At 72.0% G+C, this 57,671-nt stretch carries 40 protein-coding genes (1 of these 40 running past the window's edge); 18 read left to right on the forward strand and 22 right to left on the reverse strand.

What is annotated here, in order from left to right:
• Positions 1-114: 114 nt before the first annotated feature.
• Positions 115-804 (reverse strand): ATP-binding protein, encoded by a 690-nt coding sequence (locus IEY93_RS31635; protein ID WP_229691642.1) that lies wholly within the window; start codon positions 802-804, stop codon positions 115-117.
• A 1,377-nt stretch (positions 805-2,181) separates the two neighbouring features.
• On the opposite strand from IEY93_RS31635, the gene IEY93_RS31640 reads away from it, so the two are divergent.
• Both IEY93_RS31640 and IEY93_RS31645 read left to right on the forward strand, forming a co-directional pair.
• Entirely contained in the window at positions 2,182-3,027 is an 846-nt protein-coding gene (locus IEY93_RS31640) for a helix-turn-helix domain-containing protein (RefSeq protein ID WP_189166831.1), read from the forward strand.
• Positions 3,018-3,230, forward strand: a complete 213-nt coding sequence (locus IEY93_RS31645) for a DUF397 domain-containing protein (protein ID WP_189166832.1) — start codon at positions 3,018-3,020, stop codon at positions 3,228-3,230. The genes IEY93_RS31640 and IEY93_RS31645 overlap by 10 nt, the downstream gene beginning before the upstream one ends.
• 568 nt (positions 3,231-3,798) lie before the next feature.
• On the opposite strand, the gene IEY93_RS31650 is transcribed toward IEY93_RS31645, so the two are convergent.
• Positions 3,799-5,583, reverse strand: a complete 1,785-nt coding sequence (locus tag IEY93_RS31650) for a PQQ-dependent sugar dehydrogenase (RefSeq protein ID WP_189166833.1) — start codon at positions 5,581-5,583, stop codon at positions 3,799-3,801.
• Between the two features lie 238 nt (positions 5,584-5,821).
• The gene (locus IEY93_RS31655) at positions 5,822-8,548 is read right to left on the reverse strand and encodes a ricin-type beta-trefoil lectin domain protein (protein ID WP_229691643.1); all 2,727 of its coding nucleotides are present in this window, start codon (positions 8,546-8,548) and stop codon (positions 5,822-5,824) included.
• Between IEY93_RS31655 and IEY93_RS38785 the strand changes: the two genes are divergently transcribed.
• Positions 8,535-8,726 carry a hypothetical protein gene (locus tag IEY93_RS38785; protein ID WP_229691644.1) on the forward strand — a complete coding sequence of 64 codons (192 nt, stop codon included), beginning with the start codon at positions 8,535-8,537 and terminating at the stop codon, positions 8,724-8,726. The genes IEY93_RS31655 and IEY93_RS38785 overlap by 14 nt on opposite strands.
• A gap of 524 nt (positions 8,727-9,250) precedes the next feature.
• Positions 9,251-10,132, forward strand: coding sequence for a KPN_02809 family neutral zinc metallopeptidase (gene ypfJ / locus IEY93_RS31660; protein WP_189166835.1), 882 nt, complete (start codon positions 9,251-9,253; stop codon positions 10,130-10,132).
• 215 nt (positions 10,133-10,347) lie between these two features.
• On the opposite strand, the gene IEY93_RS31665 is transcribed toward ypfJ, so the two are convergent.
• Positions 10,348-11,442, reverse strand: a complete 1,095-nt coding sequence (locus IEY93_RS31665; protein WP_229691645.1) for a cellulose binding domain-containing protein — start codon at positions 11,440-11,442, stop codon at positions 10,348-10,350.
• A 397-nt stretch (positions 11,443-11,839) separates the two neighbouring features.
• Between IEY93_RS31665 and IEY93_RS31670 the strand changes: the two genes are divergently transcribed.
• Entirely contained in the window at positions 11,840-12,901 is a 1,062-nt protein-coding gene (locus tag IEY93_RS31670; protein WP_189166836.1) for a glucose 1-dehydrogenase, read from the forward strand.
• Between the two features lie 12 nt (positions 12,902-12,913).
• Here IEY93_RS31670 and IEY93_RS31675 read toward each other — a convergent pair whose 3' ends face one another.
• The 3 genes from IEY93_RS31675 to IEY93_RS31685 form a co-directional block, all read right to left on the reverse strand.
• Positions 12,914-13,333, reverse strand: coding sequence for an ester cyclase (locus IEY93_RS31675; protein WP_189166837.1), 420 nt, complete (start codon positions 13,331-13,333; stop codon positions 12,914-12,916).
• Positions 13,334-13,457: 124 nt separating this feature from the next.
• The gene (locus IEY93_RS31680; protein ID WP_229691646.1) at positions 13,458-14,204 is read right to left on the reverse strand and encodes a CHAP domain-containing protein; all 747 of its coding nucleotides are present in this window, start codon (positions 14,202-14,204) and stop codon (positions 13,458-13,460) included.
• A gap of 254 nt (positions 14,205-14,458) precedes the next feature.
• The gene (locus tag IEY93_RS31685; RefSeq protein ID WP_203968997.1) at positions 14,459-14,779 is read right to left on the reverse strand and encodes an SHOCT domain-containing protein; all 321 of its coding nucleotides are present in this window, start codon (positions 14,777-14,779) and stop codon (positions 14,459-14,461) included.
• A gap of 261 nt (positions 14,780-15,040) precedes the next feature.
• On the opposite strand from IEY93_RS31685, the gene IEY93_RS31690 reads away from it, so the two are divergent.
• The 4 genes from IEY93_RS31690 to IEY93_RS31705 all read left to right on the forward strand — a co-directional run bounded on the left by IEY93_RS31690 (position 15,041) and on the right by IEY93_RS31705 (position 22,015).
• Positions 15,041-15,901: a universal stress protein gene (locus tag IEY93_RS31690; protein WP_189166839.1), complete on the forward strand. Its 861-nt coding sequence runs from the start codon at positions 15,041-15,043 to the stop codon at positions 15,899-15,901.
• Between the two features lie 41 nt (positions 15,902-15,942).
• The gene (locus IEY93_RS31695; RefSeq protein ID WP_203968999.1) at positions 15,943-18,774 is read left to right on the forward strand and encodes a cation-translocating P-type ATPase; all 2,832 of its coding nucleotides are present in this window, start codon (positions 15,943-15,945) and stop codon (positions 18,772-18,774) included.
• Positions 18,775-18,893: 119 nt separating this feature from the next.
• Entirely contained in the window at positions 18,894-21,329 is a 2,436-nt protein-coding gene (locus IEY93_RS31700; RefSeq protein WP_372444536.1) for a glycoside hydrolase family 65 protein, read from the forward strand.
• Positions 21,326-22,015: a pyridoxamine 5'-phosphate oxidase family protein gene (locus IEY93_RS31705; RefSeq protein ID WP_189166841.1), complete on the forward strand. Its 690-nt coding sequence runs from the start codon at positions 21,326-21,328 to the stop codon at positions 22,013-22,015. The genes IEY93_RS31700 and IEY93_RS31705 overlap by 4 nt, the downstream gene beginning before the upstream one ends.
• Positions 22,016-22,023: 8 nt before the next feature.
• Here IEY93_RS31705 and fdhF read toward each other — a convergent pair whose 3' ends face one another.
• The 9 genes from fdhF to IEY93_RS31750 form a co-directional block, all read right to left on the reverse strand.
• Complete coding sequence (fdhF, locus tag IEY93_RS31710) at positions 22,024-24,696, reverse strand: formate dehydrogenase subunit alpha (protein WP_229691647.1); 2,673 nt, start codon at positions 24,694-24,696, stop codon at positions 22,024-22,026.
• Positions 24,697-24,924: 228 nt separating this feature from the next.
• Positions 24,925-26,601: an NADH-ubiquinone oxidoreductase-F iron-sulfur binding region domain-containing protein gene (locus IEY93_RS31715; RefSeq protein ID WP_189166843.1), complete on the reverse strand. Its 1,677-nt coding sequence runs from the start codon at positions 26,599-26,601 to the stop codon at positions 24,925-24,927.
• A gap of 147 nt (positions 26,602-26,748) precedes the next feature.
• Complete coding sequence (locus IEY93_RS31720; RefSeq protein WP_189166844.1) at positions 26,749-27,684, reverse strand: ribose-phosphate diphosphokinase; 936 nt, start codon at positions 27,682-27,684, stop codon at positions 26,749-26,751.
• 6 nt (positions 27,685-27,690) lie between these two features.
• Positions 27,691-29,037 (reverse strand): phosphoribosyltransferase family protein, encoded by a 1,347-nt coding sequence (locus IEY93_RS31725; RefSeq protein ID WP_189166845.1) that lies wholly within the window; start codon positions 29,035-29,037, stop codon positions 27,691-27,693.
• Positions 29,038-29,282: 245 nt separating this feature from the next.
• A complete protein-coding gene (locus IEY93_RS31730) occupies positions 29,283-29,885 on the reverse strand; it encodes a CHRD domain-containing protein (RefSeq protein WP_189166846.1) in 603 nt (200 codons plus the stop codon).
• Positions 29,886-30,071: 186 nt separating this feature from the next.
• Positions 30,072-31,076 carry a galactofuranose ABC transporter, permease protein YjfF gene (gene yjfF / locus IEY93_RS31735; protein ID WP_189166847.1) on the reverse strand — a complete coding sequence of 335 codons (1,005 nt, stop codon included), beginning with the start codon at positions 31,074-31,076 and terminating at the stop codon, positions 30,072-30,074.
• On the reverse strand, positions 31,073-32,128 hold the full coding sequence (locus tag IEY93_RS31740) for an ABC transporter permease (protein ID WP_189166848.1): 1,056 nt from the start codon (positions 32,126-32,128) through the stop codon (positions 31,073-31,075). Before IEY93_RS31740 ends, yjfF begins: the two co-directional genes overlap by 4 nt.
• Positions 32,125-33,648, reverse strand: coding sequence for a sugar ABC transporter ATP-binding protein (locus IEY93_RS31745; protein ID WP_189166849.1), 1,524 nt, complete (start codon positions 33,646-33,648; stop codon positions 32,125-32,127). The genes IEY93_RS31740 and IEY93_RS31745 overlap by 4 nt, the downstream gene beginning before the upstream one ends.
• A 246-nt stretch (positions 33,649-33,894) precedes the next feature.
• Complete coding sequence (locus IEY93_RS31750) at positions 33,895-34,761, reverse strand: ABC transporter substrate-binding protein (protein ID WP_229691648.1); 867 nt, start codon at positions 34,759-34,761, stop codon at positions 33,895-33,897.
• 1,076 nt (positions 34,762-35,837) lie between these two features.
• Here IEY93_RS31750 and IEY93_RS31760 point away from each other — a divergent pair.
• The 4 genes from IEY93_RS31760 to IEY93_RS31775 are packed head-to-tail and all read left to right on the forward strand — an operon-like array spanning position 35,838 to position 40,608.
• Positions 35,838-35,927 carry a potassium-transporting ATPase subunit F gene (locus IEY93_RS31760; RefSeq protein ID WP_189166850.1) on the forward strand — a complete coding sequence of 30 codons (90 nt, stop codon included), beginning with the start codon at positions 35,838-35,840 and terminating at the stop codon, positions 35,925-35,927.
• Positions 35,927-37,588 carry a potassium-transporting ATPase subunit KdpA gene (gene kdpA, locus IEY93_RS31765; RefSeq protein WP_189166851.1) on the forward strand — a complete coding sequence of 554 codons (1,662 nt, stop codon included), beginning with the start codon at positions 35,927-35,929 and terminating at the stop codon, positions 37,586-37,588. Before IEY93_RS31760 ends, kdpA begins: the two co-directional genes overlap by 1 nt.
• Positions 37,588-39,750, forward strand: coding sequence for a potassium-transporting ATPase subunit KdpB (gene kdpB, locus IEY93_RS31770; protein WP_189166852.1), 2,163 nt, complete (start codon positions 37,588-37,590; stop codon positions 39,748-39,750). The genes kdpA and kdpB overlap by 1 nt, the downstream gene beginning before the upstream one ends.
• On the forward strand, positions 39,751-40,608 hold the full coding sequence (locus tag IEY93_RS31775; protein WP_189166853.1) for a potassium-transporting ATPase subunit C: 858 nt from the start codon (positions 39,751-39,753) through the stop codon (positions 40,606-40,608). It begins immediately after the preceding gene.
• Positions 40,609-40,795: 187 nt separating this feature from the next.
• Here IEY93_RS31775 and IEY93_RS31780 read toward each other — a convergent pair whose 3' ends face one another.
• Together IEY93_RS31780 and IEY93_RS31785 are read right to left on the reverse strand one after the other, a co-directional pair.
• Complete coding sequence (locus IEY93_RS31780; protein WP_189166854.1) at positions 40,796-45,190, reverse strand: caspase, EACC1-associated type; 4,395 nt, start codon at positions 45,188-45,190, stop codon at positions 40,796-40,798.
• Positions 45,187-45,711, reverse strand: coding sequence for an effector-associated constant component EACC1 (locus IEY93_RS31785; RefSeq protein ID WP_189166855.1), 525 nt, complete (start codon positions 45,709-45,711; stop codon positions 45,187-45,189). Before IEY93_RS31785 ends, IEY93_RS31780 begins: the two co-directional genes overlap by 4 nt.
• A 1,507-nt stretch (positions 45,712-47,218) precedes the next feature.
• Here IEY93_RS31785 and IEY93_RS31790 point away from each other — a divergent pair.
• The 3 genes from IEY93_RS31790 to nhaA all read left to right on the forward strand — a co-directional run bounded on the left by IEY93_RS31790 (position 47,219) and on the right by nhaA (position 50,562).
• Positions 47,219-48,520 carry a TrkH family potassium uptake protein gene (locus IEY93_RS31790; RefSeq protein ID WP_189166876.1) on the forward strand — a complete coding sequence of 434 codons (1,302 nt, stop codon included), beginning with the start codon at positions 47,219-47,221 and terminating at the stop codon, positions 48,518-48,520.
• Positions 48,513-49,175 (forward strand): potassium channel family protein, encoded by a 663-nt coding sequence (locus tag IEY93_RS31795; RefSeq protein ID WP_189166856.1) that lies wholly within the window; start codon positions 48,513-48,515, stop codon positions 49,173-49,175. Before IEY93_RS31790 ends, IEY93_RS31795 begins: the two co-directional genes overlap by 8 nt.
• Positions 49,176-49,293: 118 nt before the next feature.
• The gene (gene nhaA / locus IEY93_RS31800) at positions 49,294-50,562 is read left to right on the forward strand and encodes a Na+/H+ antiporter NhaA (RefSeq protein ID WP_189166857.1); all 1,269 of its coding nucleotides are present in this window, start codon (positions 49,294-49,296) and stop codon (positions 50,560-50,562) included.
• A gap of 82 nt (positions 50,563-50,644) precedes the next feature.
• On the opposite strand, the gene IEY93_RS31805 is transcribed toward nhaA, so the two are convergent.
• The 3 genes from IEY93_RS31805 to IEY93_RS31815 form a co-directional block, all read right to left on the reverse strand.
• Complete coding sequence (locus IEY93_RS31805; protein WP_189166858.1) at positions 50,645-50,965, reverse strand: helix-turn-helix domain-containing protein; 321 nt, start codon at positions 50,963-50,965, stop codon at positions 50,645-50,647.
• Positions 50,962-51,339, reverse strand: coding sequence for a type II toxin-antitoxin system RelE/ParE family toxin (locus IEY93_RS31810; protein WP_229691649.1), 378 nt, complete (start codon positions 51,337-51,339; stop codon positions 50,962-50,964). The genes IEY93_RS31805 and IEY93_RS31810 overlap by 4 nt, the downstream gene beginning before the upstream one ends.
• Before the next feature lie 125 nt (positions 51,340-51,464).
• Positions 51,465-52,493, reverse strand: coding sequence for a glycosyltransferase (locus tag IEY93_RS31815; protein WP_189166860.1), 1,029 nt, complete (start codon positions 52,491-52,493; stop codon positions 51,465-51,467).
• Between the two features lie 1,114 nt (positions 52,494-53,607).
• Between IEY93_RS31815 and IEY93_RS31820 the strand changes: the two genes are divergently transcribed.
• Both IEY93_RS31820 and IEY93_RS31825 read left to right on the forward strand, forming a co-directional pair.
• Positions 53,608-55,989 carry a beta-xylosidase/alpha-l-arabinosidase gene (locus tag IEY93_RS31820; RefSeq protein WP_229691650.1) on the forward strand — a complete coding sequence of 794 codons (2,382 nt, stop codon included), beginning with the start codon at positions 53,608-53,610 and terminating at the stop codon, positions 55,987-55,989.
• Positions 55,990-56,128: 139 nt separating this feature from the next.
• Positions 56,129-56,923 (forward strand): carbohydrate-binding protein, encoded by a 795-nt coding sequence (locus tag IEY93_RS31825; RefSeq protein ID WP_189166861.1) that lies wholly within the window; start codon positions 56,129-56,131, stop codon positions 56,921-56,923.
• Between the two features lie 119 nt (positions 56,924-57,042).
• Here the strand turns inward: IEY93_RS31825 and IEY93_RS31830 are convergent, their stop codons facing one another.
• Positions 57,043-57,671: the 3' portion of a DUF3103 family protein gene (locus IEY93_RS31830; RefSeq protein WP_189166862.1), read on the reverse strand. It continues 484 nt past the right edge of the window; the window shows 629 of its 1,113 coding nt (coding positions 485-1,113); its start codon lies beyond the right edge, outside the window; the stop codon is at positions 57,043-57,045.

Genomic DNA, 57,671 nt, shown 5'->3' on the forward strand with positions numbered 1-57,671 from the left:
CGACCAGGCAACCGCATGGTCACACCGCAACCACGACCTCGCCGCTTGACATTCAACGTCCAGGGATGTCTGACACCGCCAGGTCACCGAGCACCGTGTCTCCTGCGCGACTGGTCACCTAGGCACCGGGCTCCTGGAATGGTGGTCGGGCAGGCGCCAGCGGGCCCAGATGGTCTTGCCGAGGCCATCCGGAAGCGAGGTGACACCGGTGTCGGTGGCGAGGGCCGCGACGATGGCCAGGCCGCGACCGTGGACGGCCTCCAGGTCCAGCTCCAGATAACGCGGCTGCTCGGGGCCGTGGTCGGTGACCCGCACGCAGAAATCGCCGCCGCTGAGCCACAGCGACAGCCGGATCGGGGGCGCGCCGTGGCCAACGGCGTTGGCGAGTAGCTCCGCGACGGCGAGCACCACGTCATCGGTGAGCTCGGCCAGATCCCACGCGCCGAGGACCTCCCTCACCATGCCCCGCATCTTGCCGATCACGGACAGGTCGTGGGGAACGTCCCAGCAGACGGTACGCAGACCGCCGTCCCGCATCTCGGGCATCGGTACTCCATCGATCATCGAAGGGCCTGGACGGGCCTCGGGGAATGAATCGGCCCGGCCACTTACCCGGCCGGTAGGGCACTTGGCAGGTGACTCGTAGATCAGGCACTGCTCGGCCTCCCGCATCACCTCGCGCAGCTCGCCGACGGTGACCGCCTGGACGAGTAATGGCCACGGCACCGGCCAGGTCGCGGCGGCGTAGAACCGCCGCGAGCCCACGCCGTACCAGACCGCCCAAGTGGGCTCCAACTGGTCCAACTGCTGGGCGGCTGCCCGCTCAGCCGTATCCCACCGCCGAGGGGCGACAGTCGTGGGTGGCGTTCCCGGCCGGTGCCGCCCGCGTGCGGAAGTGCTCGGCCCTTCGCTCACCCGCCCACCTCCGTACGCCGCCGATGCCGTCCGCCCCGCACACCCCGCGTGCCCGAAGCTCGTGTCTGCCCCACCGCCCCGCCCGCCGCTCCCACTGGCTCCAAAAGCCGGTGCCGTCCAGCCGGTCCGGCGACGACGCTGTGCTCTTGCGGGCCTCCGTCGTATACGGCACCGCCGGGCCGAGCCGTATCGCCCCCGGCGGACGGGACCACGAGACGCCGCGACGGGCCGACGGTCCGAATGCCGCGCGGCGCGGACGTCCGGGTATCCGACCGCGAGGCGGGCGTCCGAATGCCCGGCGACGGAGTGGACATCCGAGTGTCCGGCCAGGAGGCGGATGTCCGTGTATCCGGCGGCAGGATCGGGCGTACCGGCCGCCGTGGAATCGGCGGGCCGGACAGGCCGAGACGCCGTCGTGCGGCCATCCGGGCCTGGACCTGGGCGGCGGTGGGCTGTTCCCACTCGTGGCGCGGACGGTGCGGAAGGCTCACCGCCTCGTGCGCGTACGGCGGGTGCCCGCACCAGCGACAGCCGAGCGGCATCGGCGGCTCGCCGGCGTGCCAGCGGACGCGGATCGCACGGACTCCCCTGCTCGGCGGGCATCCTCGACTAGGGTTCTGCATCGGATCGGACCTCCAGAGTCCGGTCAAGGGGCTTGCCCGGCCTCCACTGCCGAGGCGAGCCCCGCTTCATCTACGGGGTCAGTTCGCGTCCGCCCTGCCTGGGTGTCCAGGCAGGGCGGACAGTGCTAGGTGCGGTGGTACGGGTATCTGGGCTGTCAGCCCGCGCTGAGATTCAGAGCGACGCCTATGTCTGGTCGGGGGCTCGCCGCCATGGTCGACCAAGTCCGGGCGCGCCCCTGCCTCGTGCTGAGGCAAGGGCGATCGGCACCGTACGGGTGGCTGGTGGAGCGGCAATTCGGGCGCTGTCGCACGGTGGCTGTCCCGCGGAAGTAGGTCATCCGGCATGGCTTACCGGCGGGCGAAAAAATTGTTCCCATCGGCAGGCCGCCCACCAGTAGGAAGAGGCACCAGCCAAAGCAATCGATCACTAATCCACACCTCCTTATCCGGACATGTCCCGCTATTCCTCACGCCAGCCAACGCTCTTACGCCCCATATACGAGTGCGTCACAGCAATGGCAGCACCTTTGACCGAAGCCCTTCACAGCCTGCTCCCGACCGGCTACCTTTTGCAGTCCGACGACAGGACACCCTGAGGACGCTTTTCGTATTAGGCGACGTCCAATTGGTGTGTGATCGATGTATGACCACCGCTGATGGAGGAAGCGTGCCTGCTCCAGCCGAGCTTCACCCAAACGCCGGCCCTCTCGCATTCTTCGGTTCCGAGCTGCGGAGATATCGACAAAAAGTTGATATGTCACAGGAGGACCTAGCGGACAAAATCAACTTCAGTGCCAGTCTGGTCGGCTTCGTGGAGAGGGCGAAGCGCTTCCCCAGCCGCGACTTCGTGGAGCGCTGCGACGAAGCACTAGCCTTGAACGGTGACCTGATCCGCTTGTGGCCGCTTCTCACACGAGAAGCGAGCCCACCCTGGTTCCATGGCTGGTTGGATGTCGAACAGCAAGCGCACACGATTCGTACGTGGCAGCCGCTGGTGGTTCCCGGACTACTCCAAATTGAGGAGTATGCCCGCGCTGTCATCCGTGGTGAGCCGCACATATCCGAGGATGAGGTGACCAAGAAGCTTCAAGCTCGCATGGAGCGTCAGGCGATCTTCGCGCGCCCCACGCCGCCCATTCTCTGGGTGGTGATCGATGAGTGCGTTCTACTGCGCCCGATCGGTGGCAGAACGGTCATGCGACGGCAGTTGGAGAGGCTGCTAGAAGCAGTGGAGTCCCCGCGCATCAGCATCCAGGTGGTGCCGATGGCGCTGGGTGGCACCACCGGGATCGCTGGGGGCTTTGTCATCGCACAACTGCCGGGACGCTCAGACACGGTCTATATCGAGTCCGCGACGCATGGGTATGTTACGAATCACGCCGAAGAGGTCGAAGCCATCCACAACCGGTACGACACCATACGGATCGAAGCACATCCCCAGCATGTCTCCATCGATCGGATCAGAGAGGCGATAGTGGCATGGAGTTGAGCGAAGAACTTGCGACCGCGGCCTGGCGCAAAGCAACGAGAAGCGCATCCAACGGCGGTGACTGCCTGGAGGTGGCGCCACTGTCCGGGGGGCGGGTCGGACTGCGCGACACCGAAGCTCCGGAGAAGGCTCCGTTCGTAGTGAGCGCGAGCGTGTGGGACGCCTTCATCGACGGAGCCAAGAAGGGCGAGTTCGACTTCTGACGCCGACCCTCCCGCGACAAGGTAGCCCTTGGCCGCAGCGCTGTCACCAAGGGCTACCCAACGCTCCAATCCGCCGCGCAGCCCAGTCGCCGGGCGTGGGGCGGGCAACCCCCGAGCAGGTAAGTACAGTAACCCCTTCCACACAAAGCCCAATCACCCCAGAAACAGTCCGAAATGTCCAGTTTTTGAAAAGTGAGGAATTCCCGCCCCTGCGTCGGATAACGCCGCAGGTCAGCCACTGTGCTCCCCGCGCACGCGGGGATGGTCCCGGCAGCCTCAAACCGGACGCCGCAACCATGCGGTGCTCCCCGCGCACGCGGGGATGGTCCCGCCGGAACACCAAGGCCAAGCCGCTCGTCCGGTGCTCCCCGCGCACGCGGGGATGGCGCCAGCACCCGCTCGGCGGCCGTGCTGCGCACCTGACTGGGTAAGCGCACACCGGGCCGGAGCCGGCCGTGCTCGTCCAGCCACAGACAGCCGGTGCCGGACCATCCGGGCAGGTAGCGCGGGAGGCCGGCGAGAGTCCAGGGCCGCCCGCCCAGTCCGCCTTGATCTGCTGGCCGAGGCGTTATCTGGCCGTGCAGGTGATGGGCGACGGAGTCGCGACATTGCCGCCGGACCAGCCGACCGCGAATTTCACCGTCACCGAATTGCCCGGCGGCAGTACGCCGTTCTGGGTCATGATCACCGGGGATCCTGGCGGGTTGTAGCCGTTCCACTGCAGGTAGGTCAGTCCGCTGGGAACCGTGAAGGCGACGGTCCATGAGGTGATGGGCGATGTCCCTGTGTTGCGTACCGTCAGTTCGCCCCAGGAGGCCGTCGTGTACTGGAGAACGAACCGGATCGTCGCTTCGCAGGAGGGTGTACCCGTGGACGGCGAGGGACTGGGTGTCGGTGAAGGGCTGGGTGTCGGCGAGGGGCTGGGTGTCGGCGACGGTGACGGGCTAGGTGTCGGCGATGGTGAAGGGCTGGGCGTTGGCGAGGGGCACGGTGAAGGGCTGGGCGAAGGTGAGGGGCTAGGCGAAGGTGAAGGGCTTGGTGAGGGCGAAGGGCTGGGCGAAGGGAAGACGCTGGGGGACACTGACGGGCTGGCGGTCGGCGACGGTGACGGGCTCGGTGTCGGTGTCGGTGTCGGTGACGGTAACGGTGACGGTGACGGGGTGGGTGTCGGCGACGGGGAGGGGCTGGGTGCCGGCGAGGGGCACGGCGGAGGGCCGCCCGGCGACGGGCTGGGCGACGGGGAGACCCCCGGGCCGGACGGTGAGGGCGATGGGCAGGATGGGCCTACGGGCGGGATCCGGATGATCAAGTCGTCGCCGGGGCCCACCGTCCCCCTGCCGTCGCGGTTGCTCGTCGCCACCCAGAGCCAGCAGTCCGGACCGACCGCCACGGTACGCAGTCGGCCCACCTTTCCCTGCAGCTCGGCCACCGGAGTGCCCACCCTGTTGCCGCCGCTGACCGGCACCGTCCACAGACGCTTACCGGCGAGGGCCGCGGCGAACAGCGTGCCGTTGGCGTACGCCAGGCCGCTGGGGGACGCCTCGCTATCGTTCCAGGTCACCAGGGGGTTCGTATAGCTCGAGCTGCCGCACATGCCTTCGCAGGCGGGCCAGCCGTAGTTGCGACCCGGCCGGATGTGGTTGATCTCGTCTGTGGAGTTCTGCCCGAATTCCGTGGCGTACAGCAAACCGGCCTCGTCCCAGGCGAGCCCCTGAACATTGCTGTGGCCGTAGCTGTAGACCGGTGAGCCGGAGAACGGGTTGTCCGTGGGAACCGCGCCGTCGCGGGTGATGCGCAGGATCTTGCCGGCGAGGTTCGAGCTCTGGGCGTACGCGGGATAGCCTGCGTCGCCCGTGGCCACGTACAGCATGCCGTCGGGGCCGAAGGCGATGCGCCCGCCGTTGCGGTACTGGCCCCGGGGGATGCCGGCGAGGATCGCCTGCTGGTTCAGCGGAGCGCTGAGCCGGAACCGGACCACCCGGTTGTCGTAGGAGGTGCTGATGTACGCGTAGACCAACTGGTCCTGCGCGAACGTGGGGGAGAGCGCGATGCCGAGCAGGCCCCCCTCACCTCCGGGATACACGTTCGGAACCGTGGCCACCAGTACGGGCGAAGAGCCGGGACGCACCCGCGCGATGGTCGCGGTGTCGCGTTCGGAGACGAGGGCGCTGCCGTCGGGGAGGAAGGCCATGCCCCAGGGCACCCGCAGCCCTCCGGTAGCGACCTGTGCCCGGGTGAAGTCGAACCCGCCCGTCCCCGCGACCGCGGCGGCAGGCCGGGTCACGACGAGCGCCGTGGCGGCGATCACGGCGCAAAGGGCGATGGAGAGTGCCGAGTACAGGTGCTTGGGCATCACACGCTCCGGGGGACGGAGGCTACCGGCTGTTTCCATCGAAAGCGCCGGCCGCGCCCGGGTCAATCATCGGGCGGACACCCGCGCGCTGACCTGCGCGTACGCAGCCGGCCGAGCCCAGGGACCGGAAACTTTCACGACCTGGGACCTTGCAGGCGGCGGGCCGGAGCACCGCGGGCACCCGACGACCATAGAGCCGGGGCGGTTGCCGGCGGCAACCGCCCCGGTCGGGGGTGGGTCAGTTCCAGAGGGAGGCGTTGCCGAAGTTGGGGGGTTCGGTTTCGCTTGGTGCTCCGACCGCGTCGGTGGTGGTGATGGTGATGGTGGCGTCGGGCAGGCCCGCGGACTTCGCGGTGATGGTGGTGGTGCCGGCGTAGTAGGAGTGGAACTCGATCGCCATCTTGCCGTTGAACGCCGAGACGTTCGGGGTGAAGGTGTACGACTTGCCGCCAGGGAGGATGCCCGGGCCGCTGGTGACGGTGAGCGTGACGTTGCGGGTGTCGTTGACCCAGGCGCCCGAGGAGTTCCGCATCGTCACCACGAGCTGGGTGTCCGTGGTGCCGTCGTTGGTGATGGTGGTCGAGGAGTTCTTGCCGGCCTCCAGGGTCATCCGGGTCGCCGCTCCGCTCGTGGCCTGTTCGCGGGCCACCTGGGTGGGGTCGGCGATGTTGGTGATGCCCGACCACCTCGATTTGTTGGCCCGGTACCAGTACCACTGGTCCTTCGGCAGCCGGTAGAAGTCGATCATGCCCATCCGGGCGTAGGTGGCGCCGAAGATCGTGCCGTGGTCGAAGCCCGCCCAGATGGCGAGGCCCGCGCTTCCGGTGGTGAGCTTGTACTTGGTGCCGTCGGCCGGGTCCTTGACGTCGCCGTACGTCGGGTTGTACGTACCGGGCCGGTCGGAGGTGTAGCTCCCGTACTCCGAGACGACGTTCGGCATCCAGGTGTTGGTGATCTTCCCGCCGTCGCCGTTGTAGCCGGCGACGTCACAGACCGAGAGCTGGTCGAGCGAGCTGCGCTGCACGCCGCCCATCGCCGCCTTGCGCGTCGGGTCGAGCTGGTGGGAGTAGTCGCGCATCTTGCTCACCAGCGCCTTGGCGTTGGCCAGAGTGGAGGAGGAGGTGAAGAACACCTCGTTGCCCATGGACCAGGTGATGATCGAGGGGTGGTTGCGGTTGACCCGGATCATGTCGCGGAGGCCGTCCATGGCGCTCTGCTCGAAGGCCGCCTGGTTGGCCGCCTTCTGCGGGTAGCCGTCCGCCTGGTAGTCGTTGACGGTGCCGGTCGGCGTGGGTTCCTTGCCGGCGGTCGCGGTCGCCCAGAAGGTGGCCTCCGACCAGAACATGACGCCGAGCTTGTCGGTGGCGTCCGCGAAGGACGGGTCGTGCGGGTAGTGCGACCCGCGGATGAAGTTCATGCCGGCTTCGCGGATCTGGCGGACGTCGCGGTCGAAGCCGGAGTTGGGGACGGCGTTGGCCCAGCCGCCGTGGTCCTGGTGTACGTCGGCGCCGACGAGCAGCGTCTTGACGCCGTTGAGGTAGAAGCCGCCCACCTTCCACTGTGCGCTGCGGAAGCCGAACGTGGTGTCGTAGCCGTCCACGACCGTGCCGTCGTTGACGACGCCGTCCGGAGTGCGGTCGATCACCAGTGAGGTGGTCACGGTGTAGAGCGCGGGGTTGTTCGGCGCCCACAGGTCGAGGCCCTGCAGCATGGCGGAGGTGTTGGTGAGGGAGCCGCTCAGCGCGTCGAGCGTGGTCGTGGCCGCGGCGCCGAGCGTACGCACGGGCGAGTTGAAGGTCGCCAGCACGGTGTTCGCCCCCTGCCTGCGCACCTCCTGGCGTGCGTAGACGTCGACCGCGGCGGAGCCGTCGTTGCGGACCTCGGTCTGCGCTCGCACGTTGGAACGGCGGGCGGAGATGTTCGCACGCAGGTCGGTCTCGCTCGGGTACTGCGACAGGTCGATGTTCCGGTAGTACGCGGCGTTGCTCGTGTCCCACGTCGGGTTGGTGAGCGCGGGGGTGGTGACGAAGGTGCCGTACCAGGTGACGTGCACGTTGTCGGTGACGTTCAGGGAGACGTCGCGGTAGAGGCCGCCGCTGAACTGGTGGTCGCCGGTCCGGGGGGCGAGGTCCGGCTGCCAGCGGTTGTCCACGCGGATGGATATCTCGTTGTCACCGGTGCGGAGGGAGGTGGTGATGTCGAAGGCGAATCCGGTGAAGCCGCCCCGGTGCGTGCCGATCTTGGTGCCGTTGACCCACACATCGGTGACCGAGAACGCGCCCTCGGACTCGAGTTCGACGCGCTTGCCGTTCCAGGACGAGGGAACGGTGAAGTGCTTGCGGTACCAGCCCGCACCCGTGTAGAAGTTCTGGCCCCCGGCCGAGCCGCCCACGTCGTAGGGGGCGACGAAATCGTGGGGCAGCGCCACGGGGACCCACCGCGAGTCGTCGAAGTCGGGGTTCTGGGCCCCGGCCACATCCGAGCGGATGAACTTCCATCCTCGGTTGAAGTTGACCTTCTGCCGTGCGTTCCCGCCGGGCGACGGGCTGGTCGACGGTGTCGGGGTGGGTGACACGGACGGCGTGGGGGTGGGGGTCACGGTCGGCGTCGGGCTGGGGCCTCCGGCGGTGCTCCACTTCTGGTTGGGCTGGCCGCTACAGGTCCACAGGATGACCGCGGTCCCGTTGGCCGTGCCGTTGGCGTTCACGTCCAGGCACAGGCCCGACTGCACGCCGGTGACCGACCCGTCGGCGTTCTGCCGCCACTTCTGGTTGTTCTGCCCGTTGCACGACCAGATGATGACCTTCGTGCCGGGCGAGGTTCCTGCGGCGTTGGCGTCCACGCACCGCGTGCCGTTGAACGTACGCAGTTCACCGGCCGAGGTGAACTCGAACGCCTGGCCGGCCTGCCCGTTGCAGTCCCAGATCTGCAGGGCGGTGCCCGTCGCGTCGGTGTTTCCCGCCACATTCAGGCACCGGCCCGAGGCGGCGCTGACCAACGCCGACGCCGCCGCCGACGCCGGCGCCGCCCATGTCAGCGCCGCCGACACCATCATCAGCGCGGCGGCGATCGCGGCGAGCAAGGTTCTCCTGCGCGACGGTAAGGGGGAATGCAACGCGATCCTCCTGGGGGTGGGAGCTTGACCGCGGCGGCGGCCAAGCGGCGGCGTGCCTCGAGACTCATGTGAGCGCTAACGTCCGAGGTCCAGAGGTGGCTCCCGCTCCGATTGGCTCGGCCCGGCTACCAGAAAATTTTTCGATATCGAGGCGGAATTTTCCTGATAGGGAAGCTATGCAGCTCAGCCATCTCCGTCAATACATCCGATCAGTGCAGGGAGGGGAATCGCGCCATCGCCGCATCATGAGTACGGGACTCGGGTGCCGAATCTCCAGGTCATGACATGTCTCACGCCATCAGTGATGCAGTGAGGGAAGGCAGAGACCTCCGATGAGTACATGGAAGTTTCAGGTAATGGTCCGCTTGATTTCCTGAAAAAAGCGCACGCTCGACTGAAGGCCTACCTGTCCATCGCCCCCATCGCCACTCCGCTGCGATCATCATCGACCGGGCACGCGCATGACCGGCCGTCTCTGGCCGGATGACTCTCCGTAGCCCCTGATCGCGGCGACAATGGACGTGACGGCCGGGTGGAAAGGTAGCGACGCAGGTGGATTTCCGCGATGACGTAGATCTGGACGCATCACAGGTGGAGGACCGGGGCGGCGGCGGCTTCCCCGGTGGCCCGATCGCGATCGGCGGCGGGGTCATCGGGCTGGTGGCGCTGGTCGTGGCGCTGTTCACGGGGGTCGATCCGAGCCGGCTGCTCGGCTCCGGCGACGTCGCGCCGTCCGAACGCCGAGCGCCGGCGTCCGATCTGAGCACCGAGTGCAAGAAGGGCGCCGACGCCGACCAGTCGGAGAAGTGCCGGGTGGTCGGCGTGGTCAACAGTGTCCAAAGGTACTGGCGATCCGCCTTCACCGAGCGCGGCAAGGAGCCGTACCAGAACGCCAGGACGGTGCTGTTCACCGGAGGCGTGAACACGGGATGCGGCCAGGCGAGCTCGGCGGTCGGGCCCTTCTACTGCCCGGCCGACCGCCGGGTGTACCTCGATCTCGGCTTCTTCACCGATCTGGAGCGGCGGTTCGGCGCCAAGGGCGGGCCGTTCGCCCAGGCGTACGTCATCGCCCACGAGTACGGCCACCACGTGCAGAACCTGATCGGCACCACCCGGCGGGTGGGCGGCGACCGGCAGGGGGCGGGCAGCGCCTCGGTCCGCCTGGAGCTGCAGGCCGACTGCTACGCCGGGGTGTGGGCGAAGAACGCCGTGGACACCGGCTTCTACGAGAAGCCCTTCACCAAGGCCGACATCCAGGAGGCGCTGGACGCCGCCGCGGCGGTCGGCGACGACCGGATCCAGGAGCGCTCGCAGGGCCGGGTGGACCCGGAGGGATGGACGCACGGCAGCGCCGAGCAGCGGGTCCGGTGGTTCACCACCGGCTACACGACCGGCGCCCCCGCACGCTGCGACACTTTCGCGGGCGACATCTGACCGGGCCACCGGAGATCAGCGGGCCCTGCCCCTCGCCCCGTAGGATCTCGCCCGCCTATGGCCGTCGCACGCGGCCACGGCGGAGGTCGCCGACCGTGTCAGGCGGCGTGAAGTGCTCGATCGGGATCGACCGGCCCCTCAGATGGGACCGCCGTGCACCCCGCCGTCAGGCGGGGCACACGGCGCGGAGGACTCGCCGGCTGGAGGCCGGTGGGTCAGGGGGTGGCGCAGGTGATGGCGGCGGGGGTGGCGGCGGTGCCGTTGGCGAGGTAGCCGAACGTCGTGGTGCCGCCCGCCGCCAGGGTGCCGTTGTAGGAGGCGTTCGTGACGCTGACGGCGCCGCTGGTGCCGGTGTTGACCCCGTTCCAGATGTTGGTGATGCTCTGCCCGGAGGGCAGCGTCATGCGGACCGTCCACCCGTTGAGGGCGGCCGTGCCGTTGTTGCGCACGGTCACCTCGGCCTGGAACCCGCCGCCCCAGCTGTTCACCGTCTGGTACGTCGCGGCGCACCCGCCGCCCGGGTTCGGCGTGGGAGTGGGCGTCGGGGTCGGGGTGGGCGTCGGCGTGGGAGTGGGGGTCGGCGTCGGGGTGGGAGTGGGCGTGGGGGTGGGAGTGCCGCCGTCGATGCTGCCGGGCACCGTGCGCAGCGCGTTGTACCAGGCGGTGGCCATCTTGCCGTAGCCGGTCGCGTTGGGGTGGATGCCGTCGGCGAGGTCGGAGGTGGTCACCGCGCTGAACATGTCGACCAGGTGCACGTGGCGGCCGGCGTTGGCCCGGGTCTGCACGATGCCGGGGATGGCCGAGTTGTACGACCGGACGGCCGCCTCGGTGCCGTTCCGCGGGATGATCGTCGCCACGAACAGCTCGGCGTTCGGCGCGGTGCTGGTGATGCGGTCGATGAGGTTGGCCAGCCGGGTGGGGGCGCCACTGGCGTTGTACATGTCGTTGGTGCCGATGTGCAGCAGGATCGTCCGCGGGGTGTAGCGCTGCAGCCAGGTCACGATGTTGTTGTTGATCTGGTCGATGGTCCAGCCGGAGTGACCTTCGTGGTCGTGGTCGCCCAGGGACGACGGCCCGTTGAACATCGAGCCGACGAAGTCGACCTTGTACCCGCCGGCCACCAGCTTCTGCCACAGATCGATGCGGTATCCGCCGGGGACGTTGAAGCCGTCGGTGATCGAGTCGCCCAGCGGCATCACCCGCACCCCGCCGTTGGACTCCGCGCCCGCCGTCCCGCCGGTGAACACGGCCGCCACGACCAACGCCGCGCCGGCCATCAGACCGGCCAGCCGCCGTGTCATCCTCGCCATGGAGGTTCCCTTCTCCCGCGCCGTCGCCGTGGGCGGACGAAGACGTCACATGAATGGCTTGAGAGCGCGCGATGGCGAACACCGTCGGAGGGGCTCCGTGGGTGGGCGTCGGTAGCGGCTTCGGGCAGGAGCCAATCCCAGGGCGAGCGGCTCGTCAACGGCCCGCGACCGGGACGGCGGGCGCCGCGTCCGCGCTGGTCCGCTCACCTGCCCGGGTTTCCTCCGCGAGCCGAAGGTTTCGGGGATCGACTTGAAATTTTCAGCCCGGCGGCGGTCGATGGGGAGGTCTTGGACGTGTGCTGACGGATTCCGGCGGCCGGCATCGCCCGCCGCTGGTCCGGCCGGTGACACGGTGCGTATACGCCGACCGGCGGACCGCCACAGAGGGGACGAGGCGATGCAGGCACTGACCGTCATCCCGCACGCCGCCGGCTCGCTCGCGGTGCGCGAGATCTCCGCTCCCGAGCCGGGCGCGGGTGAGCTGCTCGTCGAGGGACTCGCCGTCGGGGTGTGCGGCACCGACAAGGAGATCGTCGCGGGCCGGTACGGGTGGGCGCCGCCGGGGCGGGAGCGGCTGGTCATCGGGCACGAGTCGCTGGGCCGGGTCGCGCACGCGCCCCCGGACTCCGGCTTCGCCGCGGATGATCTCGTGGTGGGCGTCGTGCGCCGGCCCGACCCGGTGCCGTGCGGCGCGTGCGCGCACGGGGAGTTCGACATGTGCCGCAACGGCCGCTACACCGAGCGCGGCATCAAGGAGCTCGACGGCTACGCGAGCCGGCACTGGAAGGTGGAGACCTCCTACGCGGTCCGGCTCGACCCCGCGCTGGCCGAGGTCGGCGTGCTGCTGGAGCCCACCAGCGTGGTGGCGAAGGCGTGGCAGCAGGTGGAGAAGGTCGGTTCACGGGCCTGGTTCGAGCCGCGGACGGTGCTGGTCACCGGGGCGGGGCCGATCGGCCTGCTGGCCGCGCTGCTGGGCGTGCGGCGTGGCCTTGAGGTCCACGTCCTGGACCGGGTGACCGAGGGCCGCAAACCGCGGCTCGTCGCCGGGCTCGGCGCCACCTACCACTCCTCCGGGCTCGCGGCCGCCGTCGAGAAGGTCCGGCCGGACGTGGTGATCGAGGCGACCGGGGCCGCGCAGGTCGTCTTCGACGCGATCGCCGCCACCGCGTCGTACGGCGTCGTCTGCCTGACCGGCGTCTCCCCGGCCGGCCGGGCCATCACCATCGAGGCGGGCACCCTGAACCGGGAGATCGTGCTGGAGAACGACGTGGTCATCGGGTCGGTCAACGCCGGCCTCGGGCACTACGCGGAGGCGGCCCGCGCGCTGGCGGGCGCCGATCTCGGCTGGCTGAACGGTCTCATCACCCGCCGCGTCCCGCTGTCGCGGTTCCACGAGGCGTTCACCCCCGAACCCGACGACGTGAAGGTCATCATCACCCTCGACGCGCCCGCGCGGTGAAGGAGCGCAGGGTCAGGGGAGTTCGAGGCCGAGTTGGGCGTAGATCTCGAGCTGGTCGTAGTACTCCCGGTTGGTGATGATCTGCCCGTTCTCCACGTGCACGATGCCGGTGCCGCGGATCGCGATACGGCGGCCGGTCGGGTCCAGCAGGCGACCGCTGGACAGGAGGAACGGCCCGGTGTGGGTCCCGGTGGCCGTCCACTCGGTGGCCGCGGAGTCACCGTAGGACAGGATGTGCCAGTTGGTGATGCGAAGGTCGGCGAACGCGGCGATGAGGTGTTCGTAGTACCAGACGATCTGCTCATGACCCTCGGCGACGCCGGCCGGTGAGACCAGTACGGCGTCCGGGTGGTGGCAGGTGCGCACGGCGGCCATGTCGTGCGCGTTGAGCGACTGGACCAGGCATTCTTTGACCTCTCGGGCGTCCTGCACGAGAGACCTCCTCGCTGGTAGGCCGGTGACGTGTGGTCCGCGATGGCCCCTCGACGGTGCCCCGGCCGGCCTCTTGCGGAGCACTACCCCTCTGACATGCGACGATACCCCTTGTGCCGGACGCTCAGGCGTCGTCGCCGCCGCGCCAGAGGGCGAGGCGGCGGGGCCGGTGGCGGCGGTGCCTGCCGCCGGAGACGGCGGAACGCCGGGTGCGGGCCATCTGGTTCATGACCAGGGCGGACCCGAGGAGGAGGGTCACCACCCCGCTCGCCAGCGCCGCGCTCTGCGCACCCGGCCACTCGAACACCGGGTGGCCGCCGATGACCCCGGCCGCCGCGGCGTTGGAGCCGCCCGTCCCCTCGCCTCGCAGCACCAGGACGTCGGGTCCGGAGCCGGTCTTGTTCTCCATGACCTTGCGCGGCAGCCCGTAGCCGACCACTTTGCTCTCGTCGCGCACCTTGCGCTTCAGCCACACCTTGTCGACGTTGCCCTCGATGGTGTGGATCTTCCCGTCGTCCGCCACCTTCTCGACCACGCCGACGTGGTCGATCGCCCCGACCTTCTTGGAGCCCGACCAGTCGTAGAAGACGATCGCGCCCGGCTCGGGGGTCTCGGACCACGCGTTCTGAGCCTTGAACCAGTTGGCGTGGGACGGCGTCCAGGCGAACGTGCCGACGTAGTCCCGGACTCCCGCCTTGTCGGCCGCCCAGGCGATGAACATGTCGCACCAGGGGGCGTTCTTGTACTGCGGGTCGCGGTCGATGTTCTCCGCGTACCAGTCGCCGAATTTGGTGTGCTGCCCTGCCTTCTCCCGGTATCCCAGCTCCGAGCGCATCGCTTCGAGCAGGCCGTCCGCGATCGGATCCGCCACCCCGGGGTCCCCTCCGTCCATCCGCCCATCGGGAGGCCACGCCGGTCCCGCTCAGGAACGTTCCGACCGTGCCGCCGACCGGCCGCGTCGTCGCGGCCTCTCCCACAGATCGCGGGCCCCGCTCACCGAATCTCCCCGGCAGGGCCCGCCCACGGCGACCGGCTCAGCGGCCGGTCACCCATATAGCACTGTAAAAGATGATTTACGAAACGACGCCGGAAACGACGAAAGGATCTCGCCGGCCCGCGGCCAGGTCACGCCCGCGTGCCGGGGCCGGAGACCCGCCCTCTCTGCAAGATGTCGAGCCGCGCGCGGTACTCCTCGGTGTCGATCTCACCCCTGGCGTAGCGCTCGGCCAGCAGCTCCTCGGCCGACGAGAACCCCTGCGGCGGCGCGGCCCGCTCGCCGCGCGGTGCGCCCGTGAAGGCGCGGACGAGCAGCACGATGCCGGCGATCAGCAGCCCCCAGAAGGCGATCATGCCGAGGGCCATCAGGGTGTACCCCCAGCCGCCCATCCCCCATCCGTCCCAGTCCATCATCACGATCACCCCGGCCGATCTGGACGTGCTCTCCATCCCTCACGATCGGCCGCCGCCGAGGGGGCCGAGAGAGGCCAATGTCACACACAGCCCCGGTCATTGGTCACCAAAGCCCGTGGCGGCGTCCGGGGCGGGAGAAGCCCGGGAAGGCAGAGTCCATCGGGGCCGGGAGAGAGGACTTTCGGCGGCTCCGCCAAAGGCCGCGGCGGTGGTGGAGTGAGGACGACGGCGCTGCTCGGACGGGCGCGCCGGCCGGGATCCGGCCGCGAAGGCAGGCCGGCGGCGCGGAGGTGGCCCATGGGAAGACCGGTCGTCGTCGGAACCGACGGCTCCGCGTGCTCGTCCACCGCGGTGTCGTGGGCGGCGCGGGAGGCCCGGCTGCGCGGGGCGCCGCTGCGGGTGCTGTACACCGCGCTCCGCTGGGAGTACCACCTGCCGCTCGTCCCCCAGCCCGCCTCGTGGGGCCCGGCGGCCGAGGCCGCGGCGCGTCACATGCTGGACGAGGCGGTGGCGCTCGCCCGGGAGGCCGGCCAGGGGGTCGAGGTCACCTCCGCCGTCATGGACGGCGCCGCGCAGGACGCGCTCACCCTGGCCTCGCAGGACGCCCAGCTCCTCGTGGTGGGCCATCGGGGACGCGGCGGCCTCACCGGGCAGTTGCTCGGGTCGGTCGCCCGGCACCTGGCGGCCTGCGCCGCCTGCCCGGTCGTCATCGTGCGCGGCGAGGAGCCGGGCGGTGGCGGCGAGGTCGTCGCCGGGGTCGCCGGACGGCCGGACGACGCCGCCGTGCTGGAGTTCGCCTTCCAGGAGGCCATGCTGCGGCGCGGCCGGCTGCGCGCCGTGCACGCCTGGACGCATCCCGCGCTGCGGGGCCCGGGGGACATGCAACCGCTCGTCTACGACATCGACGCCGTCGGCGAGGAGGAGGCGCGGTTGCTCGCCGAGACGCTGGCCGGATGGCGGCGCAAGTACCCCGACGTGGACCTGATCGAGGACGTGGTGCGCGCCCATCCGGGCGAGGCGCTCCTTTCGGCGTCGCGGGGTGCCGGCCTGCTGGTCATCGGGGCCCGTTCCGGCCTGCGCGCGGTCTTCGGCCTCGGCGGGACGGCGCACGCCGTCATCGGCCACGCGACGGTGCCGGTCGCCGTCGTCCGTCCGTGACGGGGTCTGTCATGGCGCGCCGCGGACACCGCGAACCTGAGGTGAGATCAGGGGAACCGGGCCGGGTCACCGGAGCACAGGAGGGCTCGGACGGACCGGCCGGCGCGGCTCCCATCGAGGCGCAGGCCGGCGCGGGGACGGATGTGAGCGGGGAGCCGCCGACGGTCGATCCGACCGAGCGGGTGGAACTGCTGCTACGTGACCTGCGCAGCAGCCGATCGGGCCTGCCCTCGCGGGAGGCGGCGCGGCGGTTCATCCACTACGGCGCCAACGAGATCCGCCGCCGCGGCGGCCGGCGCTGGCCGCGCGAGCTGCTGCTGCAGTTCACCCACCCGCTGGCGCTGCTGCTGTGGCTGGCGGCGGCCCTGGCGTGGGCGGCCGGCATCATCCCGGTGGCGGTGGCGATCCTCGTGGTGATCGTGATCAACGCGGTGTTCGCGTTCGTGCAGGAGGTACAGGCCGAGCGGGCGGTCGAGGCGCTCGCCGCGTACCTGCCCGCGCAGGCCAAGGCGCTGCGGGACGGGCGGGTCCAGGTGCTGCGCGCCGCCGAGCTGGTGCCGGGCGACGTGCTGGTGATCGAGGAGGGTGACCGCATCTCCGCCGACGCGCGCCTGCTGGAAGGCGGCATCGAGGTGGACCTGTCGGCGCTCACCGGCGAGGCGATGCCGGTGTTCCGCTCCGCGGACCTGGCCGACACCGGGGTGGGGCTGCTGCAGGCCCGTGACCTGGTGTTCTCCGGCACCACGTGTACCGAGGGAGCGGCGCGCGCGGTGGTGTTCGCCACCGGGATGCGCACGGAACTCGGCCGCATCGCGGCGCTGTCGGAACGCGTGGAGCGCGAGGAGAGCCCGCTGGAGCGCCAGGTACGCCGGGTGGCGTGGCTGATCGCGGCGATCGCCCTCGCGCTGGGAGTGGCGTTCATCCCGATCGCGGCCTTCGGCGCGCACCTGCCGCTGGGGGACGCGGTCGTGTTCGCCGTCGGCCTGCTGGTCGGGAACGTGCCGGAGGGCCTGCTGCCGGTGATCACCCTGGCCCTGGCGCTCGGCGTACGCGGGCTGGTGCGCCGGGGCGCGGTGGTGAAGCGGCTGAGCGCGGTGGAGACGCTGGGCTCGACCAGTGTGATCTGCACCGACAAGACCGGCACGCTCACCGAGAACCGCATGCGGGTCACCACGGTGTGGACCGCCGCGGGCGACCACGTCCTCGCCCCGGCAGAGCGGCGGGCGGGGCGGGACGCGGCGGCCGGCGGGCTGGCGGTGGTGATGGCGGCGTGCAACAACGCCCAGCCCGGGGCCGCGGGCGGGCTGGTCGGCGACCCCACCGAGGTGGCGATGCTGGAGGCGGCGCGCGTGCTGGGCGACGGCCGGCCCGGTACGCGCCTGCGGCAGTTCCACTTCGACCCGGTGCTGAAGCGCATGTCGACCGTGGACGAGCGCGACGGCGGGGTGTGGGTGGACACCAAGGGCGCGCCGGAGGCGGTGCTCCCCCGCTGCGCCACGATCATGGAAGCGGACGGCGTGCGGGCGCCGCTGACCGCCGAGCGCCGCCGTGCCGTCGAGCGGGTGGTCGACGCCCGCGCCCGGCAGGGGCTGCGGGTGCTGGCGGTGGCCGAACGGCCCCTCGCCGCAGACCGTCCCCCGCCGGAACGGCGTGACGACGCCGAGCGGGAGCTGACCCTGCTCGGGCTGGTGGCCATGCAGGACCCGCCCCGGCCCGGCGTGGCCGAGGCCGTCGCGCACTGCCACTCCGCCGGCATCCGGATCATCGTGGTCACCGGCGACCACGCGCTGACCGCGGCGGCGATCGCCGCGCAGGTGGGCATCGTCGGCGACCACCCGACCGTGGTGACCGGGGACCGGCTGGACCGGATGAGCGAGGACGAGCTGGACACGCTGCTGCGCGATCACCACGAGCTGATCTTCGCGCGCAGCTCGCCGGAGGCCAAGCTGCGCATCGCCGACGCCCTGCGGGCCGAAGGGCACGTGGTGGCGATGACCGGGGACGGGGTCAACGACGCCCCGGCGCTGCGCCGGGCGGACATCGGGGTGGCCATGGGCCGCTCGGGCACCGACGTGGCCCGTGAGGCGGCCACCATGGTGCTCACCGACGACGACTTCTCCACCATCGTCGCCGCGGTCAGGTCGGGCCGGCAGGTCTACGACAACATCCGCAAGTTCATCTGCTATATCTTCGCCCACAGCACTCCGGAGATCGCGCCGTTCCTGGTGTTCGCGCTGGCCGGCGGGGCCGTGCCGCTCCCGCTGACGGTGCTGCAGCTGCTGGCCTTCGACGTGGGCACCGAGACTTTGCCCGCTCTCGCGCTGGGCCGCGAGCCGGCCGAGCCGGGGATCATGAAGCGCCGCCCGCGCAGGCGCTCCGAGGGGGTGATCCGCGGGTCGATGCTGGTGCGGGCCTGGCTCTTCCTCGGCGTGATCTGCGCGGCGCTCACGCTGGCCGGTTTCTTCTACGTGCTGCTGCGGGCGGGCTGGCGGCCGGGCGACCCCACCGGTCCCGGCACGCCGCTGAACCACGCCTACCGGCAGGCGACCACGATGACGTTCCTCGGCATGATCGCCGGGCAGGTCGGCACCGCGTTCGCCGCGCGGACCGAGCGGGCGTCCCTGCGTTCCATCGGCCCGTGGTCCAACCCGCTGCTGCTGTGGGGGATCGTCTTCGAGCTGGCGCTGGCCGCCGTGCTCATCTACGCGCCGCCGTTCCAGGCGCTGCTCGGCACCGCGCCGTTGAGCGCGGACATGCTGGCGTTCGTCGCCCCGTTCCCGGTGATCGTGTGGGGCGCCGACGAGGTGCGCCGGTGGGTGCTGCGCCGCCGCGAGGACCGGGATCGGCAGGGCGCGGCGAGCGTCCCGGGCTGACCGGGGGCGAAATTTCGCCAAAGAAGCGGCTCTGCCTGGGCAAATGGGGCGGTGGAGAGGTGAGCGGGAACCAAAGGCAGGGGATGACAGCCGGTGTGATCCACAGGTGTGGCACGTTCGTGGATGACGAGGGCGGGACCAAGCGGGAGCCGGCCGGTGCCCGGATGACCCCATGGACGCTGGTCTACGACCGCTTCGACCCGGTGGAGGAGCGACGCCGGGAGACGCTGTGCACCCTCGGCAACGGCTACTTCGCCACCAGGGGCGCCGCGCCCGAGTCCAGCGCGGACGGCGTCCACTATCCGGGCACCTACGTCGCGGGCTGCTACAACCGGCTGACCTCCCGCGTGGCGGGGCGCGCGGTGACCAACGAGGAGCTGGTCAACGTGCCGAACTGGCTGCCGCTGGCCTTCGCCACCCCCGGCTGCGCCTGGTTCCACACCGGCACCGACACCCTCCTGGACTTCCGGCAGACGCTCGACCTGCGGCACGGCGTCCTGTACCGCCTGCTGCGCTACCGCGACGGGCACGGCCGGGTGACGCTGGTGCGGCAGCGCCGCATCGTATCCATGGCCGACCCCCATCTGGCCGCGCTGGAGACGACCTTCCTCGCCGAGAACTGGTCGGGGATCATGCGGGTGACCGCCGCGCTGGACGGCTCGGTGGTCAACGGCGGCGTCGAACGTTACCGGGGGCTGCGCGGCGACCACCTGGTGGACCACGCGACCGGGCGGCGGGAGGCGGTGACCTGGCTGCGCGCCCGCACCAGCGAGTCGGAGATCACCGTCGCGCTCGCCTCGCGGGTGCGGACCGGCGCCGGGCCCGGGGAGATCGTCCAGGCGCCGGCCCGCATCGCCACCGAGCACGAGATCTCCCTGGAGCAGGGACGGCCGGCCGTCGTCACCAAGACGATCGCGCTCGCGACCTCCCGCGACCACGCCATCGCCGACGCCCGGTCGGCGGCGGTGCGGCGGGCCGCGCTCGCCCCGGGCTTCGGGCACCTGCTGGCCCGGCACCGGCTCGCCTGGGCGCGGCTGTGGCGGCGGGCCCGGCTCCAGGTGGACGACCCGGCGGGGGCGCGCATCGTCCACCTGCACACCTTCCACCTGCTGCAGACCCTCTCCCCGCACACCGCCGACCTCGACGTGGGCGTGCCGGCCCGCGGGCTGCACGGGGAGGCGTACCGGGGGCATGTGTTCTGGGACGAGCTGTTCGTGCTGCCGTGGCTCAACGTGCGCTTCCCCGAGACCGCCCGCGCCCTGCTGCGCTACCGGTGGCGCCGGCTGCCCGAGGCCAGGGTGCACGCGCGTGCCCTCGGCCTGCCCGGGGCGCTGTTCCCCTGGCAGAGCGGCAGCGACGGGCAGGAGGACACCCAGCTGCTGCACCTCAACCCGCGTTCGGGCCACTGGACGGCCGACAACTCCCACCTGCAGCGGCACGTCGGCCTGGCGATCGCCTACAACGTGTGGCAGCACTTCACCGCCACCGGGGACCTGGAGTTCCTGCGGACGTTCGGCGCCGAGCTGCTGGTGGAGATCGCCAGGTGCTTCGCGGGGCTCGCCCAGCGTGATCCGGCGACGGGGCGGTACGAGATCCGCGGCATCATGGGGCCCGACGAGTACCACGACGCCTACCCGGGCGCCGCCGCCCCCGGGCTGGACAACAACGCCTACACCAACATCATGACCGTGTGGCTGCTGCTGCGCGCGCGGCGGACCCTCGCCCTGCTGCCGGTGCGCGACCGGGCCGACCTCACCGCCCGGCTGGAGCTGTACCCGGCGGAGCTGGAACGGTGGGAGCAGATCACCCGGCGGATGCGGGTCGACTTCCACGACGGGGTGATCAGCCAGTTCACCGGGTACGCGGGCCTGCTGGAGCTCGACTGGGAACGCTACCGGGGCGTGCGCCGGCTCGACCGGGCCCTGGAGGCCGAGGGCGACAGCCCCAACCGGTACCGCGCGTCCAAGCAGGCCGACGTGCTGATGCTGTTCTACCTGCTCCCGGCGCGCGAGCTGCTCGGCATCCTGCGGCGCCTCGGCTGCCCGCACGAGCCGGAGCTGGTGCCGCGGACCGTCCACTACTACCTGCGGCGCACCTCGCACGGCTCGACGCTGAGCGCCGTGGTGCACGCCTGGGTGCTCTCGCGCTCCGACCGTCCCGGGTCGTGGCGGTTCTTCACCGAGGCACTGGGCAGCGACGTCAACGACGTCCAGGGCGGCACCACCTCGGAGGGCGTCCACCTCGGCGCGATGGCGGGCACGCTGGACCTGGTGCAGCGCTGCTACCTCGGCCTGGAGATCCACCGGGACGGGCTGGGGCTCAACCCGCTGCTGCCCGAGCCGCTGGCCCGGCTGTCGCTGCCGCTGCGCGTGCACGGCGCCTGGCTGACCATCGACGTCGACCACGACCGCGTGCTGGTGTGCCGGGGCGACGACGGGCCGGAGCTGCTGAACGTCGTCGTGCGCGACCAGAGCGCCGAGGTGGGACGGGAGACCACCTGCTACTTCCCGGCCCGCCAGCGGCGGCGGGCCCATGAAAGAGGGAGAGGACCATGACACAACGGGAGTCCCGGCAGCAACGGGCCAAGAGCGCGCCGGGCGATCTCGGGCGCCGGGTGGCCCACCTGCGGGAGCGCCTCGGACTCACCAGGGAGCAGGTCGCCGAGCGGGCCGGCATGGCGCCGGGGTTCGTGGGCTACCTGGAGGAGCGGACGGCGACGCTGGACGAGGGGAGCCTGCTCCGGCTGGCCGCCGCCCTGGAGACCACCTGCGAGGAGCTGCTGGGCGGCGAGGTGGAACGGCCGCCCGGCCGGGGGCGTCCGCCGGCCCATCCGGCGATGGAGCCCCTGGACGCGGACGAATGCCTGCGCCTGATCTCTCCCGGCGGCATCGGCCGGGTCGCCTTCGCCGGCCCCGGCGGCCCCACCGTCCTGCCGGTCAACTACCTGCTCCAGGGCGGGGTGATCGTCTTCCGTACCCAGGCCGGCGGGCCGATCGACCAGGACCTGCGCACCGGCGTGCGGGGCGTCGAGATCGAGATCGCCTTCGAGGTCGACCGCATCGACGACGCCCGGCGAGGCGGGTGGAGCGTCCTCATCCGGGGCCCGGCCCACCACATGGCGCCCGAGGAGTTGCCCGAGGTGGCCGGTGCCGCGGTCCACCCCTGGGCCGGCGGCCCGCGCGAGATCTACGTACGGGTCGTGCCGCGGCAGATCACCGGCCGCCGCATCGAGGGCTTCTGACTCACGGATCAGCCGGGGATCAGCCGCACCGCGGTGACCTTGTACTCCGGGCAGGAGGTCACGGTGTCGGCGTGGCCGGAGGTGAGGGTGTTGACCCCGCTCGACGGGAAGTGGAAGGCGCAGAACACCTGCCCGGGGGCCATCTGGCCGGTGAGCCGCGCGGTCAGCTCGGCCCGGCCGTGCCGGCTCTCCACCGCGACCGGTTCCCCGTCGCGCACGCCGTACCGCGCGGCGTCGCCGGGGTTCAGGTCGAGCAGGTCCACCCCGTCCAGCCGCAGGTTGCCGCCGCGCCGGGTCATGCTGCCCGAGTTGTAGTGGGCCCAGCGCCGCCCGGTGACCAGGACCAGCGGGTAGCGGTCGTCCGGCTCCTCCCCCGGCGGGAGGTAAGGGACGCTCGCCAGGCGGGCGCGGCCGTCCGGCGTGGCGAAGCGCTCGCGGTACAGCGCGGCCTCCCCCGGCGCGCCGGGGTCGGGGCAGGGCCAGGGGACGGCCCCTTCGCGGTCCAGGCGTTCGTGGCTGAGCCCGGCGAACATCGGGACGACCCGCCCGCATTCGGCCAGCGCGTCCGCCGGGGTGCGGCAGCCGAGATCGGCGCCGAGGGCGGCGGCGAGGGCGTGCACGACGGCGAAGTCGGTCACCGCCTCACCGGGCGGCGGGAGTGCGGGCCGCACTCGCTGGAAGCGGCGGTCGAAGTTGACGAACGTGCCGTCCTTCTCCAGCCAGGAGGCGACCGGGAACACGACGTCGGCGCGCCGCGCGGTGTCGGACAGGAACAGTTCGTTGCACAGGACGAGCGGGCAGGCCGTAAGCGCCGCGGCCACGCGGTCGGCGTCGGGGTCGGTCGCGCACACGTCCTCGCCGATGACCCACAGCGCCCGCAGGGTCCCGGAGCGGGCGGCGGCGAACATCTCCGGGATGCGCAGGCCGGGCCGCTCGGGCACCGGGGCGCCCCAGGCGCGGGCGGCCCGCTCGCGCGCCGCGGCGTCGGCCACCGGCTGGTAGCCGGGCAGGACGTCGGGCAGCGCGCCCATGTCGGAGGCTCCCTGCACGTTGTTCTGGCCGCGCAGCGGACTCAGCCCGTACCCGCGGCCGGTGCCGGCCGCGCCGCGCAGGATGGCCAGGTTGGCCAGCGCGCGCACTCCATCGGTGCCGTGCAGGTGCTCGGTCACGCCGAGCCCGTAGAAGATCGCCGGACGCTCGGCGCGCCCGTACAGCCGGGCGGCGGCGACCAGGTCCCCGGCCGGGACGCCGGTGATCGCGGCCACCCGGTCGGGCGGGTAGCCGGCGAGCAGCGCGGTCAGCTCGGGCAGCCCGGCCGCCCTGCGCCGCAGGAAGTCCTCGTCCACCAGCCCTTCGGCCAGCAGGACGTGGGCCAGCCCGTGGAACAGGGCGACGTTGGTGCCGGGCCGGGGCCGCAGGTGGACGTCGGCGTACCCGGCCAGCCCGACCGTACGGGGGTCGGCGACGATCAGGCGCGCCCCGCGCAGCGTCCGCTGGAGCAGCCTGGCCCCGACCACCGGGTGCGCCTCGGCGGGGTTGGCGCCCACCACCAGCAGGCAGTCGGCCAGCTCCGCCTCGTCGAAGACGTCGGTGCCGCCCGGCAGGCCGAACGAGGCGGTCAGCCCGGCCGCCGACGGCGAGTGGCACAGCCGTGAGCAGTTGTCGACGTTGTTGGTGCCGATCACGACCCGCATGAACTTCTGGACCAGGTAGTTCTCCTCGTTGGTCGCCCGGGCCGAGGAGATCGCGGCCACCGCGTCCGGGCCGCCGGCGGCGACGGCCGCGCGCAGGCCGTGCGCCGCGAACTCCAGCGCCTCGGCCCACGACACCGGTTCCAGGCGGCCCCGCCGCCGCACCAGGGGGCGGGTGAGCCGGTCGGGCGAGCGGACGAAGCCGTGGGCGAACCTGCCCTTGACGCAGGCGTGCCCGCGGTTGACCGGGCCGTCGTGGCAGGGCAGGACGGCGGTGACCTGCTCGTCCCGGGTCAGCACCTCAAGGGCGCAGCCGACGCCGCAGTAGCCGCAGGTGGTCCGGGTGCGGGTCAGGTCACCGCGCGGCGCGCCGACCGGCAGGCCCGGCTCGGTGAGGGCGCCGGTCGGGCAGGTGTCCACGCAGCCGCCGCAGGCCACGCAGTCGGAGTCCAGCCAGGCCCCGCCGGTGCCCGGGGTGACGACGGTGTCGGCGCCCCGGCCGGTCAGGGTGAGGGCGAAGGTGCCCTGGACCTCGGCGCACATGCGCACGCACCGGCCGCAGGCGATGCACAGGTCGCGGTCCAGATGGACGTACGGGTGGCTGTCGTCGCGGCCCCGCCCGCCCTCTGCCTGGGCGGTCTCCGGGACGATGCCCAGCGCGTGGCAGACCCGGGCCAGCTCGCTCGCCTCCGGGCCGCCTTCGAGCGCGCGGGGCGGCAACGCCGAGACGGTCAGCTCGACGGCGGCGCGGCGCAGCGCGAGCAGCTCCTCGCCCGCGACCTCCACATGGGTGTCCTCGTCCGCCGGGGTGACGCACGCGGCCACGACCGCGCCGCCCGCGCGCACCAGGCACGCCCGGCAGGAGCCCGCCGGGGTGAGCCGGTCGTCATGACACAGGGCCGGCAGGTCGAGCCCGGCCGCGCGGACCGCGTCGAGCAGCGTCGCCCCGGCCGGCACCGTGACCGCGATCCCGTCGACACCGACCCTCACCGTGCCCACCCACCAGGCCGCTCCCCGGTGCCGCCCTGCCGCGCAGGGCCAGGCCCGAGGCCGTCCCAGATCCCAACGGCAGCCCGCATCGGCCGCGTTCCCCGGAGTCCACCGCCCGGCGACACCGGGTCCATTCCGCCGGGCCCGCACCCGATCCGGCGCCCACCGTCCGGCCTCACCAGGCCCTCCCTGTCGAACCGGAACCCGGCACGATCCCGCCGCCCGGCCTCACCGGGCCCACCCCGGGAGGGCGTCGCCGTACGCGCGGGCCAGGCTGCGGACGGCGGGCGGCACCCGGCGGCCGAACGCGCACAGGCTCGCCTCCTCCATCACCCGCAGCAGCCGGGCGTACGGCTCGCCCGCCTCGCCCCGGGACACCAGGGAAAGGCCGCGCCGGGACCCCACCCGGCACGGCGAGCAGGCGCCGCAGCTCTCGGCGGCGGCGAACTCCCACACGTGCCGCAGCACGTCCACGGGCGCGACCCGGTGGTCGAAGGCGACCAGGCCCGCGTGGCCGAGGGCGGCGCCGCGCGCGGCCAGCGCCGCCTCGGTGAGCGGCACGTCCAGCTCGCCCGGGCCGAGGAAGCCGCCGAGCGGCCCGCCGACCTGCAGGACGGCCAAGGCGGCGCCGTCGCGCAGCCGGCCGCCGAGCTCGTCGACGATGCGGGACACCGGGGTGCCGAGCTCGACCTCGTAGCAGCCGGGCCGGGCGAACAGCTCCGACAGGCAGACCAGCTTGGTGCCGGTCTCACCGGGCGTGCCCCGGCGGGCGTACGCCGCACCGCCGCGCCACACGATCCACGGCACGGCGGCCAGCGTCTCGACGTTGTTCACGACCGTGGGGGCGTCCCAGAGCCCGTGCTCTGTGGGGTACGGCGGGCGCGGATGCGCGCATCCCCGCGCTCCTTCCAGGCCGGAGATGAGCGCGGTCTCCTCGCCCGCGATGTAGGAGCCGGCGCCCGCCACGATGTGGACCTCCAGGTCGGTCCCGCTGCCGTGGACGTCCCGTCCCAGGTGCCCGTCGGCGTACGCCAGGCTCGCCGCCTCCCGCATGCGGGCCAGCGCCCGCGGGTACTCCGAGCGCACCAGGACGACGCCGGTGCTCGCGTGGCAGGCGAAGCAGGCCAGCGCCAGCCCTTCGAGCACCCGTCCGGGGTCGCGTTCCATCAGCAGCCGGTCGGCGTAGGACCCCGGGTCGCCCTCGTCGCCGTTGGCCACCACGACGGTGCCGGGCGCGCCGCCCGCGGCGGCCCACTTCGCCGCCACCGGGAAGCCGGCCCCGCCCCGGCCGCGCAGGCCCGCGGCGGCCACCTCCGCGCGCACCCGCTCGGGTGCGCCGGTGCGCACCGTGCGGGACCAGACCTGCCAGGCGGCCTCACCGGCGACGATGCCGGCGAGTACGACGGGGTCACCGGTGGTGTCGGCGGCCGGGATGGCGGGGTCGCGGGAGGGCGCGCGACCACGCAACCGGCCGGCGAGGTCGGGGCCGGCGAGGGGGGTGTCGCCGTCGAGGCAGGCGGGGCCCGCGTAGCAGTATCCGAGGCAGCGCACGGTCTGCAGCGACACCTCCGGCCCGGGGTGGGCGTCGTCGGCGGTGACCCCGAGCACCTCCTCGACCTGCGCGAGGTGCCGGCCGCCGTCGGCGGCGAAGCAGGCGGCGGCGGTGCAGACGCGCACGTGGCGCGCGGCGTGCGGGACCGCGAGGTCGGCGTAGTACCCGGCCGGGCCGAGCCCGGCCGCGGCGGGCAGCCCGAACCCCCGGGCGACCTCTGGCGCCCACGCGGCGAGCTCCCGTGGCCCGGCCGAGGCGGCGGCCGCGGCGAGCGCGTCCAGCAGCCGGACGCCCGGACGGCCGCGCCGGTCCGCCAGCGCCCGGAACGCGTCAAAGCGCCCATCCGGCCCCATAGCCCAATCATGCGCAGCGCACCGCTGCCCCATACGCCGGGTAACAGCGGCTTGACGCACTTTTGGCAGCGCACTGCCATTGCCGGCGAGGGCCGCGAACAGGACGTCTGTCCTGCCGACTCGTTCCAGTCGGATGCCCTGGAGGGCTCAGGTGCGGAACAGGAGGTCGTCGAGGGACTCGTCGCGGTGCAGGCGGCCGATGGCGTCGGCCAGCAGTGGCGCCGACGGGCAGACCCTGATCGGCAGAGTCGTCGGGGCGTCCTGCGGCAGGCTGTCGGTGACCAGCAGGGCCGCGATGCGCGGCCCGCCGAGCCGCTCGGCGGCGGGCGGCACGAACAGGCCGTGCGTGGCCGCCACCAGGACGGGCGGGATCGCCCCGTTCTCGAGCAGGACGTGCACCGCGGCCTCGATCGTCCCGCCGGTGCTGATCATGTCGTCCACCACGACCGCCTGGCGTCCCCTGACGTCGCCGACCAGCTCTTCGGCGCTGACCCGGGTGCCGCTCAGCCGCGTCTTGCGGACCACCGCGACCGGCCGGGACAGCAGCGCGGCGTACCGCTCGGCGAGCTTCACCGCGCCGAGGTCGGGCGCCACCACCACCGCGTCGTCCACCGTCCGCTCGCCCAGGGCGGCGGCGAGGACGGGCACGGCGGTGAGCATCTCGACCGGCATGGCGCACACGGCCTCCAGCGCGGCGGTGTGCGGGTCCACCACGATCAGCCGCCGCGCCCCGGCGGAGGCGAGCGCGTCGGCGACGACCCGGATGCCGATGGCCTCCCCGGCGCGGCCCCTGCGGTCCTGCCGGGCGTACCCGAAATAGGGCACCACGGCGGTCAGGCGGGCCGCGCCGCCGCGCCGGCAGGCGTCCAGGAGCAGCAGCAGCTCCATCACGTGCTCGTTGACCGGCGGCCCCGTCGGCTGGACGAGGTAGACGTCGGCGCCGCGCACGCCGTGGACGACCGGACGCAGCTCGCCGTCGGGGAACCGCTCCACCGAGGTGACGGCCGGTTCGGTGTACAGCCCGGCGGCGACGGCACGGCCGAGCGCCGGGCCGGCCGTGCCCACCGCGATGCGCAGCGTCATCGGCGGTCAGTGCGCGGGACGAGGCGGCGCGGCGGCGACCAGCGGCCGGAAGTGGCCGGCGAACCAGTCGCGGGCGAGGTCGGCGACGGCCTCCAGCGTTCCCGGCTCGGCGAACAGGTGGGTGGCTCCCGGGACGATGCGCAGCTCGTTGTCGCAGTGCAGCCGCTCCTGGGCCGCGCGGTTGAGGTCGAGCACCACCTCGTCGCGCCCGCCCACGATCAGCAGGGTCGGCGCCCGCACCAGGCCGAGCCTGGCCCCCGCGAGGTCAGGCCGGCCACCGCGCGAGACGATGGCGGCGATGTCATGGTCCGGCTCGGCCGCGGCCCACAGGGCGGCGGCGGCCCCGGTGCTGGCCCCGAAGTAGCCGATCGGCAGCCCGGCGGCCTGCGGCACCTCGCGCAGCCAGGCCGTCACCTGCAGCAGCCTGCGGGCGAGCAGCTCGATGTCGAACACCTTGCGCCGGTCCAGCTCCTCCTGCCAGGTGAGCAGGTCGAACAGCAGGGTCCCGAGCCCGGCCCGGTTGAGGTGCCCGGCCACGTACCGGTTGCGCGGGCTGTGCCGGCCGCTGCCGCTCCCGTGGACGAACACCACGATCCCCGCGGCCTCGTCGGGGACGGTGAGGTGGCCGGGCAGCCGAACGCCGCCCGCCTCGACCTCCACCTCGCCGAGCGGGATGCCCGGCGGGGAGGCCGCCGGCTCCGTGCGGCGGCCGTGCGCGAGCGCCGCGGCCCTGCGCAGCAGCTCGATCACCTCGTCGTCGCCGGTCTGGGTGAAGTCGGCGTACCAGGAGCCGATCGCGTGGAAGGAGGCCGGAGTACGCAGGCACACCACCTCGTCGGCCACGTCCGACATCGCCGCGACCGTGCTCGGCGCGCCCACCGGCACCGCGAGCACGACGCGCCTGGCGCCCTGCGCGCGGGCCACCTGGCAGGCGGCGCGGGCGGTCCCCCCGGTGGCGATCCCGTCGTCGACCACGATCACGGTGCGCCTGGCGAGATCCACCGGGGGACGGTCACCGCGGTAGCGGCGCACGCGCCGCAGCAGCTCACGTTGCTCGCGTACCTCGACCGCGGCCATCTCCTCCTGCGACAGGCCGGCCATGCGCACGATGTCCTGGTTGAGGACGCGCACGCCGCCCTCGCCGATCGCGCCGAATCCCAGCTCGGGCTGGAACGGCACGCCGAGCTTGCGGATGAGGACCACGTCCAGCGGGGCTCGCAGGGCCCGGGCCACCTCGAAGGCCACCGGCACGCCTCCGCGGGGCAGCCCCACGACCACGACGTCCCCGGCGCCGGTGAACTCCCGCAGCCGTTCGGCCAGTTGCGCTCCCGCGTCCTGACGATCTGCGAACATCTTCCCGCACCTCCCCTCGGCGGGCGCCGGACGGCGCGGCGGCGGCCGTCCGGTCATGGGAACCCGACGGCCGCCGCCTCGATCCCGTGCCGTCGTCCGGTGATGCCCTCACCACCAGACTCCGCCACCGGCGGCACGCGCGGTAGGGCAGAAGGTCCCGGCCGGGCCCGCCGGTGACGGGCGGGCGCACCCCCCGGGCGGCCGCCGGTTCCGGCCGGACGGGACCTTCTCCCCCGCGGCGGTGGCTACCAGCGGCCGCCCTTGTGCAGCTGACCGCGGACCGCGCCGTCGGGGAACTGGGAGCTGTGGAAGTTGCTGTACCAGTTCTTCGGGTTGTTCTTGATGCCCTTCAGCACGCTGAGGTCGTCGACCACGACCGTGCCGGAGAGGGTGTTGCCGCGCCGCTTGCCCTTGGACAGGTCGATGACGACCGGGCCGTTGACACCCGCCTTGCCACGGTGGATGTGGAACGCGGTGGGCTTGCCGGTCCGCTTCCACTGCACGATGTAGGACAGGCGGTTGCCCTGGATGCGGAACTTGGCCACGGCCAGGCCGTCGCGGTCGTTGACCTTCTTGCCGGGCTCGCGCACCTCGTTGCGGCCGAGGAGCACGGCGGCGAAGTAGTAGCTCTTGCCGTGGACGATGTGCTGGGAGGAGGTCGGGTGGGAGGTCGTGGTGTGGGAGCTGTGCCCGCTGTGCCCGCCGTGGGCGGCGGTGGCCGCGCCGGCCGGCAGGGTGAGCGCGCCGAGGGCCAGCGCCGCGGTCGCCGTGCCCACCGCCACCCGGCTCATCGTCTTGCTCCAGGAGAGGTTCGCCTTGCCGGTCTTGTTGGTCTGCTCGACGTTCATCGGATTTGAGTCCTTAGTGCTTGCTCGGTTCGGACATCCGAAAAACTAGGCCCGCGGAGATCACGGCAATACGTACAAATCCACACAGGGCGCGAGTGTGGGCCACGCCACACAGAACCGGCATGGGAACGGCGGCCCGCGTCCTGGACCAGGACGCGGGCCGCCGTCGCCGCGGGGCGCGCCGGGTCAGGTCGAACGCGCACCCGTCCTGCGCGCCGAGATCAGGCGCTGGAGCAGGATGAACACGAAGAGCAGTGCCCCGATGAAGATCTTGGTCCACCAGGAGCTTAGCGTGCCCTCGAAGCTGATGATCGTCTGGATCAGTCCGAGCACGAGCACGCCGAGCACGGTGCCGAGCAGGTAGCCGCTGCCACCGGTCAGCAGCGTGCCGCCGATGACCACGGCGGCGATGGCGTCCAGCTCCATGCCGACCGCGTGCAGGCCGTACCCGGAGAGCATGTAGAACGACAGCAGCAGCCCGCCGAGCGCCGAGCAGAACCCGCTGATCGTGTAGACCGCGATCTTCGTGCGGGCCACCGGCAGGCCCATGAGCAGCGCCGACTGCTCGCTCCCGCCGATCGCGTACACATTGCGGCCGAGCCGCGTGTAGTGCAGCACGTAGGCCGCGACCACGACGACCACCAGACCTGCCACCACGCTCGGCGTGATCCACAGCTCCCCGCCCAGCGGGATCGTGGCCTGGGCGAACGCGGTGAACGACGGGTCGGTGATCGGGATGGAGTCGGTGGCGATCGTGTAGCACAGCCCCCGGGCGAGGAACATGCCGGCCAGCGTGACGATGAACGGCTGGATCTCGAAGTAGTGGACGATCGCGCCCATGCCGAGGCCGAGCACCGCGCCGACGACCAGCACCAGCCCGATCACCGCGACGACCGGCCATCCGTCGCGCAACAGGACGGCCGCCAGCATCGTGGAGAGCGCGACGACCGAGCCGACCGACAGGTCGATGCCGCCGGTGAGGATCACGAAGGTCATGCCGACGGCGACCACCAGCAGGAAGGCGTTGTCGACGAAGACGTTGAGGATGACCTGCCCGGTGCCGAACGCCTCGTAGCGCACGCTGCCCGCGGCGAACATCGCCACGAACAGGCCCGCGGTCACCAGCACGGGCACGTACTTGCGGGGGATGGTCTGGCCGCCGATCCGCAGGCGGCCGGTGAGGGTGGTCATGCGGAGACGCTCGCCTTCTTCTCTTCTGGCACCGGTCGCGCCGACGCGGAGGGCCGCCGTCGCCTGCCGTGCAGCACCTTCGCGCGGAAGGCGGGAGACTGCAGCAGGCAGACGATGGTCACCACGAGCGCCTTGAACAGCAGCGTCGTCTCCGGCGGCACGCCGATCGAGTAGATGGTCGTGGTCAGGGTCTGGATGACCAGGGCGCCGAGCACGGTGCCGCCGAGCGAGAACCGCCCGCCCGCGAGGGAGGTGCCGCCGATGACGACGGCGAGGATGGCGTCCAGCTCGATCCACAGCCCCGCGTTGTTGCCGTCCGCGCTGGAGACGTTCGAGCTGATCATCAGTCCGGCGATGCCCGCGCACAGGCCGCAGAAGGCGTACACCGTGAGCAGCACGCCGCGGGCGCTGATGCCCGCCAGGCGGCTGGCCTTGGCGTTGCCGCCGACCGACTCGATCAGCAGGCCGAGGGCCAGGCGCCGGGTGAGGAAGGCGGCGAGCGCCAGCACGGCGGCCACGATGATGATCCCGAACGGCAGCGTCAGCCAGTAGCCGCCGCCGATCAGCTTGTACGGCGAGCTGTTGATCGTGATGATCTGGCCGTCCGTGATGAGCTGGGCGAGGCCGCGCCCGGCGACCATGAGGATCAGCGTCGCGATGATCGGCTGGATGCCGGCGGCCGTGACCAGCACGCCGTTCCACAGGCCGAGCACCAGCGACAGCGCCAGGGCCAGGCCGATCGCGCCGAGCACCCCGCCGACCGAGTTCTGGTCGCCGAGCAGGCTGATGCGCAGGCAGGCCAGCGCGCCGGCGATCGCGACCACCGACCCGACCGACAGGTCGATGCCGCCGGTGGCGATCACCAGGGTCATGCCGAGCGCCACCAGGATCAGCGGCGCGCCGAACCGCACGATGTCGATCAGGCTCCCGTACAGGTGCCCGTCCTTCATCTGCACGTTGAGGAAGCCATTGGTGAAGACCACGTTGACCAGCAGCAACGCGGCCAGGACGGCCGACGGCCAAAACAGGCGGTGTCCCAGCAGGCGGCTCACGACCGGCCTCCGCTCGCGATCGTCTCGGTCAGTGCGTCGGTGGTGAGCTGCTCGTCGTTGTCCAGCTCGGCGACCATCCGGCGGTCGCGCAGTACGGCGATCTTGTGGCTGAGCCGCAGGACCTCCTCCAGCTCCGCCGAGATGAACAGCACGGCCGTGCCGCCGTCGGACAGTTCCACGACCAGGCGCTGGATCTCCGCCTTGGCGCCCACGTCGATGCCCCGGGTGGGCTCGTCCAGGATGAGCAGCCGGGGCTGGAGGATGAGCCAGCGGGCCAGCAGGACCTTCTGCTGGTTGCCGCCGCTGAGGTTGGCGATCGGCCGGTCGGGGTCGGCCGGGCGGATGTCGAGCGCCTTGATGTACCGCTCGACCAGCTCGTCCTGCTTGCGCCGGGCGATCGGGCGGGTCCACCCGCGCGCGGCCTGCAGGGCCAGGATGAGGTTCTCGCGGACGGTGAGCTCGGGGATGATGCCCTCGGCCCGCCGGTCCTCCGAGCAGTAGGCCAGCTTGTGCCGCACCGCCGCGCGGGGAGTGCGCAGCCGGACCGGTACGCCACCGACGCGCAGCGTGCCGCTGCCGGCATGGTCGGCGCCGAACAGCAGCCGGGCGACCTCGGTGCGGCCCGAGCCGAGCAGCCCGGCCAGGCCGAGCACCTCGCCCTCGCGCACGGTCAGCGAGAACGGCTCGATCGCCCCGGGCCGGCCGAGCCCGTCGGCCTCGACCAGCGGGGCGGCGGCGTCGGCCTGCTCGGCGGCGGCGCGGCGGTCCTCCAGGCTCTCCAGGGCGGCGAGCTCGCGGCCGATCATCTTGCCGACCAGCTCGACCTGCGGAAGGTCACGGGTGAGGTACTCGCCGACCAGCGTGCCGTTGCGCAGCACGGTCATCCGGTCGGAGATCTCGTAGATCTGGTCGAGGAAGTGCGACACGAACAGGATCGCGATGCCCTGTTCCTTCAGCCGCCGCATCACGCCGAAGAGCCGTTCCACCTCGCCGGCGTCCAGGCTGGAGGTCGGCTCGTCCAGGATCAGCACCTTGGCGTCCACTTGGACGGCGCGGGCGATGGCCACCATCTGCTGGACCGCCAGGGAGTAGGCGGACAGCGAGGCGGAGACGTCGAGGTCCAGGTCCAGCGAGGCGAGGATCCGCTCGGCCTCGCGGCGCATCACCCGCCACTGGAGCCGGCCGAACCGGCGCGGCTCGCGGCCGATGAAGATGTTCTCCGCGACCGACAGGTTCGCGCAGAGGTTGACCTCCTGGTAGACGGTGCTGATGCCCGCCTGCTGGGCGGCGAGGGGGCCGGAGAAGGCGACCGGACGGCCCTCCAGCTCGATCGCGCCCGCGTCGATGTCGTAGACGCCGGTCAGGACCTTGATCAGTGTCGACTTGCCGGCGCCGTTCTCTCCCATCAGCGCGTGCACCTCGCCGGGGAACAACCGGAAGTCCACGCCGTCGAGCGCCTTGACACCGGGGAACTGCTTGTCGATCCCGCGCATCTGCAGGATCGGTACGGGTTCGGTCATGGGCACCCCCTCTCATCCTCCTGGCCGGATGGTCCGTCGTCCAGGCCGCCCGGCCGCCGGGCCGCGCGTGCGGCCCGCTCCTCGCCTGCCGCCGGGCGGCGGTCTCACGGGATCCCCGCCGGTCACGGCCGCCGACGCCCCGCCGCGGCCCGGCCACCGGCCGGAACCACCCGCGGGGACGGGGGGAACCGGGCCGGTGACCGGGCCGCGGCGCTGGGCCTCACTCCGTGACCGGCGGGGCGCCGGTCAGTACTTCCGCTCGGGCAGGGCCTGCTTGGCCTGCTCCTGGGTGAAGGTGGTCTCCTCGGTGACCACGCGGGGCTCCACCTGCTCGCCCGCGAGGACCTTCTTGCTCAGGTCCATGAGTTGCGGGCCGAGCAGCGGGCTGCACTCGACGATGTAGTTGATCTTCCCGTCGGCGAGGGCCTGCATGCCGTCCTTCACCGCGTCAATCGTGACGATCTTGATGTCCTTGCCGGGCACCTTGCCGGCGCCCTCGATCGCCTCGATCGCGCCGAGTCCCATGTCGTCGTTGTGCGCGAACAGCACGTCGATCTTGGGGGTGGACTTCAGGAAGGCCTCCATGACCTCCTTGCCCTTGGCGCGGGTGAAGTCACCGGTCTGCGAAGCGGCGATCTTGAACTTCGGATCGGCGCCGATGACCTCCTGGAAGCCGGCCTTACGGTCGTTCGCGGGCGCCGAGCCGGTGGTGCCCTGCAGCTCGACGATGTTGACCGGGTCCTTGCTGTCCTTGTACTCGTCGACCAGCCACTGGCCCGCCTTGCGGCCCTCTTCCACGAAGTCGGAGCCGAGGAAGGTCTTGTAGAGGCTCTTGTCCGGCGAGTCCACGGCGCGGTCGGTCAGGATGACCGGGATCTTGGCCCGCTGGGCCTCCTTCAGCACGGTGTCCCAGCCCGACTCGACCACCGGCGAGAAGGCGATGATGTCGACCTTCTGCTGGATGTAGGACCGGATGGCCTTGATCTGGTTCTCCTGCTTCTGCTGCGCGTCGGAGAACTTCAGCTCGATGCCGGCCTGGGCCGCGGACTCCTGGATCGACTTGGTGTTGGCGGTACGCCAGCCACTTTCCGCGCCGACCTGCGCGAAACCCATAACGATCTTGTCGTTACCGCCGCCCGCACCCGCGGACGAGCCGGTCGCGGCTCCATCGGTCCCGCCGCCACCACTGCAACCGGACATGGCCAGCCCCGCCACACCGACCAAGATCAGAGAAGAGAGCTTTCGTAGCACTATCTTGTCCTTTCTAGCTGTTAGCGTTAACACTCCTACCGAACACCTATGAACGCCTGATTCAGCCGGGCGGGCCTTTGTGAGTGTTCCTCGCGGACGGCTTGCCATGACTGTGAGCGTTAACACCGACCAGCGTCAAGCGGGTCGACGTTACGGTCCGGTCACATCGAAACACCCCGTTAACCCGCCCGCCACGGGACTCCGGGGGGCTTGCGGGCATCACCGCAGGAAGAAGCGGGAATCCCGCCGGCAGAGGCGAGTCGCCCTCCCTTCGGCGGCCCGCTCGCCGGTTTTTGGGCCTTGACCGGACGCGCCATCGCACGGAAACTAGGCGACGACCTTCGGGAAACACGTGGGCGACCGCATTCGCACGAACTGACGGATTTGTTATCGTTAACAGCGACCATTCGTCGTCCGTGCCCGAAGGTAGGGGCCGTCGGCGTGTCATCCCACTCCGGCCCCGGTGGACGCGCCCCGCCGCCTGAACGGGTCTCGGTCCACGATTTCCACAGACTCGTACACAGGTTCGAAAGCGATCTCCGACGCGGCTCGCGTCCCCTCCTCCCCCGTGCCGACCTGCCCGCACTCCCCGCCCTCCCCTTCGCCCGGGCGGTCCGGCAGGCGCGCCGTCATCCACAGGGGCCAGGGTTATCCACAGGTTCGTACACAGGTTCGAAAGCGCCGCCGCGCGCGACCGCCGCGCCCGGGGGCGTAGCAGGGGCGTCAAGATTCCCCCGAGCCACGTACGGAAGCCGTCAAGAGCGGCGATAAGTGACGATCCTCGCGTTTTGCTAGTTGTGCGGCCGTCCGTCCGGGGCGGCCGCACGCATGCCGAAATCGAATCCGAGGAGTCTGAGGATGGCCGACGTCATCTTCGTCGCCCTGACGGTCGCGATCTTCGCGATCTTGGGGCTCGTCGTCAGGGCGGTGGAGCGCCTGTGAGCGCCGTCAACGCCGCCGGCCTGGCCGTCTCCGCCGTACTGGTGGTCTTCATGGTCGCGGCCCTGCTCTTCCCGGAGCGCTTCTGATGTCACCTGCCCTCGCGGGCGTCCTGTTCATCGGATCGCTCGTCGTCGCCCTGGCGCTCACGCACCGGCCGCTGGGCGACCACATGTACCGCGTCTACAGCGGCACCCGGCACCTGGCCGTCGAGAAGGTGGCCTACCGGCTGATCGGGGTGCGCCCGGAGACCGAGCAGCCCTGGCCGGTGTACGCCCGCGCCGTCCTGGCGTTCTCCGCCGTGTCCATCCTGGTCCTGTACGCCTTCCAGCGCCTGCAGGACCGGCTCTTCCTCAGCCTCGGCCTCCCCGCCGTGCCCGGCCACCTCGCCTGGAACACCGCGGTCAGCTTCGTGACCAACACCAACTGGCAGGCGTACTCGGGCGAGTCCACGATGGGCCATCTGGTGCAGATGGCCGGCCTGGCCGTGCAGAACTTCGTCTCGGCCGCGGTCGGCATGGCCGTGGCGGTCGCACTGGTGCGCGGGTTCGCGCGCAGGCGCACCGGCGACCTCGGCAACTTCTGGGTCGACCTGGTGCGCGGCATCGTGCGCATCCTGCTGCCCCTCGCTTTCCTGGGCGCACTCGTGCTGCTGGCCGGCGGCCTGGTCCAGAACCTCTCCGGTGGCCACGAGGTCGCCGCCATCGCGGGCGGCACCCAGCAGATCACCGGCGGACCGGTGGCGAGCCAGGAGATCATCAAGGAGCTCGGCACCAACGGCGGCGGCTTCTACAACGTCAACTCCGCCCACCCGTTCGAGAACGCCACCACCTGGACGAACTGGGTCGAGGTGTTCGCCCTCCTCGTGCTGCCGTTCGCGCTGCCCCGCACGTTCGGCCGCATGGTCGGCGACCGGCGGCAGGGCTACGCGATCGCCGCCGTCATGGCCGTCCTGGCGATCACCAGCGTCGCCGTGCTCACCGGCCTGGAGGTGGCCCACAACGGCACCGTCCCGCAGGCCGTGGGCGCCGCGATGGAGGGCAAGGAGGTGCGGTTCGGCGTGCCCGACTCCGGCGCCTTCGCCGCCGCGACGACCCTGACCTCGACCGGCGCGGTCAACTCCTTCCACGACTCCTTCACCGCGCTCGGCGGCGGGATGACCATGGTGAACATGATGCTGGGCGAGGTCGCGCCCGGCGGCGTGGGGTCGGGCCTGTACGGCATGCTCGTGCTCGCGGTGATCACCGTCTTCGTCGCCGGCCTGATGGTCGGCCGCACCCCCGAGTACCTGGGCAAGAAGATCGGCCCCCGGGAGATCAAGCTCGCGTCGCTGTACTTCCTCACCACTCCGGTGCTCGTGCTGGCCGGCACGGCCCTGGCCATGGGCTCCGCCGAGCAGCGAGCCAGCATGCTCAACCCCGGCGCGCACGGCCTGTCGGAAGTGCTCTACGCCTTCACCAGCGCCGCGGCGAACAACGGGTCGGCGTTCGCCGGCCTCACCGCGAACACCCCCTGGTACGACACCGTCCTCGGGCTGTGCATGGCCTTCGGCCGCTTCCTGCCCATCGTCTTCGTCCTGGCGCTGGCCGGCTCGCTGGCCCGGCAGTCCCCCGTCCCGGCCTCCGCCGGAACGCTGCCCACCCACCGGCCATTGTTCGTCGGCATGGTGACCGGCGTGACCGTCGTCCTGGTCGCGCTCACCTTCCTCCCCGCTCTCGCGCTCGGACCGCTCGCAGAAGGAATCCACTGATGATCCCCGGGATCCACGCGCCGGGCCGTGCCCCCGCACCGCCCGCGCGCACCCCCACCCCACGGGACGGGAAGGTCGGCGGCGGACTGCTCGACCCCGCGCAGCTGCTCACCTCGCTGCCGGACGCGCTGCGCAAGCTGAACCCCGCGACGCTGTGGCGCAACCCCGTCATGTTCATCGTCGAGATCGGCGCGGCGTTCACCACCGTCCTCGCCGTCACCCGGCCGTCGTTCTTCGCCTGGGCGATCACCGCCTGGCTGTGGCTCACGGTGGTCTTCGCCAACCTGGCCGAGGCGGTCGCCGAGGGCCGCGGCAAGGCGCAGGCCGCCACGCTGCGCGCCGCCAAGCGCGACACCACGGCCCGGCGGCTGCGCGACTGGCGGCCCGGCCGGGAGCCTGCCGCGTTCGACACCATCGGCGCCACCGAGCTGGCCCAGGGCGACATCGTGGTGGTGGCCGCCGGTGAGATCATCCCTGGGGACGGCGACGTGGTCGAGGGCATCGCCAGCGTGGACGAGTCGGCCATCACCGGCGAGTCCGCCCCGGTGATCCGCGAGTCCGGCGGCGACCGCTCGGCGGTCACCGGCGGCACCAAGGTGCTGTCCGACCGCGTCATCGTCAAGATCACTCAAAGGCCTGGCGAGAGCTTCATCGACCGCATGATCGCCCTGGTGGAGGGCGCGAACCGGCAGAAGACCCCGAACGAGATCGCGCTCAACATCCTGCTGGCCGCGCTGACGATCATCTTCCTGGTCGCCACCGTCACCATGCAGCCGCTGGCCATCTACGCCAAGTCCGTCAACCCCGGCGTCCCGGACTCCCTGGCGCTGACCGGCGACGGCGTCAGCGGCATCGTGCTGGTGTCGCTGCTGGTCTGCCTCATCCCGACCACGATCGGCGCGCTGCTGTCGGCCATCGGCATCGCGGGCATGGACCGCCTCGTCCAGCGCAACGTGCTGGCGGTGAGCGGCCGGGCCGTGGAGGCGGCCGGGGACGTCGGCACGCTGCTGCTGGACAAGACCGGCACCATCACCCTGGGCAACCGGCAGGCGTCCGACTTCGTGCCGGTGGCCGGGGTGAGCACGGGGGAGCTGGCCGAGGCGGCGCAGCTCGCCAGCCTCGCCGACGAGACCCCCGAGGGCCGCTCGATCGTGGTGTACGCCAAGCAGGCGTACGGCCTGCGCGAACGCGCGCCGGGTGAGCTGGCGCACGCCGAATGGATCCCCTTCACCGCGCAGACCCGTATGTCGGGGGTCGACGTGGACGGCCGCCAGGTCCGCAAGGGCGCCGCCACCTCGGTCATGAAGTGGGTGCGCGACCACGGCGGCCACCCGACGGCCGACGTCGGCGCCCTGGTGGACGGCATCTCGGCCTCCGGCGGCACCCCGCTGGTGGTGGGCGAGATCACCGGGGGCACCGCCCGCGTGCTCGGCGTCGTCCACCTCAAGGACGTCGTCAAGGAGGGCATGCGGGAGCGGTTCGAGCACATGCGCCGCATGGGCATCCGCACCGTGATGATCACCGGGGACAACCCGCTGACCGCGCGGGCCATCGCCGACGAGGCCGGAGTGGACGACTTCCTGGCCGAGGCGACGCCGGAGGACAAGCTCGCGCTGATCAGGAAGGAGCAGGAGGGCGGCCGGCTGGTCGCGATGACCGGAGACGGCACCAACGACGCCCCCGCGCTCGCCCAGGCCGACGTCGGGGTGGCGATGAACACCGGCACCTCGGCCGCCAAGGAGGCCGGGAACATGGTGGACCTGGACTCCAACCCGACCAAGCTCATCGAGATCGTCGAGATCGGCAAGCAGCTCCTGATCACGCGCGGCGCGCTGACCACGTTCTCCATCGCCAACGACATCGCCAAGTACTTCGCGATCATCCCGGCGATGTTCGCGGCGGTCTACCCCGGCCTGGACACGCTGAACGTCATGCGGCTGCACAGCCCGCAGTCGGCCATCCTGTCCGCGGTCGTCTTCAACGCGGTCGTCATCGTCGCGCTGATCCCGCTGGCCCTGCGCGGCGTGCGCTACCGGCCCTCCAGCGCCGACAAGCTGCTGTCCCGCAACCTCTACCTGTACGGCCTCGGCGGGATCGTCGTCCCGTTCGCCGGCATCAAGCTCATCGACCTGATCGTCCAGTTCCTTCCGGGGATGTCATAGATGGAACGCCTGCCAAGCTGGATCCGCCGCCACCTCGCCGCGCTGCGCGCGCTGCTGGTGCTCACCCTGGTCACCGGCGCGGTCTACCCGCTGCTCGTGACCGGGGTGGCCCAGGCCGTGTTCCACGACTCCGCCAACGGCTCGATCGTGCGCCAGAACGGCAAGGACGTGGGCAGCGCCCTGATCGGCCAGAAGTTCACCGGCCCCGACGGCGCCCCGCTGAGGAAGTACTTCCAGAGCCGCCCGTCGGCGGCCGGCGACGGCTACGACCCCACCGCCACCGCCGCGAGCAACCTCGGCCCCGAGGACATCGTGGACACCCTTCCGGCACCCGGCGCCGAGGGCGGGCGACGGAGCCTGCTCACCCAGGTCTGCGCCCGCAGCCGGGCCGCGGGCGAGCTGGAAGGGGTCAGCGGCACCCGGCCGTTCTGCACCCCCGACGGCGTGGGCGCTGTGCTGAAGGTCTTTCCTGCCGCAGGCACACCCACCCGGGTGGTCAGCGTCAACCAGGCGTGCCCGGCGGCCCCGTTCGCCGCCGAGTACCAGGGCGTCCGGGTGGAGTGCGCCCGGCCCGGTGAGGACTACGCGGCGGGCCGGACGGTGCCGGTGCGCGGGACCGCCAGGGCCGTGGTGCCCGCCGACGCGGTCACCGCGAGCGGCTCCGGGCTCGACCCGCACATCTCGCCGGCCTACGCCGCGCTACAGGCCCCGCGGGTGGCCAAGGCGCGCGGCCTGGACCTGGGCACGGTCACGAAGCTGATCGCGCAGCACACCATCGGGCGCGCCCTGGGCTTCATGGGCGACCCGGCGGTGAACGTCCTACGACTCAACCTGGCCCTGGACCACCTCCACGGCTGAGCCTCCCCGTGCGGCCCGGTTCCGGGGGCCCGCACCCCGTTCCGATCCCGGCCGGGCTCCGGAGCACCATCTCGGAGTCCGGCCCCGGAGCAAAGGCGGCGCCGGCCGCCGTTCACGACCGGGGACTCGTGCTCCGCGGGCACACACCCCGGCCCGCCGCCACGACCGCGCGCCGGACGCCGCCCGGTCACCGAGGAGCGGGCGATGGGCCGCAGGGCGGGCGGTAGGGCTCCCCGGGGAGGTACTGCGCCCACTCCGCCTCGGTCACCGCCGCCGCCCCCGCCGACGCGCACAACCGGGCGGCCAGACGCTCGGGCGCGGTGTCGTACAGGACGACCTTCCGATCCCGTGAGGCGGTGGCCAGCAGCCCGCCTGGACCGAAGGCCACGCCGGCGACGTCGTCCGCATGGGCGTCGAAGGTCGCCAGTAAGTGCGGCACCGCCGGGTCGGCGACGTCCCAGACGCGGGTCACGTCGTGCCCTGCGGCCGCCAGAAGCGTGCCATCCGGGCTGAACGCGACTTCGGCGATCCAGTCCTGGCGGTCGTGCAGGACGGCGAGCAGCCGGGGAGCCCACGGCCGGGACAGATCCCACAGTGCGAGCCGACGCTCGTCGTCGACCCGTTCCAGCGCGTTGGCGCCGGCGACCGCAAGGATGTGCCCGCCCGGGCGGAACGCCAGCGTCGAGGCTTCATCGTTGTTCGCGTGAAACGTCGCCAGCCGTTCCGGACGGCGGGGGTCGGACACCCGGTAGACCTGGACGTCCCCCCGCTGGTCACCGACCGCCAGCAGCGTGCCGTCGTCGCTGAAGGCGACCGCCTTGACGAAAGTGCGGGTGTCGGCGGGCAGGCGGGCCAGCAGGGCCGGCTCCTCGTGCTCCACCGGGGTGGCGACGTCCCACAGGGCGGGAGTCCCGCCACTGGTGGCCAGGACGCGGCCGTCCGGGCTGACGGCGGTCCGCCACACCTTCTTCCCCGGATCCGGGGTGAACTCGGTGACCCAGTGAGCGTCGCCATCTGGTGTGATCGTGGACACCACCACGTAGGCGTCGCTGCCCGCGGTGAACAGGCGGCGGCCGTCCGGCGAGAAGACGACGCTGTTCACCCAGTCGTCATGGGCGAGAAGCGTCCGCCGGGACACCGGACGCCGGCGGTCGGCGACCGACCAGATCCGGGCGGTGCCGTCCATCGCGGCCACCGCGAGCGTCCGGCCGTCCGGGCTGAACGCGACGTCCCGCAAGGTGTCCTCGGCGGTGGTGAAGGACGCGACGCCGCCGGGCCGGGCGAGGCCGGCGGCGTCCCAGAGCCGCACAGAGCCGTCCTTGGAAGCGGTGTAGACCTTCGAGCCGTCCCGCAAGAACCCGACGTCGTTCACGCCGCCGGTGTGCTCGGTGAGGACGCGGACCAGGCGCGCCTTGGCGGGGTCATGGACGTCCCACACCCGGACGGTCGTGTCGTTGGCGGCCGACAGCAGCAGGCTGCCGTCCGGCGAGAAGACCAGCCCGTACACGAAGTTGGTGTGGCCGATGAGCGTCGTGACCAGGCGCGGGCGGGTGGGCGTGGAGATGTCCCAGAGCCGGACGGAGTCGACTCCGTCCAGGTAATCATCGATGTTGCCGTCGCCGGTCGCAAGCCATCGCCCGTCGGGGCTGAACGCCAGCCCGTATATGGTGCCGGCGCCGTAGTCGATCGTGGCCGTCCTGCGCGGCCGGTCCGGCCGGGAGACGTCCCACAGTTGGGCCTCCCCCGCCACCGTGGTGGCGACCATCGTGCCGCCCGGGCTGAAGACCAGGTTCTCGACCGAGCCCGGCCTGATTCGTGCCTTGGCGGACAGCCGCCGCGGGTGGGCGGGATCGGCCACGTCCCACAACACGAGCGCCCGGTCCTCACCGGCCTGCCTGGAGACGGTCGCCAGGCGCCGGCGGTCGGGGCTCAGCGCCACCGCGTGGTAGGTCAGGCGCTTCTCGGTCCGGCCGAACGCGGCCGACAGGTCGGCCTCGACCACGGGCCGGTCGGGATCCGACACGTCCCACAGCAGCGCACCGCCCTTGCGGGTCACCGTGAGCAGACGACCACCATCGCCCACGAACTCGGCGAGCCTGATCACATCGTCTCCCCAGTTCAGTGCGCCGCGGACGGCGCCGCGTGCCACGTCCCACAGCAGCGCTCTGCGCCTGGCCGCCACGGCCATGAGCCCGCCGTCCGGGCGGAATCCGACGGCCTGGACCGACGCGCCGAGGGTGACCGCCGTCGGCGCGTCCTGGAGGGCGAACAGCGCGGCACGCGCCTCCGGCGTCGGGGCGACGCGGTAGGCGAGGACCGCGAGCTGTCCGGCCAGGTTCGGCCGGGCGGCGGCCAGGTTCACGGCCGTCTGCCCGAGGCGCTGGGAGCGGGCGGTGTCCCGCTCGGTCACCGCGATCCGGTTCGCCCGCTCGGCGGCGTCGGCCTGCCGGAGCGCGGCCACGGCCGTGGACGCGACCAGGACGAGCGCGACGCTGAGCGCGGCCACCAGGCGCCACACGCGGCGTCTGGCCCGCCGCTCCACCGCCTCTCCCGCCGCCAGGAAGGCGGTGATCAGGGGCGGCACGTCGTCGCGGGACCTCGCGAGCGCCACCGCCTCGGTGAGGATGTCGCCCCGGTACACCTTGGCGTCCCCGGCGGCCCGCCAGGCGGCCGCGTCGGCCTCCAGCCGGCCGCGCCGCCGGATCCAGTCCCGGTTCGCCGCGATCACGTCGCTGAGCAGCGGCCAGCTCGTGGTCAGCGAGTCATGGACGATCGAGACGTGTCGCTCGGTGTCCACGGTCAGCAGCCGGGCGCCGGTGAGCACCTCGAGCACCCTGCCCGCCGCCCGACCGTCCTCCCCGTCCAGTAATCGCACCAGTGGGACGGTCCGGCACAGGACGGTCCCCTCATCTGGGCTGACCAGCAGGGCGAGCAGCATCCGCCGCGCCACCCGCCGCTCCGGATCGGTCAGCCGCCGGTCGGCCTCCTCGGCCGCCTGCCACAGCGCACCGGCGATGCCGCCGGTCTCGCGGTAGGCGGCGACGGTCAGCACCCGGCCGCTCTTGCGCAGCCAGGTGGCGGTCAGCGCGTACGACAGTTGCGGCAGCGCGGGCGCCCGCCCGGCCCGCAGCGGTTCCAGGAGGAGCTCGACCAGCCCGTCCTGCAGGTCCAGCCCGGCCGCCCTGGCCGGCCCGCGGATCGCCTCGCGCAGCTCCGGCTCGCCCATCGGCCGCAGGAAGTACGGCCCGTCGTTGAGCAGGTCCGCCAGCGGCGGGTGGGCCACGCAGTGCTCGGTGAACTCCGGGCGGACGGCGAGGACGGTGCGCACCGGGCCCGGGTCCGGTGGCAGTACGGCGCGGATGAACGCCTCCCGCTCGGCCTCGGGCGCGGAGAACACCGCCTCGAACTGGTCGACGACCAGCAGGGCCCGGCCCTGGTCGCCGAGGGCCGGCCGCAGCAGCCCGTGCAGCGCGGTGGCCGGATCGGCCTCCAGCGCCGCGGCGGCCTCCTCGGGAGCGCGGCCCGCGGCCCTGGCGAGCGCGCCGGCCAGGGCCGCCAGCGGGGCACCGCCCGGCTCGACGACCACCTCGATCGCCGCTCGGCCGTCGATGCCCCGCCGCCGCACCTCGGGGATCAGCCCGGCGCGCAGCAGCGACGACTTGCCGAACCCCGACGGGCCGATCAGCAGGAACGGGCCTCCGCTCTCCTGGATCCGGTCGGCCAGGGCCGCCACGTCGGCGTCCCGGCCGTGGAAGTACCGGGCCAGCTCCGTCCCGTACGGCGCCAGGCCGGGGTAGGGGCAGGCGGCGTCGGCGGCCTCGTCCCGCTCTGTCCCCTCCCGCTCCGCGACCAGCGGCACCTCGGGTGCGCGGTGGGCGGCGTTGTGCGCCACGAGGAGGTTCTGGACCCGGTCACCGGACCTGCGGTGCGGCCGCACCTCCAGCGTGCGCGCGAGGTCACGGTAGAGGTCGTCCAGCGTCAGCGCGTACGGCCCGGTGGGGACGCCGTCCCGCAGCAGCTCGATGAGCCGTCCGGTGAACGTCGTGTGCCGCGCCCCGGCGGGTGCGAGCGCGAACTCGTCGCGCCCGGCCGAGGCCAGCAGGTAGTGCGCCTCGTTCGCCAGCTCGGCGCTCCCGGAGAAGCAGCAGTCCAGGACCACCACCGCCGCGCCCACCGCGCTCTCAAGCGACCTGGACACCATCGCGAAGTCCAGCCAGCGCATCTCCATGTGCTCGGTCCGCTGGTCGGAAGCGGCGGTGCCCAGGTAGAACGCGCTTCCGCGTCTGCTCGTGGCCCGGTTTCCGTGGCCGGCGAAGTAGAGGAGGAAGACATCGCGGCTCCGCTCGACCCCCGCCACGATGGCGGCGTGCAGTTCGTACGGGCCTGCCGGGTTCAGCAGCACGGTGATCGACTCCGGTGCCACGCCGCACCGGGAGATCAGCGTGTCGCGCAGATCCTCGACCGTGGTCTCCACGGCCGGCACATCGGGCAGGTACCGCTGGTCGGCCGCCGGATATCGGCTGACGCCCACCAGCAGCACCTGGACCCCGGGACCGGTGAGGTCGGTGGGCCGTGCGTTCATCGGCCTTGCGCGCCAGGGCCGGACCGGGCCCGTGAGGCCCGCCCGCCACCGCCGGTGCCGCCGCCGGTACGGGGAGCTCTGCCGGCACCGCCCGGTGCGTCCTTGGAGCCCGGCAGGGCGGGCGGCTCGCCCGGGTCCGCCACCGCTGGGGCACCCTCGCCGTTCAGGATGGCGGCCGCCCGGTCCATGTACCGGGCGATGAGCTCGCCGTCCAGGCCGTCGAGGTCGGTCCCCGAGACCTTCAGCGTTCCGCCGTCGGGCCGGGTCACCTCCACCGTCACGTTCGGGTGGGGCCGGCGGCGCACCCAGGTGACCAGCACCGCCACGAGACCGGTCACCGCGCCCGCCGGGCCGAGCGCCACCAGGAGCACGTCCACCACCGGCCCGAGGACGCCCTCCGGCGGCGGCGCGGGAACGGCCGTCACCCGGCCGCGCAGGTCGCGCTCACCGTCCAGCCAACCGCGCAGATCGTCCAGGTCGAGGGCCGGCTCATCCGAGACGACCGTGATCGAAACCTCCACGCAGGCCCCACCTCTCAGTCCCGCCGCCCCGCTCCCTTGGGCGGCCGCCCTTTCGTCCCGCCGGCACCTGATCGGGACGCCCTGGTTCTTCGACGTCCGGCGCGCCCTGCCCGTTGTCACCGGCACCGCCCGCCTGAGCCGGTCCTTCCCAGGCGAGCCGAGGTGGGCGAGGCTGCGGGGGCACTGGAGAGGGGCGGACGGCGCGGATCGCGGCCTCGGGGCCGGGGAATCGATGGGACGCACGGGGCGGCGGGTCAGGTCGCCGCCCCGTGCGTCCGGCCCCGGCGCCGCGCGGCAGGGCCGTGCGCCGTGCGCCAGGGGTGTGGGGAAGGGCTTGGCGTCCTCCACGTTCGCGGGTGCCCGCTGGGCGTCCCACGGTCAGGGAACGGAGGACGCTTTGTTAGCGCTAACAATTGCGTCTGGCAAACCACCTCGCGTATCAGGATTTCCCGTCCGCGCGGGCACCGGAGGCGCCGCGCCGGCCCGGCTTCGCGGGAAGGGCTCGACCGGGCCGTGCCCAGACGGCGGCACGTCGAGCGGACCGCGGTTCCCGGTGATCGACCGGTACGGCCGCCGCGCCGTCGAAAGTGTTTCGGTAACACCGATGAAAGGAGGGCGTCCCGGCTTTGTCAAGGACCCTCCTCCCGCGCGAAACCGGGCTCCCGCACGGCCCGACCTGCCGGGTGGCGGCGGATCAGCACTTCAGCGCGCCCGCGCCGCACCGGCGCACGGGCATCCGTTCAAGCCCTCCGCCGGGGGCGTGCGGTGACCACCGAGATGAAACGTTCACCCTCGCTCCCGTCCCTTCCCACCGGCGCGCCACCCGGCCGTGACCGCCCGGCCGCCGCTCCCGCACGCCCGCCGCGGCCACACGGAGGCGCCTCCCAAGGAGCCGGATCGGCCACGCCGGTTCCGCTCACACGTCCCGCGTTAGCGATAACAAGGCGGCCGATCCGGCGCCCCACCGCCCCGCCTCGCGGATCGCCATCACCCGCGAGAAGGCGCGCCCCACCATGCGAACCCGACCGGCGTCGTCAGAGACACCTCAAGGCCTCCGGGAACGACCGGCCGCCCGACGCGCGCACCACCCGCCCTCCCGGGTTCCACGTGCCCCCGGGAACGACCGGCCGTCCGACGCGCGCACCACCCGCCCTGGCGGGTTCACATGCCCCAGGGAGGACGCGGCCGCCCGACGTGCGCACCACCGCCCTCCCGGGTTCACGTGCCCCCGGGAACGACCCGGCCGCCCGACGCCTGCACCACCGCCCTCCCGGGTTCACGTGCCCCCGGGCTCGGGCGAGCAAGTTCCTGAGAACCGCCGCCTCCCCCTACCACCCGTGCTGTTACGGTAGTTCGGGTCGGTCGCCGAGCCCGCCCCGCGCGGGCCGCAATGGCTGCGCCGGCGGGCGTCCATCTCGACGGCGGGGGCGGAGGAACGGTGGCGCTGCAGGCGCGATCACGCCGGCGATCGCCGGCCGTGCTCGACCGTTTCCAGCACCCGGCCCAGATGATCGTGACCGGCTTCGGCGGCGCGGCACTGCTCGGCACCGCACTGCTGTGCCTGCCCGTGGCCACCACGGCCGCCAAGCCGGTGGACCTGCTCACCGCCCTGTTCACCGCCACCTCCGCCGTCTGCCTCACCGGCCTGGTGATCGTGGACACGGCCGCGCACTGGTCGGTCTTCGGCGAAGTGGTGATCGCCCTGCTCGTCCAGGTCGGCGGTCTCGGCATCATGACCATGGCGACCCTGATGACCGTCCTGCTCTCCGGCCGGCTCGGCCTGCGCGCCCGGCTGTTCGCCCAGGCCGAGACCAAGGCGCTCAGCATGGCCGACGTCCGGCGTCTGCTGCGCAACATCGTGCTGTTCAGCCTCATCGTGGAGGCCGTGGTGACGGTCGTCCTCACGGCGAGGTTCGCCATCGGGTACGGCGAGCCGCTGGGCCGCGCGGCCTACCTTGGGGCCTTCCACGCGATCTCGGCGTTCAACAACGCCGGGTTCGCCCTGTGGCCGGACAGCCTGGTGCGGTTCGTCACCGATCCATGGATCTGCGTGACCATCGCGATCGCGGTCATCGTCGGCGGGCTGGGCTTCCCGGTGGTGTTCGAGGTGCTGCGCTCGTGGCGTCGTCCCGGCCGCTGGTCTCTGCTGACCCGCATCACCCTCGGCGTCAGCGGGGCGCTCCTGGTGGTCAGCATAGGGATCTTCACCGTCACCGAATGGCGCAACCCCGGCACGCTCGGGCCACTGGACGACAGCGGCAAGCTGCTCGCCGGGTTCTTCACCGCCGTGATGCCGCGCAGCTCGGGCTTCAACACCATCGACCTCGCCCAGATGCATCCGTCGAGCTGGCTGGCCACCGACCTGCTGATGTTCGTCGGCGGCGGCAGCGCCGGCACCGCGGGCGGCATCAAGGTCACGACCTTCGGCCTGCTCGCGTTCGTCATCTGGGCCGAGCTGCGCGGCGAGACCTCGGTGAACATCGGCCACCGCCGGGTGGCCGAGGCCACGCTCCGCCAGGCGATCACTCTCGCGACGATCAGCACGGTGACCGTCGCGGTGTGCACGTACGCGATGCTGGTGCTCACCGACCACGACCTGGACGAGGTGCTGTTCGAGGTCGTCTCCGCGTTCGCGACCGTGGGGCTGTCCACCGGCATGACCGCCGACGCCACCCCCGCCGGGCACGTGCTGCTCACCGTGCTGATGTTCATCGGCCGCATCGGCCCGCTCACCGTGGGGTCCGCGCTCGCCCTGCGCGAGCGCACCCGCCGCTACGAACTGCCCGAGGAGCGAGTGATCGTTGGCTGACATCAGGAACGACCCCGTCGTCGTGATCGGACTCGGCCGCTTCGGCACCTCGCTGGCGCTGGAGCTGACCCGGCGCGGCACCGAGGTGCTGGCGATCGACCACCGGCCCAAGGTCGTGCAGAGCCTGGCCGGGCAGATCACGCACATCGCCACCGCCGACGCCACCGACCTGGAGGCGCTGCGGCAGCTCGGCGTGCCCGACTTCTACCGCGCCGTCCTTGCCATCGGCAGCGACCTGGAGGCGAGCATCCTCACCGCGTCGCTGCTGGTGGAGCTGGAGATCGACGACATCTGGGCCAAGGCCGTGACCCGCCAGCACGGGCGCATTCTCAGCAGGCTCGGCGTCAAGCACGTGGTGTTCCCCGAGCACGACATGGGCGAGCGGGTCGCCCACCTGGTCAGCGGCAGGTTACTCGACTACATGGAGGTCGACGAGGACTTCGCCCTGGTCAAGACCCGTCCACCCCGGGACTACGTCGGCACCCCGCTCGGCCGGTCCAACCTGCGCCGCAAGTACGGCGTGACCATCGTGGCGGTCAAGAGCCCCGGTGAGCGGTTCACCTACGCCACCGCGGACACCGAACTTACCTACGACGACGTCATCATCGTCTCGGGCTCCACCGAGGAGATCGAACGCTTCGCCGAACTCCCCTGACACCCCGCTCCCCTGACCCCGGCTCGCGGCGGGCGGCCGGTGAGAAGGTAGGGTCGTAACCGGTGTGCCGGGAAGTCTGGTCGGCTGTCTCTGACCCGACCTCTCCTCCGGAGAACCCATGCGACGTGTTCCCCGTCCCACCGGCACGCTCTTCGCCCGGGCGCTGCCCGAGCTCAGGCGCACCGCCGAGATCCTGCGCAGCGAGACGATCGGCGGCGTCCTGCTGCTGTCCGCGGCCGTGGCCGCCCTGATCTGGATCAACAGCCCGTTCGCCGCGGCCTACACCTCGCTGCGCGAGCTGCGGGTCGGCCCCGCGACCCTCCACCTGGACCTGACGCTCGGGCAGTGGGCCGCCGACGGGCTGCTGGCGATCTTCTTCTTCGTGGCGGGGCTGGAGCTCAAGCGGGAGTTCGTGGCCGGCGACCTGCGCGATCCGCGGCGGGCCGCCGTACCGGTCGCCGCGGCGGTCGGCGGCGTGGTCGTACCCGCCCTCGTCTATCTGCTGGTCAACGCGGGCGGCGGCGCCCCCCTGAAGGGCTGGGCGATCCCGACCGCCACCGACATCGCCTTCGCGCTGGCCGTGCTGGCGGTGATCGGCCGGCACCTGCCTTCGGCCCTGCGTACCTTCCTGCTCACGCTCGCGGTCGTCGACGACCTGCTCGCCATAGCGATCATCGCGGTCTTCTACACCCAGCACCTGGCGGTGGCCGCGCTGCTCGGCGCGTTCGTGCCGCTCGCGGTGTTCGCGGTGCTCGTCCAGCGCGGGGTGCGGTCCTGGTGGGCGCTGCTCCCGCCGGCCGCCGCCACCTGGGCCCTCGTCCACGCCTCCGGTGTGCACGCCACGGTGGCCGGGGTGCTGCTGGGACTGGCCGTGCCGGTGATGAGCCGTGACCGGGCCGGCGGCCCTGGCGACGGCATCGGGCTCGCCGAGCACTTCGAGCACCGGTGGCGTCCCATCTCGGCCGGCTTGGCGGTGCCGGTCTTCGCGTTCCTGTCGGCGGGCGTGCCGATCGGCGGCTTCGGCGACGCGCTGACCGACCCGGTGGCCCTGGGCATCGTCGCGGGGCTTCTGGTCGGCAAACCGCTCGGCGTCATGGCCGCGACCTGGCTGGTCTCCCGCTTCACCAGGGCGAGCCTGGACGAGGGCCTGTCGTGGGTGGACGTGCTCGGCCTGTCGGTCCTGGCCGGCATCGGGTTCACCGTCTCGCTGCTCATCGGGGAGCTGGCCTTCGGTTCCGAAGGCGAGCGGTTCGACCATGTCAAGATCGCCGTACTGGCCGGGTCCGTGCTCGCCGCGGCGGTCGCGGCCGTGATCCTCCGCCTGCGCGAAGGCGTCTACCGCCGCCTGACGCAGTCCGAAGCCGCCAGAGCGGCCGGCCCCACCTGACCCGCCACCCACCGCCCGACCGGCCCCGACAGGCGAAGTGGTCTCTGGCCTTGGTGGAGCCGAAGAATGTGATCGGGCCTGGTCAGCTCACCTTCAACTGTTCGTCCCCGAAGTCTGCGACGAGTTTCAGAACGCCACCGAGGGCGGCGACGTAGCGGTCCAGAACCTCGCGAGTGGACACATCCCCCTTCTCGATCTGGGAGACGCGCGCCACAGAGATGCTCATGCGCTCAGCGACCTGCAACTGGGTGAGGCCGCGGCGCTTGCGCATCTCGGCGAGTCGCCATCCTTGCGACTCCTCACGCATTTGCCTGACCTCGTCCTCGAACCGCTCGGACCCCCCGGCGGTCTCGATCGCGCGCTCCAGATGATCGCTGTCACGCCACTTGCGGTAGCTGCTCACTGGTTCATCTCCTTGTGCCGCTCCACCAAGTAGATCTCGTACAAGTGCTCCGCTCGTGGGATCGCGTCGCGGTACCAGCGTTCCCAGCTGCCTGCTTTGTCTCCCGCGACCAGCAAGATGGCCGCCCGCCACGGGTCGAAGACGAACAAGATGCGGATCTCACTGCGGCCCGTGGAGCCAGGTCGCAACTCCTTCATGTTAGGAATCTTGGATCCGGTGATGCCGTCCACCAGCGGCCGACCCTCCGCAGGGCCGTTGCGCTCGAGAATCAAGATCGCCTGATTGACCAGCTTATGAGACTCACGGTCCGACGCATAGAGGGCTTCAAGGAACTCCCCCACCTCCTCGGTGAAGAAGATCTCCCATTCCCCCACTGCAACCCCCTCCGTCATCACCTGACCAGATTCAAGAATATCCTAAAGTCGGCCAGAACCGAACCGGCTGCGACCCATGCCGCGCGCGAAGCTCTGGTGAAGGGCAGGCGTCGCCGGGCCGGGGGTCATCGGGCAGGCGGCATTTTCTGTGGGGAGTCGGCGCGGTGGTGGGTGGCGGCTTGGCGGTAGGCGTCGCGCAGGCCGTCCGCCAGGGCTCCCGAGTCGTACGCGGCGGCGGCCGAGGAGGCGAGGCGGGCCCAGGTGGCGCGCACCTGCGGGTCCTCCAGGCCGCGCAGCAGCTCGGTGAACTCCGGCACCGTCCGCGCGTGCAGGTAGGCGTCCTTGAGCCAGTCGCGGTAGCAGGGGAGGTCGGGCACCACCACCGGCAGGGCGGCGGTCGCGGCCTCCAGCGTGGCCAGCCCGAAGGTCTCGTGCTTGGACGGCAGGAAGAACACGTCGGCGGCGGCGCACCGGGCGAAGACCTCCTCCCGCGGCACCAGGCCGGTGAAGGTGACGTTCTCCGGCGCGGTCTCGCGCAGCCGGGCCAGGTCGTGCCGGGCGTCGGACAGCATGCCGAACTGCATCCCGCCGACCCAGACGAACCGCAGGTGCGGCAGGCGGCGGGCACAGGCGACGAACTCCTCGACGCCCTTGCGCGGCTGCACCTGCCCGACGCCGAGGACGACCAGGCGCTCGTCCCAGCCGAACTCGCGCCGCAGCTCCGCCCGCCGCCCGGCGAACGCGCGGATGCGCCGATCGTCGACGGCGTTGCTCATCAGCACGACCGGCCTGCGCACGCCGAGCTCCTCCAGCTCGGCCGTGGTCGCCTTGCTCACCGACAGCACGAGCGTGGCCAGATCGAAGACGCCCCTCATGTAACGGTTGACGAGGCCGCGCACCAGGTGGGCGCCCTTGATGCTGCCGATCAGGGTCTCCGGGGTCACGTGGGCGCTTATCAGCCGGGGGCCGCGGTGCGCCATCATCCGCAACGCCGCGAACGGGCCCATCGTGTGCACGTGGAGGATCACGTCCTTGCGATAGGCCCGCAATCCGGAGACCTTCCGGATATCCGGCATTCGCTTTATCGCGTGCAGGCTTTCCTCATAGACGCTGTGCACGCCGTGCCCGCGTACGGTGAACACCGATTCGGACATCACACTGACCGGGACGGGCTCCGCCGCAGGTGCACCGGGGGAAGAGTGGTCACCGGCGGACGAGGAAACCGCGTCTTGGGGGTCGAGGAGAAGGGGGGAAGCAGTGGAGCGCCGCCGGGCGACGCGGCGAATACGTTTACCGATCACGGCCACGCGCTCATGCTAGGACAAAAGCCCAGGAAAAGCCATAGAACTATTAATCACCCGGAAATCAATAAATGGTCGCCCATTCGTTAGATAAAACGGTGATCCTGTTAACCTCGCCCGCATTATCAGCCGGATGCACGCTTCTCCAGCACCGCCAGGCGTCACCTCTCCCCGGGTGATCCCCCGTTCCCGGCAGCCGGCGAGGCCGCTGGACGACGGCGACGCCCGGTTCATGAGCCCCACCGGCGGCGCGGCGCGGGTCGTTCACGATGGAACGGCTTCCTGTTCCCTGTCACGCACGTGGCCCGGAATCACCTGGAAGCCGTCATGCGGCGCCCCGAATGGAGGCCCAGTGGGGTCGACCATGCCTTGCCTACTCGGCCCGGCTCGACATCGTCGCGCAGCGCAGCCGGGTGACCCTGGTGTCTCCATTCGCGCGCGGCGCCGCGCTCCCCGCCAGGGACGTCGTCCCGCGGTGCTCTCAGGGGCCGTACGGCTCGCTCGCGGGGCTGCGCTCAGCGAGGAATGGTCGGATGTCTCCGCCGCAGCACTTGATCTGGATCTTCCGGCCCCCTACTGTCCACCTATCCGACAGTTTCGGAAACCCCATCGAAACTTTCAAGAGGCCCGCCAGATGACAGAGACGCCCGGTTCATGAGCGCCATCGGCGGCGGTGCGGCGCGCACTCCGGCTCTGCCCGCGCCCGCCCGTCCTCCCCCGGCCCCCGTGGGCTGTGGTCCGGTCCGCGCTCCGGGCGTGGAGCGGGTCGCCGTACCCCTCGGCACGCACGCAGCCCTGACTCGACCGAACTCAACACCATTGGCTGTCCAGACCCCGGTACGGCATCGGCATTCCCGGTCCGCCGGGTGCGGTGATGCCGTCCATGGTGCCCATCCTGTCGTCTATCTGTTCGCCCGCTGCGCCCTGCTCCAAGGGCTGATGGGCGTCGGAGGAAAGTGACCGCATCGTGTCCGTAGAGACAGACCCCGCCACTCCCCTCTGGCAGGACCCCGGCCAGGACGCCGAGACCCGCGTCGAGGCGCTCATCGCGGAGATGACCGTAGAGGAGAAGGTCGCGCAGTTGTTCGGCGTCTGGGTCGGCGCCTCCCGCGAAGGCGGGGAGGTCGCACCACACCAGCACGAGTTGACCGACTCCGTGGATCTCGAAACCCTGCTGCCCGCCGGAATCGGGCAGCTCACCCGCCCGTTCGGCACGGTTCCGGTCGACGCGGCGGTCGGCGCGCTGTCCCTGCTGCGGACGCAGGAGCGGATCAGGGGCGCCAACCGGTTCGCCATCCCCGCCCTGGCCCACGAGGAATGCCTGGCCGGCTTCGCGGCCTGGGGGGCCACGGCCTACCCCGTGCCGCTGTCGTGGGGCGCCACCTTCGACCCCGCGCTGGTCCGGGAGATGTCCGCGGCCATCGGCGCCGACATGCGCGCCGTCGGGGTGCACCAAGGGCTGGCCCCCGTGCTGGACGTGGCGCGCGACGCCCGGTGGGGCCGGGTCGAGGAGACGATCGGGGAGGACCCCTACCTGGTCGGCACCATCGCCACCGCCTACGTCCAGGGCCTGGAGTCCGCCGGCATCGTCGCCACGCTCAAGCACTTCGCCGGGTACTCCGCCTCGGTGGCGGGGCGCAACCACGCCCCGGTCGCGATGGGCCCGCGCGAGCGCGCCGACGTCATCCTCGCCCCGTTCGAGATGGCCGTGCGCGAGAGCGGCGTACGGTCGGTCATGCATGCCTACACCGACACCGACGGGATGCCGTCCGCGGCCGACGAGTGGCTGCTGACCGGGCTGCTGCGCGACACCTGGGGCTTCGAGGGCACGGTGGTCGCCGACTACTTCGCCATCACCTTCCTCAAGATGACGCACGGCGTGGCGGGAAGCTGGGCCGAGGCTGCGGGCACCGCACTGGCCGCCGGGGTGGACGTGGAGCTGCCCACCGTCAAGACGTTCGGCACGCCCCTGCTGGAGGCGATCGCCGACGGGCGGGTGCCCGAGGCGCTGATCGACCGGGCACTGCGCCGGGTGCTGCTGCAGAAGGCCGAGCTCGGGCTGCTCGACCCCGACTGGAGCCCGCTGCCTCCCGGACTGGCGAGCGCCGACCTGAGCGACCCCGAGGCGCTGCGCGGGACCATCGACCTGAACTCCCCGGCCAACCAGGCCATCGCCCGGCGGCTCGCCGAGCAGGCCGTCGTACTGCTCGGCAACGACGGGACGCTGCCGCTGCGGAACCCCGCGAAGATCGCGGTCATCGGCCCCAACGCCGACGACCCGCTGGCCGTGCTCGGCTGCTACTCCTTCCCCCTGCACGTGCTGGTCAACCACCCAGACGTGCCCACCGGCATCGGGCTGCCCACACTCCAGGAGTCCTTGGCCGCCGAGTTCCCCGGCACCGAGATCGTCACCGCGCCGGGCGCCACCCATGGCGGCACCGACACCGGCGGCTTCGCCGAGGCGGTCGAGCTGGCCCGCGGCGCGGACGTCGTCGTGGCGGCGCTCGGCGACCGTGCCGGACTGTTCGGGCGGGGCACCAGCGGGGAGGGCTGCGACGCGGAGTCCGCCGCACTTCCCGGCGTGCAGCAGGGGCTGCTGGACGCGCTCATCGCCACCGGCACGCCCGTGGTCACCACGCTGCTCGCCGGACGGCCGTACGCGCTCGGCGACGCCGTGGAGGGCTCGGCGGCGATCGTCCAGTCGTTCTTCCCCGGCCAGGAGGGCACCGCGGCGATCGCCGGCGTGCTGAGCGGGCGGATCTCCCCGTCCGGGCGCCTGCCGATGAGCATCCCGCGCCGGCCCGGTGTGCATCCCTCGACCTACCTGTCGGCGCGGCTGGCGCACGCCACCGAGGTGTCCAACATCGACCCGACCCCGGCCTTCGGGTTCGGCCACGGCCTGTCGTACACCACGTTCAGCTGGTCGGACCTGGAGGTCGAGGCCGGACAGGCGGGTACGGACGGCGAGCTGCGGCTGGCCTGCACCGTCCGCAACACCGGGGAACGCGAGGGCACCGAGGTCGTGCAGCTCTATCTGCACGACCCGGTGGCCTCGGTGGTGCAGCCGGTCCAGCGGCTGATCGGCTACGCGCGGGTGCCGCTCGCCCCCGGACAGGCGAGCCGGGTGCGGGTCACCGTGCCCGCCGACCTCGCGTCCTTCACCGGCCGGGAGGGCAGGCGGATCGTCGAGCCCGGCGAGCTGGAGCTGCGGTTCTCCGCGTCGAGCACCGACGCGCGGCTGACCGCGACCGTCACGCTCACCGGCCCGGTACGCCAGGTGGACCACACCCGCCGCCTGCACGCGGTCGTCACCGTCTCCGCCCTCGGCGGCGCGGAGGACCCCGCCTAGACCACCGCGGGGCGGCCGGCCTCGGGGGTCTGGCCGCCCCCCGGTGACACAGATGGCCGGGTACGGCTAAAGGGCTATGGGAGCGCTCCCAACTCCCGTAGTTTGCTCCTGACATCACCCGTCACAAAGGAGCATTGTGATGCGCAGATGGTTATCCGCGGCCGTGGTGGCCGCCCTGCTGCCGCTCACGGCCACCCAGGCCGCCTCCGCCGCCGGGCACGGCGCCGGCACCTGCGGGAGTAGAGCGCTGCTGTTCTGCGAGGACTTCCAGGACCTGCCCCTCGGCGGCGCCGCCAGCCTCGACTGGGGCATCGACACCAAGCACGGCACGCTCACCGTCGAGCGCGGCGGGCACGGAGATCGCGGCGGCCAGCAGGTGCTGCACATCCGCACGCAGGGCAACGGCCGCGCCTTCCTCAAGGTGGACGACTTCGCCCCGCCCGGCAACGGCTTCTACGGCCGGGTGCGACTGCGGGTCAAGGCGTTCCCCACCGCCCCCGACTGGGCGCACTACACCCTCATCGAGGCCACCGGCGCCGGACCCGAGATCGTCCGCCCGCTCGGCGGGCAGTACGTCCCCGTCGTGAACGGCGGCACCGCCCTGTGGGGGGTCGGCGCGGACGGCGGCCCCACCGGCGACTGGACGAACTGGCGCGAGTCGGACCCCTCGCGGGCCGGCGTGTGGCAGTGCGTGGAATGGCGGATGAACCCCGCCGACAACCGGATCTCCGTGTGGTTCGACGGGGTGCCGCGACCGGGGCTGAGCGCGTCCACCCGGGAGCACGGCGGCAACGACGTCGACTTCGTCTTCCCCCGCTTCGACACCGTCAAGCTGGGCTGGCAGCTCTACCAGCCGAATCCGACGCCTGCCGCCTATGACGTGTGGATGGACGACATCGCGCTGAGCACCCAGCGGGTGGGCTGCGCCACCTGACCGCGCAGCCCACCGGTCCCGGCCCCTCGCACCGCCGGCGTCCGCCGAGCCTCCTTCCGGGGGCTCGGCGGACGCCCGCCACGAGCAGTCCCGCGTCGAGCGGGCGGCCGGGCGAAGGCTCAGAGTTGGGACACCCAGTAGGGGGCCACGTCCATCCAGCCGTTCCCCCGCGCGCCGTACAACCGGCCGCTGCTGGCGGTGGACAGCGTGTACCAGGAGTCCACGTAGTCGGGGTCGTCGGTCCACCAGGAGGTGGGGATGGCCGAGATGATCGCGCTGACCAGCGGGATGTACGCGCCGCCGTCGGCGATGGTCAGCAGCGCGGTCGCGATGGCCTGGGCGAGTTGCTGGTAGTTGGTGTCGCCGTCGTCCTCCATCATCACGATGTCGGCCAGGTTGTACTTGTAGCCGTTGAAGTGGACCAGGAGCTGGTTCGGGTAGTAGGTGGTGCCGTCGTTGTCCAGGTAGGGCATCTGGACGACGTTGACGGTCGCCTTGCCGTCCAGGCCGAAGCCGCCGACGATGCTGAAGATCTCGGCGTCGCCCTTGATCCACGGCTCCTCGTCGTCCGACAGCCGGACCGCGTTGACCTTGGTGGCCCAGTACCCACCGGCGGCCTTCGCGGTCGCCGTCGGCCGCAGCGCGGTCACCCCGCGCGCCGACAGGGATTTGCGCATCAGGTCGAGGCCCAGGGGCAGGGCCTTGGCCACGTCGACCTCCACCACCAGCACCGGCCGCTCGGGGGCCT

It is taken from the genome of Sphaerisporangium melleum, assembly GCF_014646695.1.
GTDB classification, from domain to species: Bacteria; Actinomycetota; Actinomycetes; order Streptosporangiales; family Streptosporangiaceae; genus Sphaerisporangium; species Sphaerisporangium melleum.

Bases quoted from the DNA above. Each gene is read 5' to 3' on its own strand.
- IEY93_RS31790 (WP_189166876.1), top strand. From the start codon at position 47,219: ATGATCGTGACCGGCTTCGGCGGCGCGGCACTGCTCGGCACCGCACTG.
- IEY93_RS31650 (WP_189166833.1), bottom strand. From the start codon at position 5,583: ATGCCCAAGCACCTGTACTCGGCACTCTCCATCGCCCTTTGCGCCGTG.
- IEY93_RS31665 (WP_229691645.1), bottom strand. From the start codon at position 11,442: ATGGCGAGGATGACACGGCGGCTGGCCGGTCTGATGGCCGGCGCGGCG.
- IEY93_RS31815 (WP_189166860.1), bottom strand. From the start codon at position 52,493: ATGTCCGAATCGGTGTTCACCGTACGCGGGCACGGCGTGCACAGCGTC.
- IEY93_RS31715 (WP_189166843.1), bottom strand. From the start codon at position 26,601: ATGGGGCCGGATGGGCGCTTTGACGCGTTCCGGGCGCTGGCGGACCGG.
- IEY93_RS31685 (WP_203968997.1), bottom strand. From the start codon at position 14,779: ATGGAGAGCACGTCCAGATCGGCCGGGGTGATCGTGATGATGGACTGG.
- yjfF (WP_189166847.1), bottom strand. From the start codon at position 31,076: ATGACCACCCTCACCGGCCGCCTGCGGATCGGCGGCCAGACCATCCCC.
- kdpB (WP_189166852.1), top strand. From the start codon at position 37,588: ATGATCCCCGGGATCCACGCGCCGGGCCGTGCCCCCGCACCGCCCGCG.
- IEY93_RS31825 (WP_189166861.1), top strand. From the start codon at position 56,129: ATGCGCAGATGGTTATCCGCGGCCGTGGTGGCCGCCCTGCTGCCGCTC.
- IEY93_RS31720 (WP_189166844.1), bottom strand. From the start codon at position 27,684: ATGACGCTGCGCATCGCGGTGGGCACGGCCGGCCCGGCGCTCGGCCGT.
- IEY93_RS31750 (WP_229691648.1), bottom strand. From the start codon at position 34,761: ATGGGTTTCGCGCAGGTCGGCGCGGAAAGTGGCTGGCGTACCGCCAAC.
- IEY93_RS31705 (WP_189166841.1), top strand. From the start codon at position 21,326: ATGACACAACGGGAGTCCCGGCAGCAACGGGCCAAGAGCGCGCCGGGC.
- IEY93_RS31730 (WP_189166846.1), bottom strand. From the start codon at position 29,885: ATGAACGTCGAGCAGACCAACAAGACCGGCAAGGCGAACCTCTCCTGG.
- IEY93_RS31670 (WP_189166836.1), top strand. From the start codon at position 11,840: ATGCAGGCACTGACCGTCATCCCGCACGCCGCCGGCTCGCTCGCGGTG.
- IEY93_RS31725 (WP_189166845.1), bottom strand. From the start codon at position 29,037: ATGTTCGCAGATCGTCAGGACGCGGGAGCGCAACTGGCCGAACGGCTG.
- IEY93_RS31775 (WP_189166853.1), top strand. From the start codon at position 39,751: ATGGAACGCCTGCCAAGCTGGATCCGCCGCCACCTCGCCGCGCTGCGC.
- IEY93_RS31645 (WP_189166832.1), top strand. From the start codon at position 3,018: ATGGAGTTGAGCGAAGAACTTGCGACCGCGGCCTGGCGCAAAGCAACG.
- IEY93_RS31690 (WP_189166839.1), top strand. From the start codon at position 15,041: ATGGGAAGACCGGTCGTCGTCGGAACCGACGGCTCCGCGTGCTCGTCC.
- IEY93_RS31745 (WP_189166849.1), bottom strand. From the start codon at position 33,648: ATGACCGAACCCGTACCGATCCTGCAGATGCGCGGGATCGACAAGCAG.
- IEY93_RS31640 (WP_189166831.1), top strand. From the start codon at position 2,182: ATGACCACCGCTGATGGAGGAAGCGTGCCTGCTCCAGCCGAGCTTCAC.
- IEY93_RS31780 (WP_189166854.1), bottom strand. From the start codon at position 45,190: ATGAACGCACGGCCCACCGACCTCACCGGTCCCGGGGTCCAGGTGCTG.
- nhaA (WP_189166857.1), top strand. From the start codon at position 49,294: ATGCGACGTGTTCCCCGTCCCACCGGCACGCTCTTCGCCCGGGCGCTG.
- kdpA (WP_189166851.1), top strand. From the start codon at position 35,927: ATGTCACCTGCCCTCGCGGGCGTCCTGTTCATCGGATCGCTCGTCGTC.